Source organism: Plantactinospora sp. WMMB334, assembly GCF_049179095.1.
Taxonomy (GTDB): Bacteria; Actinomycetota; Actinomycetes; order Mycobacteriales; family Micromonosporaceae; genus Plantactinospora.
Window position 1 is genome coordinate 2,412,691 of sequence record NZ_JBMHME010000002.1, and the last position, 56,968, is coordinate 2,469,658.

At 71.2% G+C, this 56,968-nt stretch carries 48 protein-coding genes and 3 pseudogenes (2 of these 51 running past the window's edge); 28 read left to right on the forward strand and 23 right to left on the reverse strand.

The genetic code is table 11. The annotated features are described in order from the left end of the window. The 4 genes from ACN27G_RS10205 to ACN27G_RS10220 form a co-directional block, all read right to left on the reverse strand. Positions 1–1,230, reverse strand: partial view of a PQQ-dependent sugar dehydrogenase gene (locus ACN27G_RS10205; protein ID WP_421492544.1) — the start only. Its footprint begins 1,605 nt before the window's first position; 1,230 of the gene's 2,835 nt are visible here — the first part of the coding sequence; its start codon is at positions 1,228–1,230; its stop codon lies off the left edge, out of view. Between the two features lie 114 nt (positions 1,231–1,344). Then, positions 1,345–3,069 (reverse strand): ThuA domain-containing protein, encoded by a 1,725-nt coding sequence (locus ACN27G_RS10210; RefSeq protein WP_421492545.1) that lies wholly within the window; start codon positions 3,067–3,069, stop codon positions 1,345–1,347. Between the two features lie 162 nt (positions 3,070–3,231). Then, positions 3,232–6,105, reverse strand: coding sequence for a ricin-type beta-trefoil lectin domain protein (locus ACN27G_RS10215; RefSeq protein WP_421492546.1), 2,874 nt, complete (start codon positions 6,103–6,105; stop codon positions 3,232–3,234). Positions 6,106–6,273: 168 nt separating this feature from the next. Further along, entirely contained in the window at positions 6,274–9,429 is a 3,156-nt protein-coding gene (locus ACN27G_RS10220; RefSeq protein WP_421492547.1) for a glycosyl hydrolase family 95 catalytic domain-containing protein, read from the reverse strand. Between the two features lie 1,603 nt (positions 9,430–11,032). On the opposite strand from ACN27G_RS10220, the gene ACN27G_RS10225 reads away from it, so the two are divergent. Then, positions 11,033–11,515 carry an NUDIX domain-containing protein gene (locus ACN27G_RS10225; protein WP_421492548.1) on the forward strand — a complete coding sequence of 161 codons (483 nt, stop codon included), beginning with the start codon at positions 11,033–11,035 and terminating at the stop codon, positions 11,513–11,515. A gap of 52 nt (positions 11,516–11,567) precedes the next feature. On the opposite strand, the gene ACN27G_RS10230 is transcribed toward ACN27G_RS10225, so the two are convergent. Then, positions 11,568–12,155, reverse strand: coding sequence for a helix-turn-helix domain-containing protein (locus ACN27G_RS10230; RefSeq protein WP_421492549.1), 588 nt, complete (start codon positions 12,153–12,155; stop codon positions 11,568–11,570). A 110-nt stretch (positions 12,156–12,265) separates the two neighbouring features. Between ACN27G_RS10230 and ACN27G_RS10235 the strand changes: the two genes are divergently transcribed. The 4 genes from ACN27G_RS10235 to ACN27G_RS10250 all read left to right on the forward strand — a co-directional run bounded on the left by ACN27G_RS10235 (position 12,266) and on the right by ACN27G_RS10250 (position 16,117). Then, entirely contained in the window at positions 12,266–13,237 is a 972-nt protein-coding gene (locus tag ACN27G_RS10235) for an NAD(P)/FAD-dependent oxidoreductase (protein WP_421492550.1), read from the forward strand. Beyond that, a complete protein-coding gene (locus ACN27G_RS10240; protein WP_421492551.1) occupies positions 13,234–13,926 on the forward strand; it encodes a class I SAM-dependent methyltransferase in 693 nt (230 codons plus the stop codon). The genes ACN27G_RS10235 and ACN27G_RS10240 overlap by 4 nt, the downstream gene beginning before the upstream one ends. A gap of 84 nt (positions 13,927–14,010) precedes the next feature. Beyond that, positions 14,011–15,726 (forward strand): MFS transporter, encoded by a 1,716-nt coding sequence (locus ACN27G_RS10245; RefSeq protein ID WP_421492552.1) that lies wholly within the window; start codon positions 14,011–14,013, stop codon positions 15,724–15,726. Then, positions 15,656–16,117, forward strand: a complete 462-nt coding sequence (locus tag ACN27G_RS10250) for a hypothetical protein (RefSeq protein WP_421492553.1) — start codon at positions 15,656–15,658, stop codon at positions 16,115–16,117. The genes ACN27G_RS10245 and ACN27G_RS10250 overlap by 71 nt, the downstream gene beginning before the upstream one ends. A 120-nt stretch (positions 16,118–16,237) precedes the next feature. On the opposite strand, the pseudogene ACN27G_RS10255 reads toward ACN27G_RS10250, so the two are convergent. The 6 genes and pseudogenes from ACN27G_RS10255 to ACN27G_RS10280 all read right to left on the reverse strand — a co-directional run. Then, a pseudogene (locus ACN27G_RS10255) lies at positions 16,238–16,291 on the reverse strand (histidine kinase); the annotation flags it as partial. Positions 16,292–16,301: 10 nt separating this feature from the next. After that, entirely contained in the window at positions 16,302–16,694 is a 393-nt protein-coding gene (locus ACN27G_RS10260; protein WP_421492554.1) for a hypothetical protein, read from the reverse strand. 265 nt (positions 16,695–16,959) lie between these two features. After that, positions 16,960–17,700 (reverse strand): ABC transporter permease, encoded by a 741-nt coding sequence (locus ACN27G_RS10265; protein ID WP_421492555.1) that lies wholly within the window; start codon positions 17,698–17,700, stop codon positions 16,960–16,962. Positions 17,701–17,710: 10 nt separating this feature from the next. After that, a complete protein-coding gene (locus ACN27G_RS10270) occupies positions 17,711–18,619 on the reverse strand; it encodes an ABC transporter ATP-binding protein (protein ID WP_421492556.1) in 909 nt (302 codons plus the stop codon). Between the two features lie 150 nt (positions 18,620–18,769). Further along, complete coding sequence (locus ACN27G_RS10275) at positions 18,770–19,300, reverse strand: DinB family protein (RefSeq protein ID WP_421492557.1); 531 nt, start codon at positions 19,298–19,300, stop codon at positions 18,770–18,772. Between the two features lie 218 nt (positions 19,301–19,518). Further along, a pseudogene (locus tag ACN27G_RS10280) lies at positions 19,519–19,752 on the reverse strand (ABC transporter ATP-binding protein); the annotation flags it as partial. Between ACN27G_RS10280 and ACN27G_RS10285 the strand changes: the two are divergent. Together ACN27G_RS10285 and ACN27G_RS10290 are read left to right on the forward strand one after the other, a co-directional pair. Then, positions 19,697–20,032 (forward strand): alpha/beta hydrolase-fold protein, encoded by a 336-nt coding sequence (locus tag ACN27G_RS10285; RefSeq protein ID WP_421492558.1) that lies wholly within the window; start codon positions 19,697–19,699, stop codon positions 20,030–20,032. The pseudogene ACN27G_RS10280 and the gene ACN27G_RS10285 overlap by 56 nt on opposite strands. 120 nt (positions 20,033–20,152) lie before the next feature. Next, positions 20,153–20,353, forward strand: a complete 201-nt coding sequence (locus tag ACN27G_RS10290; RefSeq protein ID WP_421492559.1) for a hypothetical protein — start codon at positions 20,153–20,155, stop codon at positions 20,351–20,353. Positions 20,354–20,407: 54 nt separating this feature from the next. Here ACN27G_RS10290 and ACN27G_RS10295 read toward each other — a convergent pair whose 3' ends face one another. Further along, positions 20,408–21,772, reverse strand: coding sequence for a macro domain-containing protein (locus ACN27G_RS10295; protein WP_421492560.1), 1,365 nt, complete (start codon positions 21,770–21,772; stop codon positions 20,408–20,410). Here ACN27G_RS10295 and ACN27G_RS10300 point away from each other — a divergent pair, their 5' ends adjacent. From ACN27G_RS10300 to ACN27G_RS10310, 3 genes are read left to right on the forward strand one after another with little or no spacing between them, the layout of a single operon-like run. Further along, positions 21,773–22,135, forward strand: coding sequence for a hypothetical protein (locus tag ACN27G_RS10300; protein ID WP_421492561.1), 363 nt, complete (start codon positions 21,773–21,775; stop codon positions 22,133–22,135). Next, positions 22,135–23,889: a hypothetical protein gene (locus ACN27G_RS10305; RefSeq protein WP_421492562.1), complete on the forward strand. Its 1,755-nt coding sequence runs from the start codon at positions 22,135–22,137 to the stop codon at positions 23,887–23,889. The genes ACN27G_RS10300 and ACN27G_RS10305 overlap by 1 nt, the downstream gene beginning before the upstream one ends. A gap of 8 nt (positions 23,890–23,897) precedes the next feature. Then, positions 23,898–24,563: a TIR domain-containing protein gene (locus ACN27G_RS10310; RefSeq protein ID WP_421492563.1), complete on the forward strand. Its 666-nt coding sequence runs from the start codon at positions 23,898–23,900 to the stop codon at positions 24,561–24,563. 36 nt (positions 24,564–24,599) lie between these two features. On the opposite strand, the gene ACN27G_RS10315 is transcribed toward ACN27G_RS10310, so the two are convergent. Next, positions 24,600–24,710 carry an AraC family transcriptional regulator gene (locus tag ACN27G_RS10315; RefSeq protein ID WP_421497287.1) on the reverse strand — a complete coding sequence of 37 codons (111 nt, stop codon included), beginning with the start codon at positions 24,708–24,710 and terminating at the stop codon, positions 24,600–24,602. A 288-nt stretch (positions 24,711–24,998) separates the two neighbouring features. Between ACN27G_RS10315 and ACN27G_RS10320 the strand changes: the two genes are divergently transcribed. Continuing rightward, positions 24,999–25,949, forward strand: coding sequence for a trypsin-like serine peptidase (locus tag ACN27G_RS10320; RefSeq protein ID WP_421492564.1), 951 nt, complete (start codon positions 24,999–25,001; stop codon positions 25,947–25,949). Between the two features lie 111 nt (positions 25,950–26,060). On the opposite strand, the gene ACN27G_RS10325 is transcribed toward ACN27G_RS10320, so the two are convergent. After that, a complete protein-coding gene (locus ACN27G_RS10325) occupies positions 26,061–28,475 on the reverse strand; it encodes an ATP-binding protein (protein WP_421492565.1) in 2,415 nt (804 codons plus the stop codon). Positions 28,476–28,716: 241 nt separating this feature from the next. On the opposite strand from ACN27G_RS10325, the pseudogene ACN27G_RS10330 reads away from it, so the two are divergent. Both ACN27G_RS10330 and ACN27G_RS10335 read left to right on the forward strand, forming a co-directional pair. Further along, positions 28,717–28,963: pseudogene (locus tag ACN27G_RS10330) on the forward strand (alpha/beta hydrolase); the annotation flags it as partial. Between the two features lie 60 nt (positions 28,964–29,023). After that, positions 29,024–29,317, forward strand: a complete 294-nt coding sequence (locus ACN27G_RS10335; RefSeq protein WP_421497288.1) for an alpha/beta hydrolase — start codon at positions 29,024–29,026, stop codon at positions 29,315–29,317. A 14-nt stretch (positions 29,318–29,331) separates the two neighbouring features. Here ACN27G_RS10335 and ACN27G_RS10340 read toward each other — a convergent pair whose 3' ends face one another. Genes ACN27G_RS10340 through ACN27G_RS10360 form a run of 5 tightly spaced genes read right to left on the reverse strand, consistent with a single transcriptional unit; the run spans position 29,332 to position 35,124 of the window. Next, entirely contained in the window at positions 29,332–30,174 is an 843-nt protein-coding gene (locus tag ACN27G_RS10340) for a carbohydrate ABC transporter permease (protein ID WP_421492566.1), read from the reverse strand. Further along, positions 30,164–31,117 carry a carbohydrate ABC transporter permease gene (locus ACN27G_RS10345; protein ID WP_421492567.1) on the reverse strand — a complete coding sequence of 318 codons (954 nt, stop codon included), beginning with the start codon at positions 31,115–31,117 and terminating at the stop codon, positions 30,164–30,166. The genes ACN27G_RS10340 and ACN27G_RS10345 overlap by 11 nt, the downstream gene beginning before the upstream one ends. Further along, positions 31,118–32,395, reverse strand: coding sequence for an ABC transporter substrate-binding protein (locus tag ACN27G_RS10350; RefSeq protein ID WP_421492568.1), 1,278 nt, complete (start codon positions 32,393–32,395; stop codon positions 31,118–31,120). Between the two features lie 10 nt (positions 32,396–32,405). Then, complete coding sequence (locus tag ACN27G_RS10355; RefSeq protein ID WP_421492569.1) at positions 32,406–34,004, reverse strand: FAD-dependent oxidoreductase; 1,599 nt, start codon at positions 34,002–34,004, stop codon at positions 32,406–32,408. Positions 34,005–34,053: 49 nt separating this feature from the next. Next, positions 34,054–35,124, reverse strand: coding sequence for a LacI family DNA-binding transcriptional regulator (locus tag ACN27G_RS10360; RefSeq protein ID WP_421492570.1), 1,071 nt, complete (start codon positions 35,122–35,124; stop codon positions 34,054–34,056). 261 nt (positions 35,125–35,385) lie between these two features. Between ACN27G_RS10360 and ACN27G_RS10365 the strand changes: the two genes are divergently transcribed. After that, positions 35,386–36,378 carry a hypothetical protein gene (locus tag ACN27G_RS10365; protein ID WP_421492571.1) on the forward strand — a complete coding sequence of 331 codons (993 nt, stop codon included), beginning with the start codon at positions 35,386–35,388 and terminating at the stop codon, positions 36,376–36,378. 129 nt (positions 36,379–36,507) lie between these two features. On the opposite strand, the gene ACN27G_RS10370 is transcribed toward ACN27G_RS10365, so the two are convergent. Continuing rightward, the gene (locus ACN27G_RS10370; protein WP_421492572.1) at positions 36,508–37,350 is read right to left on the reverse strand and encodes an SDR family NAD(P)-dependent oxidoreductase; all 843 of its coding nucleotides are present in this window, start codon (positions 37,348–37,350) and stop codon (positions 36,508–36,510) included. A 151-nt stretch (positions 37,351–37,501) separates the two neighbouring features. Here ACN27G_RS10370 and ACN27G_RS10375 point away from each other — a divergent pair, with 151 nt between their 5' ends. Continuing rightward, positions 37,502–38,341 carry a MerR family transcriptional regulator gene (locus tag ACN27G_RS10375; RefSeq protein ID WP_421492573.1) on the forward strand — a complete coding sequence of 280 codons (840 nt, stop codon included), beginning with the start codon at positions 37,502–37,504 and terminating at the stop codon, positions 38,339–38,341. A gap of 82 nt (positions 38,342–38,423) precedes the next feature. On the opposite strand, the gene ACN27G_RS10380 is transcribed toward ACN27G_RS10375, so the two are convergent. Beyond that, positions 38,424–39,647, reverse strand: a complete 1,224-nt coding sequence (locus tag ACN27G_RS10380) for a mechanosensitive ion channel family protein (protein WP_421492574.1) — start codon at positions 39,645–39,647, stop codon at positions 38,424–38,426. Between the two features lie 181 nt (positions 39,648–39,828). Between ACN27G_RS10380 and ACN27G_RS10385 the strand changes: the two genes are divergently transcribed. Then, entirely contained in the window at positions 39,829–40,350 is a 522-nt protein-coding gene (locus ACN27G_RS10385) for a GNAT family N-acetyltransferase (RefSeq protein WP_421492575.1), read from the forward strand. A 97-nt stretch (positions 40,351–40,447) separates the two neighbouring features. On the opposite strand, the gene ACN27G_RS10390 is transcribed toward ACN27G_RS10385, so the two are convergent. After that, positions 40,448–43,858, reverse strand: a complete 3,411-nt coding sequence (locus tag ACN27G_RS10390; protein WP_421492576.1) for a glycosyl hydrolase family 95 catalytic domain-containing protein — start codon at positions 43,856–43,858, stop codon at positions 40,448–40,450. A gap of 287 nt (positions 43,859–44,145) precedes the next feature. Between ACN27G_RS10390 and ACN27G_RS10395 the strand changes: the two genes are divergently transcribed. The 12 genes from ACN27G_RS10395 to ACN27G_RS10450 all read left to right on the forward strand — a co-directional run bounded on the left by ACN27G_RS10395 (position 44,146) and on the right by ACN27G_RS10450 (position 56,112). Next, positions 44,146–44,991 carry a fumarylacetoacetate hydrolase family protein gene (locus ACN27G_RS10395; RefSeq protein ID WP_421492577.1) on the forward strand — a complete coding sequence of 282 codons (846 nt, stop codon included), beginning with the start codon at positions 44,146–44,148 and terminating at the stop codon, positions 44,989–44,991. Continuing rightward, positions 44,988–46,307 (forward strand): L-fuconate dehydratase, encoded by a 1,320-nt coding sequence (locus ACN27G_RS10400; protein ID WP_421492578.1) that lies wholly within the window; start codon positions 44,988–44,990, stop codon positions 46,305–46,307. The genes ACN27G_RS10395 and ACN27G_RS10400 overlap by 4 nt, the downstream gene beginning before the upstream one ends. Beyond that, the gene (locus ACN27G_RS10405) at positions 46,304–47,095 is read left to right on the forward strand and encodes an SDR family NAD(P)-dependent oxidoreductase (protein WP_421492579.1); all 792 of its coding nucleotides are present in this window, start codon (positions 46,304–46,306) and stop codon (positions 47,093–47,095) included. The genes ACN27G_RS10400 and ACN27G_RS10405 overlap by 4 nt, the downstream gene beginning before the upstream one ends. Positions 47,096–47,346: 251 nt before the next feature. After that, entirely contained in the window at positions 47,347–48,396 is a 1,050-nt protein-coding gene (locus ACN27G_RS10410) for a sugar ABC transporter substrate-binding protein (RefSeq protein ID WP_421492580.1), read from the forward strand. Further along, positions 48,396–49,967, forward strand: a complete 1,572-nt coding sequence (locus ACN27G_RS10415) for a sugar ABC transporter ATP-binding protein (protein WP_421492581.1) — start codon at positions 48,396–48,398, stop codon at positions 49,965–49,967. The genes ACN27G_RS10410 and ACN27G_RS10415 overlap by 1 nt, the downstream gene beginning before the upstream one ends. Beyond that, positions 49,964–50,995 (forward strand): ABC transporter permease, encoded by a 1,032-nt coding sequence (locus tag ACN27G_RS10420; RefSeq protein ID WP_421492582.1) that lies wholly within the window; start codon positions 49,964–49,966, stop codon positions 50,993–50,995. Before ACN27G_RS10415 ends, ACN27G_RS10420 begins: the two co-directional genes overlap by 4 nt. Positions 50,996–51,029: 34 nt before the next feature. Continuing rightward, positions 51,030–52,040: an aldo/keto reductase gene (locus ACN27G_RS10425; protein WP_421492583.1), complete on the forward strand. Its 1,011-nt coding sequence runs from the start codon at positions 51,030–51,032 to the stop codon at positions 52,038–52,040. After that, positions 52,037–52,888, forward strand: coding sequence for an amidohydrolase family protein (locus tag ACN27G_RS10430; RefSeq protein ID WP_421492584.1), 852 nt, complete (start codon positions 52,037–52,039; stop codon positions 52,886–52,888). The genes ACN27G_RS10425 and ACN27G_RS10430 overlap by 4 nt, the downstream gene beginning before the upstream one ends. Positions 52,889–52,933: 45 nt before the next feature. Further along, positions 52,934–53,605 (forward strand): FadR/GntR family transcriptional regulator, encoded by a 672-nt coding sequence (locus ACN27G_RS10435; RefSeq protein WP_421497289.1) that lies wholly within the window; start codon positions 52,934–52,936, stop codon positions 53,603–53,605. Further along, positions 53,584–53,775, forward strand: a complete 192-nt coding sequence (locus ACN27G_RS10440) for a hypothetical protein (RefSeq protein ID WP_421492585.1) — start codon at positions 53,584–53,586, stop codon at positions 53,773–53,775. Before ACN27G_RS10435 ends, ACN27G_RS10440 begins: the two co-directional genes overlap by 22 nt. A gap of 4 nt (positions 53,776–53,779) precedes the next feature. Beyond that, positions 53,780–54,577: a PHP-associated domain-containing protein gene (locus ACN27G_RS10445; RefSeq protein ID WP_421492586.1), complete on the forward strand. Its 798-nt coding sequence runs from the start codon at positions 53,780–53,782 to the stop codon at positions 54,575–54,577. Positions 54,578–54,786: 209 nt separating this feature from the next. Then, positions 54,787–56,112 carry a hypothetical protein gene (locus ACN27G_RS10450; RefSeq protein ID WP_421492587.1) on the forward strand — a complete coding sequence of 442 codons (1,326 nt, stop codon included), beginning with the start codon at positions 54,787–54,789 and terminating at the stop codon, positions 56,110–56,112. A gap of 135 nt (positions 56,113–56,247) precedes the next feature. On the opposite strand, the gene ACN27G_RS10455 is transcribed toward ACN27G_RS10450, so the two are convergent. After that, positions 56,248–56,968, reverse strand: the 3' portion of a protein-coding gene (locus tag ACN27G_RS10455) for a TetR/AcrR family transcriptional regulator (protein WP_421492588.1). 44 nt of this gene lie beyond the right edge of the window; 721 of the gene's 765 nt are visible here — the last part of the coding sequence; its start codon lies off the right edge, out of view; its stop codon occupies positions 56,248–56,250.

Genomic DNA, 56,968 nt, shown 5'->3' on the forward strand with positions numbered 1-56,968 from the left:
GCTGAGGCTCGCGTCGTAGCGGTAGACCGGGCCGCCCATCGGCGACTCCGACCCGCCGCCGAACTCCGGCGGCGAGCCGGCGTCGCCGTACCGGATCCAGCTCGGCCTGGCCGGCGGCAGCGTGCCCAGCCCGGTGTTCCGGAACGAGTTGTTGGTCGGCCCGCCCAGGCAGTTGTACTTTCCCTGCGACGGCCCGGACGGGAAGGTGTACTCGTTGTAGGTCTCCGCCGTGGTGTTGGTGCCGGTGCAGTACGGCCAGCCGTAGTTGCCGGGCGAGGTGATCCGGTTGAACTCCACCTGCCCGCCCGGCCCCCGGTCCGGGTCCCCGACCCCGGCGTCCGGCCCGTAGTCGCCGAGATAGACGATGCCGGTCGGCTTGTCGACGCTCATCCGGAACGGGTTCCGGAAGCCCATCGCGTAGATCTCCGGCCGGGTGTTCGCGGTGCCCGGCGGGAAGAGGTTGCCGGCCGGGATCGTGTAGGTCCCGTCCGGCTGCGGCCTGATCCGCAGCACCTTGCCGCGCAGGTCGTTGGTGTTGCCGGAGGAGCGCTGCGCGTCGAACTGCGGGTTCCGGGTGGTCCGCTCGTCGATCGGGGTGTAGGAGTTGGACTCGAACGGGTTGGTGTCGTCACCGGTCGACAGATAGAGGTTGCCGGCGGCGTCGAAGTCGATGTCGCCGCCGACGTGGCAGCACTGCCCCCGGTCGTTCGGCACCTGGAGCACCACCCGCTCGCTGCCCATGTTGAGCGTGTCGTCGGCGTTCATGGTGAACCGCGACAGCCGCAGGTGACCCTTCCAGCGGTCCCAGTCGGCGGCGGTCCCGGTGGTCGGGGCGTCCCCGCCGGGGGTGTTCAGCGGCGGCGAGTAGTAGAGGTAGATGTAGCGGTTGCTGGCGAAGTTGGGGTCGGCGGCGACGCCCTGCATCCCCTCCTCGTCGTGCGTGTAGACCGGGACGGTGCCGGCGACCCTGGTGTTGCCGGCGGCGTCGGTGACCCGGACCGTGCCGTCCCGGGCGGTGTGCACCACCGACCGGTTCGGCAGCACGGCCAGCGACATCGCCTCGCCGATCTCGGCCGAGCCGGTGGCGAGGGTGACCTGCTGGTAGTCGGCGGCGGGGATCGGATCGGCCTGGGCCGGCGTCGCGGGCAGCAGCGCCGCGACGATGGCGGCGGCGGTGGCGACCGTCGCAGTCGCGTACGACCACGGTCGTCGTCTGGGGTGCGGTGACACGGGGACCTTCCTTCGTGGCGGGGGGTGCGCCCTGGTGGCCGGGGTGCGTGGCCGCCGCCCCGGTCGCGGGGTGGCGGCGCACGCGGTGGTGGGGTGCGGAGAGCGCCGGCGGGGTCAGCCGCCGTAGACGTTGAGGTCCCAGAGGGAGTAGCCCCACTGGGTGCCGCGCTGCGTGCCGGTGACCCGCAGGTAGCGGCCGTTCGCCGAGATCGGCACGTCGTCGACACCACCGTCGCCGCTGCTGGTCGCGTAGACCTGGGTCCAGGTCGAGTTGTTCGGCGACACGTGGATCTGGTACGCCCGCCCGTACGCCGTCTCCCAGTTCAGCCGGACCCGGTCCAGCCGGTACGACGCGCCGAGGTCGACGGTGATCCACTGTGGATCGCTGTGGGCGCTGCCCCACCGGGTGCCCGAGTTGCCGTCGACCGCGTTGCCCGGCGCGTGCGGGCTGTTCGGCTCGACGCTGGAGGCGGTGACGGACCTGCCCCGGGCCAGGTCGGTCGCTGGCGGCTGGGACGGCCCGTCGGTCCTGATCCGCACGTTCCGGTAGCTGATGTCGAGCCCGGCGCCGTCGTTCTGCAACCCGAGGTAGCCGTCGGCGATGTTCCGGCCGCTCGTGTAGTCGTTGACCTTCACGCCGTTGAGCCAGACCTCGACCCGCTGCCCGTGCACGCCGATCTCGTAGCTGTTCCACGAACCGGGCGGGTTGAGTGCCGCGTCCCGGACGGCGGCGTCAGGCGCGGAGAAGCTGTAGACGCTGCCGGTGGTCCGGGACGGGTCGCCGTCGGTGGCGTCGATCTGGATCTCGTGGCCGGCGTCGACCGGCCGCCACGGGTCACCCTGCGGGTCGGGGAAGCCGACGAAGACGCCGCCGTTGTCGTCGCCCGGCATCATCCAGTCGACCTTGAGCGAGTAGTTGCCGAAGGTGCGGACCGGATACCAGAGCAGCCCCATCCCGCCGTACGAGCTGAGGGTGCCGTCGGCCAGGGTGAAGCCGCCCGGCCCGGCCTGCCGCCACTGCCCGAAGGTCGCCTGGGTGCCGTCGAAGAGCGCGGTGTAGCCGGTCTCCGGGCGGCAGTCGGCCGGGGCGGCACCGGCGGCGATCCGGATCCCGCCGAGCAGCATCCGGGTGAAGGTGGCGTCGGAGTACGTCTGCGGGGTGTGCCCGAGCCCGGTGTACCAGGAGCGCCCGCCGCCGTACTCCTGACACCAGGTGATCGGATGGTCCCCGCCCATCGAACCGCCGCTGTAGGACGACTCGTCCAGGCTGGCCAGCACCTTCACCCGGGACCGGGGGTTGGTCCGGTAGTTGTACCACTCGTCGGTGCGGCTCCACGTCGGCGACAGGTGCGAGGTGGAGGCGTTGCCCCGGTCCTCCACCCGGATCGTCGCCGGCTGGGTCGCCGGATGCGACGCGAAGTACGCCCCGACCAGCCCGCCGTACCATGGCCAGTCGTACTCGGTGTCGGCGGCGGCGTGCACCCCGACGTACCCGCCCCCGGCGGCGACGTACGACTCGAACGCGCTCTGCTGGCCGCCGTCGAGCACGTCCCCGGTGGTGTTGAGGAAGACCACCGCCTGGTACTGGCCGAGGTTGCCGGCGGTGAACGCGCCCGCGTCCTCGGTGGCGGCCACCGCGAACCCGTTCGCCGCGCCGAGCTGCCGGATCGCCGCGATCCCGGCCGGAATCGCGTCGTGCCGGAAGCCGGCCGTCTTGCTGAACACCAGCACCCGGCTCAACGGCGCGGCTGCCTCGGCAGCCTCCGGTGGCGCCACCGCCGCACCTCCGGCGGCCAACAGCATCCCGGCGGCCAGCGCCCCAATCAATCGTCTACACATCAGCTACTCCTCAGAAGTGGAAGGAAGGGCCCCCGCATATCGCTTTCTGTAGAAGAAGGGCCCCCTCCTAACGGGTCGGGCGGGTGCGCGCTCGGGTAGGGGGTGCTCGGGTAGGCGGGCGGGTGCTCGGGTAGGCGGGCGGGCGGAGCTGGGCCGGGGGCGTCAGGGCAGCGTCCAGTTCTGGGCGGCGGTGCCGTTGCAGTCGTAGATCTGCAACTGCCGGCCGTTGCTCGGGTCGGAGGCGGGGATGTCGAGGCAGCGGTTGGACTGCGGGTTGCGCAGGCTGCCGGCGGAGCCGGCGACCCACTGCTGCGCCCCGCTGCCGTTGCAGGTCCAGAGGTGGATCAGCGTGCCGTTGGTGGTGCCGCTGGCCTGCACGTCCAGGCACTTGCCGAGCGCCCGGACCGTGCCGTCGCCGGGCAGCGTCCACTGCTGGTTGGCCGAGCCGGCGATGCAGTCCCACATCTGGATCCGGGTGCCGTCGGCGGTGCCGCCCGCGTTGACGTCGACGCACCTGTTCATGCCCCGGATCGCCCCGGTACGCGGCCCGCCGCCCCCGCCCGGGGTGCTCACCCCGGCGCCGGTGAAGGTGTAGCTGTCCAGGTCGAGCAGGGCACCGCCGCTGCCGCCGGTGAAGACGACGTAGAGGTCGTGGGTGCCGTCGTCCGGCCTGGTCACCGGCGCGGTCACCTCGGTGTAGCTGTCCCAGTTGCCGGTGTTCGGCACGGTCACCCGGGCTACCTCCGGGCCGGTCGGCGAGTCGTACCGGAAGGAGACGACGTTGCCGGCCTTGTCCGACGAGACCCGGGCCCGGACCCCGGTGATCCCCTTCAGGCTCACCGCGTGGTGCCGGACGTACTCGCCGGTCTGGATGTCGCCGAGCCGCCGGCCGCCCTCGGCGCCGGAGGCGTTGATCACCTGCGGGCCGTGCAGCGAGACGTAGTGCTCGGCCTGCCACTGCTTCGGCCAGAGTGTGATCTCCTGCTCCCCGGTCAGCGGCACGGTGCCGGTGGCGCCCCGGTCGGTGTAGCTGGCCCGGAGCACGAAGAAGAGCACCGCGTCCGGGCCGGCGTGCACCGGGCCGGTGTTGACGGTGAAGCCGCAGCCGGTGCCCTGCCCCTCCTCGTGGGCGTGTTCCTGGTGGCCGAGCGCGGCCCGGATCACCACGCTGGCGCAGGGGATCGTGCCGTCCTGCGGGTCGGTGGCGGCGCCGGTGGAGGTGAGATTCTCGTCCCAGGAGAAGAGGCCGCCGTTCGGCAGGCCGCCGAGGGTGACGGTGGGTCGGTTGTTGCCGACGACGATCGCGATCTGGGTGGTGCCGGAGCGGCCGGTGCCGTCGTGAACGGTCAGCCGGGCCCGCTTGTCGCCGTTGCTGGTGTAGGTGTACGTCGGGTTCGCGGCGGTCGAGTCGACGGTGCCGTTGCTGTCGAAGTCCCAGGCATAGGTCAGCGGGTCGCCGTCCGGGTCGGAGCTGCCGGCGCTGGAGAAGCCGACCTGGAGCGGAGCGAGCCCGTTGTCCCGGTTGACGGTGGCGACCGCGGTCGGCGACCGGCCACCCGCGACGTAGTTGATTTTGTAGAGCCCGGCGGCGACGTCGCCGGAGAAGTAGCCGTTGCCGTACTCCAGCAGATAGAGGGAGCCGTCCGGGCCGAACTCCATGTCGATCGGGTGCACGAACTGCATGCCGGCCAGGACCGGCTCGATCACCGTCGGATTTCCGGTACGCGGATTGCCGTTGTCGAACTGCACCTCCTTGATCCAGTTGCGGCAGTACTCGGTGATGAGCAGCTTGTTGTCGTAGTACGCCGGCCACTTCACCTCGGAGGTGAGGTTCGGGTCGTAGTGGTAGACCTCGGCGTGGTTCGGCGAGCCGCAGCCGCCCGGGTTGTCCAGGGCCGGCCACTCCCTGCTGCCGCCGTGCTGCTCCCAGACCAGCGCGCCCCGGGTCGGCGGGAGCTGTTGCAGTCCGGTGTTGTGGGGGGAGTTGTTGACCGGGCCGGTGCCGCCGCCGCAGGGGAACCAGCCGCGCGGCGAGTCGCTGGCGAAGTCCCAGTCGTTGTAGGCGACGTTCGGCCCGCCGCAGTACGGCCAGCCGTGGTTGCCGGGCGCGGTGGCCCGGTTGTACTCGTCGTACGCCGCCGGCCCCCGGTTGGCGATCGTGGCCCCCGCGTCCGGCCCGACCTCGCCCCAGTAGAGGGTGTTCGAGTTCTTCCTGTCCACCCAGATCCGGTAGGGGTTGCGTACCCCCATGATGTAGACCTCGGGGCGGGTGCCGGCGGTGCCGGGCGTGAAGAGGTTGCCGGCCGGGATGGTGTAGCCGCCGTTCTCCTCCGGATGGATCCGGTTGATCTTGCCGCGCAGGTCGTTGGTGTTGCCCGAGGTGCGCTGGGCGTCATACTGCGGGTCGCGACCGGGGCGCTCGTCGATCGGCGCCATCCCGGCCGAGTCGCCGCCGGAGTTGGTGTTGTCGCCGACCGCGAAGTAGAGGTTCTCGTTGCTGTCCCAGGTCATCGAGCCGGCCGAGTGGCAGCAGAGCCGCCGCTCGGTCGGCCACTCGATCAGCTTCGTCTCGCCGCCGAGTTGCAGCGTGCCCGGGTTGAAGGTGAACCGCGAGATCCGGTTGACCAGCGGGGTGGCGACCGGCGAATAGAAGAGATACACCCAGCGGTTGCTGGCGAAGCGCGGGTGCAGGGTGATGCCGATCAGCCCGTCCTCGAACCGGGCGTCGAGCTGCAACGTCAGCGCGACGGTGGTCGAGCCGGTGGCCGGGTTGTAGAGCCGGACCTGCCCGCCGCCGGAGCTGGAGCCCCGGTTGATGTAGAGCACCTTGCCGTCCGGGAGCACCGACAGCTCGATCGGCTCGCCCATGGAGAGCCCGCCGTCGAGCCTGACCTTCTCGAACTGGCTCGTCGGCGGCGGTGCGGCGGCGGCCGGCGGTGCGGCGGCGGTGACCGCGACGAGCGGGGGCAGCAGCGCCGCGACCGTGACCAGCACGACGGCGGCGACGGCTCGGCATGGGGGTGTTCTTCGGTTCATCGTCGACTCCGGCGGATCGAGGGGGGTGGGCGGGCAGGCAGGACGGGGTGCAGCGGGCGGGCAGCTGACGGGGTCGCGGCACAGCGGTAGGAAGGAGCGGCAGCAGGGGATGGCGGAGCTGGCCGGGCCCGGCCGGCGGATCGTCGGCGGATCCGCCGGCCGGACGCGTCAGGCGGGTACCAGCTCGAACTTCTCCCAGGGGCCGATCGACTCCCGGTTGGCGATCAGCGCCGCCGCGCCGCCGTCCTCGGCGACCACGTACCGGTTGTTGACCGTCGCCCGCAGGCTGACCGTGCCGTCCGAGTTGCGGACCAGGGCGAAGGTCTCCCACGACCCGGCCGAGCCCCGGTTGGCGATCAGCGGGTCGGCCCCGGCGTTCTCCGCGCAGACGAACTGGTCGTTCACCCGGGCCCGCAGCGCGATGGCGCCGCCGCCGAGGTCCACCTGGTCGAACTGTTCCCAGGCGCCGACCGCGCTGGCGTTGGCGATCAGGTTGCCGGCGCCGGCATTGCTGGCGCTGACGAACTGGCCGTTGGCCTGGGCGCGCAGCGCGACCGCGCCGCCCGGTTGCGGATTGCTGCCGCCGGTGAGGATCCGCAGCGCGTCGATCATGCCGACCGAGGTCGCCTTGTTGACGATCCGGATCGTGTGCTGGCCGTTCGCCAGCCCGGTCCGCCGCCAGACCACCTGCTGCGCCTGCCGCGCCCCGGAGACGTGTAGGTTGACGTTGGCCTGGAGGACGTCGTCGAGATAGACGTCCACGTTGCCCATGTCGCCGTTGCGCTCCGAGAGGTATTCGACGCCGGTCCCGGTGAAGGTGTAGGAGGCGACCGCACCGACCGTGGTGCTGTGGTGGGTGTCGTCGTTGTAGTCGCCGTACCCGCGTGCCGTGGTGAGGTGCCAGTTGGCGTCGTAGCTCAGCAGGGTGTTGTTGACCATCCCGCCGCCGCCCGGGTTCCCGGGCCCGCCGCCGAGCCCGAGCGTGGAGGCGGTGCCGGAGAGCGTCTTCACGCCCTGGTTGGCGCCGCCGGTCAGCGTGGCGCCGGAATAGCTGGAGAGCGGCTTGCCGGTCCGCTCCACCACGTAGACCGTGTTCGCCGCCGTGGCAAAGCTGATCTCGCCGGCCGAGCTGGTCGTCAGGATGGCGTTGTCCGAGGTACGCCGGACGCGTACCTGCTGGCTGCCCCACGGGTTCACCACCCGGGCCTGCTTGCCGTGCAGGCTGCGCAGTCCGACGTACTTGATCTCGCCTGCCTCCCGTTCGGAGCTGACCAGGAAGCCGTCCTTGGCGAGCAGGGTGAACCTGCCGACGAAGCTGGAGTCGGTCGGCACCGCCGGGAAGACCCGGATCCTGTCGTTGTACGACTGCATCAGCGACTCGTTCATCGCCGCCAGGTGGATGCCGAGATACTCGAAGACCCCGTTGGTGTTGTTGGTCATCCCGTTCGGGTAGTTCTGGTATTTCTGGAGCATCGTCTTTATGCCCTGGAGCGCCTGGTTGCCGAGGCCGAGCCGGGCGGCGTGCACATGGTCGTTGGCCCAGACGTTGCCGTACGGGTGCGGCCGGACGTTCCAGGTGTTGACCGCGGTCTGGTGGTCGGGATAGCCGATCCCGGTCTGGTCGTAGGGCCAGACGAGCTCCAGTGCCACGTTCTCGCCGTTCCGGGTCGGCGAGGTGGGCGGGTCGTGTGGCAGGTACGCCCCGTTCGAGATCTGGTACGGCGCCAGGTTGTCGACGATGTTCTGCCAGCTGGCCCGCAGGCCGGAGTCCAGGCCGAGCTGCTGGCTGACCGCGATGGTCAGCGGGAAGAGCAGCCGGACGGCGGCCAGGTCGGTGATGGCGTTCCGGACGTCCCAGTAGGTCTCGTGGGCGTTCGAGTTGGCCATGTAGTAGCGCCCGGAGGAGTCCCGGCTCAGGATGTCCTCGTAGAACTTCACCGCCTCGCGCATGTACGGGTACGCGGTGTTCCGCAGGTAGTTCTCGTCGTTGGTGTACCGGTACTGCAGGTACATGTTGTAGGCGGCCTCGGTGCCGGTGGAGTAGAGGTCGTTGACGTAGTCGCTGTTGACGGTGCCCCGGGCGTTGCCGTCCCAGCCCATCGTCTCCGGCACCCAGAGCCCGTCACTGCCGTAGCGGGTCGGGGTGTAGGACTTCAGCGCGGCAAGGTTGCGGCTGTAGAGGCGGTTGAAGCCGGCCATCAGGTCGACGTGGTTGCCGGCCAGGAACGAGTTGTAGACGTCGCGCTGGTTCCAGTACCAGTAGCCGTTGCTCCACTTGGAGTTGTCCTGGGTCGCCCGGAACACCCCGTTGATGAAGTGCAGTGGATAGTTGCCGAAGCCGCCTGCCGCGATCATGTAGGTGGCGAGATAGTAGACGTTCTCCAGGTAGTCGGCGTCCCCGCCCGCGTTGGAATACTGCACGAACGACTTCGCCCAGAAGTTGTGCCACCAGTTGCGATAGTTGGTGAACGTGGTGCTGTAGCCGGTCGACTTCACCGCCGCGAGCTGGTTCTTGGCCTGCTGCACCGAGTTCTGGCCCGGTGAGTTGATCCGGGAGGCGGCGGTGAACCAGACGGTGTAGCTGCTGGTCGGGGTGATGTTCAACCGGACCCGGGTGCCGTTGACCACCTGGGAGGTGTAGCTCGCGCCCTCGACGGTGGCGGCCAGGGTGTAGCCGAAGCCGTTCGGGTCGGCCTGACCCCGGCTGATCCCGATGCCGGCGGAGTCGGCGAAGGTGCTCGCGGTGCGCCAGGTGTCGAGGTTGGGCACGTCGGCGATGTTCTGGACGCTGTTCAGGTCCCAGAGGCTCAGGTCGAGCCCGACACTTGTGACGCCGGGCCGGCTGTCCTGGACGTTGATCCCCATCACCTCGGAGTTGGGCGAGCCCATGATGGTGATGGTGCGGTTGTTGTCGTATCTCGTGGTCAGCGTGCCGTCGTAGAGCGACAGGCGCTGCTGGAACGTGGCGTATCCGGAGTCGAGTTGCGGGTTGGCGAAGAGGTGCACGTTCCCGGCCGCGTACGTCGACTGCGGCGCCAGGTCGACGTTGGAGACCTGCATCGACAGGCCGTTCTGGCTCCAGACCATCGCCCCGGTGCGCCCGTTGCCGACGGTCAGCCCGTGCAGCGGGTTGGTGTTGGGCCGGTTGTAGACGATGTCGTGCTTCGAGAGATAGTTGGCATAGTTGACGTTCAGCGTGCCGGTGCTCGAATTGAACGCGGCGTCGGTGGGCGCCGCCACGGCCGGGGCAGCGTGCCCGGTGGCGACGAGGCCGCCCGTGAGCAGGGCGGCGAGCGTGACGCGGATCGGCGTACTCACCTTCATCGACGATCCCCTTCAGATCGTGCGGTGGCTGGCGTCTCGCGCCCCGGGGATCCGGTGAAGCTCCCATCCGCCGAAAACGGAAGCGACGTCGAGACTGACGAGGCCGGTAGCCTGCCCGAAGGTGGCTTTTCCCCGGGTAACCATCGACCCATGTCTGTGACATGCAGTTAACATTGGATGTCTTGCATCCGTCAATCCCTTGCCGGGATCTTTTTGGCCCACCTGTCGTAGGTCGGGTGGCGATGATCGTTCAAATACATCGGATGTATTTCACCCGCCTCCCGCCTCCCGCCTCCCGCCTCCCGCCTCCCGCCCCCCGCCCTCCTCTCTCCTCCCTCCTCCCTCCTCCCTCCCTCCTCCCTCCCTCCCCGCCCTCGCTCCGCCCTCGCCCGCCTCGCCGCCCCCCTCCGCCTCAATGTGGAGAGACGCTCAAGATCGCGGATCTTGGAACCGGGTAGCCGCCATAGCGACCCTCCGCTTCCAAGATCTGCGATCTTGTACAACTCATTGGCGGAGAGGGGGTGGGGGAGGGGAGGGTGGGGTGTGGGTGGGGTGTGGGTGGGGTGTGGGTGGGGTGTGGGTGGGGTGGGGAGGGGTGGGGGGAGGTGTTGGCGGCGGTGGACGGCCCTGGACCGGGGAGTTGGTTCGGGGCGGGGTAGGGGGGTGAGCTGGGTCAGCGGCGGCGGGGGAGCCAGCCGTGGCGGCGGTTGCGGGCCCTGGTGCGAGCCGGCGGCGCGGGTACGCCTTGATGGCGGCATGTGATCGCCCCAACGTCCGGGTGCAAGTCGTGCCGTTCGACGCCGGCGCTTTACGTCGGCCTGGACGGCCCGCTGGTGCTTGCGGCCGTGGACAGCAGGTCGGTCGGCTTCCTGGAAGGGCACCTGAAGGGGCGCGTCATCGAGAGTCCAGACGCCACGACTGATCTTGAAGGCGTTTGGGAGGTTATCCGGGACTATGCTCCGCCGAGTAACCAGAGCCTGGAACCGGCCGGTCCTGACCTTCGGCCCCCAGCACTGGTGCGGCGTTGTTGCCCGAGCGAAGCGTCAGTGACGCCGTGACTCGCGACCCCGACTACTGTGGGCCTGGGGCAGGAGGGCCAGGCTTAATGGACGAGTTGGGACGTGACGAACGTCGAGTCATCGCAGCTGCGCTAGACGAGAGTGACCTCTGCTCGCTGGTCTACTGGTGGGAGCCCGATTGGAACGGCTCATCCGCCCCGAGAGCGCGTAACTCAATATCCAACGCCGTGTGGAAGGCCGTCCGGCTAGGGTTCGTCGATTTGTACCCAACCGTCGATCCGCCAGCGCTGCGCCCGTCGACGTCCGAAGAGGTGGAGAAGACTCTTCGGGGCTTCGTCGAATGGCCGGATCAAGAGGAGGATCGCGAGAATTCCTGGCTGGTCTTGACGGATCGCGGACAGGTGGTACTTGGATCACTATCCCGGGAAGAGTTGACAGGCAGCGGTCCGGCGGAATCTTCCTAGAGTCTTGCGACCGGCTTGTAGTAGGGCGTCGCGTTATAGTTGTCTGATCCTGATTACCTCGCATTGGTGAATCGGGCCGAGATCCGGCGTGGCGTGGAACTGCCTCGATAGCCTCCCCTCGTGACCTCACCGCCTGGCGATTACACCGCGACGTTGCCGCGCAAGCGGATGGGCTCTGCCGTGCTGCTCCGTGACGACCTCAGCCGGGTTCTGCTGGTCGAGCCGGTCTACAAGGGCTACTGGGAGCTGCCCGGTGGCGTGGTGGAGGAAAGCGAGTCGCCGTACCTCGCCGCCGTGCGCGAGACGAAGGAGGAACTCGGTCTGTCGATCGTGCCCGGCCGGCTGCTGGTCGTGGACTGGGTTCCGCCGTGCACCGGCCGTACGGAAGGGGTCATGTTCGTCTACGACGGCGGGGTCCTGGGCGTGACACGGACCGTCGAGATCCACCTGCCGGCCGACGAACTGCGTGGCTGGGCGTGGTCGACACCGGACGAGGCGCGGCAGCGGCTGTCCCCGCTGCTGGCTCGGCGGGCCGCGGCCGCGCTGAAGGCGGCGACCGGCGGCTTCACCCGCTATCTGGAGAACGGAAACCCCGTCGTCTGACCAAGGCGGCTGCCCCTCCTGACCAGCCGCTCGGGCGACGCCTCCAACCGGATCAATGCTGATCGACGGCTGTGCGGACGTGTGCGCGTTCACCCTGCTTGCCGACGAGGCTGAGGAACTCCACCGGTCCCGAGCTGGTCGCCCCGAACCAGTGCGGCGTACGGGTGTCGAACTCGGCGGCCTCACCGGGTTCGAGGATCAGGTCACGCTCGCCGAGGACGAGCCGGAGCCTGCCGCTGAGCACGAAGGCCCAGTCGTAGCCCTCGTGGGTGCGGAGGGCGGGTTCGGCGTCGTCGCGTCCGGCGGGGAGGATGAACTTGTAGGCCTGGATGCCCCCGGGTCGGCGGCTCAGCGGCACGATGACGGAGCCGTCGCGGCTGGGCAGCGGACGCATGTTGATGCGTGGGTCGCCGGTCGGCGGCGCGTCGACCAGTTCGTCCAGGGTGACGCCGTAGACGCGGGCCAGGGGTAGCAGCTGTTCGAGGGTGGGGCGCCGTAGGCCGGCCTCGAGCCGGGAGAGCGTGCTGATCGAGATGCCGGTCGCCTCGGCGAGGTCGTTCAGGGTGATGTCCCGGCGCTGTCGCAGTCGCTTGAGCCGGGGGCCCACGGCGTCGAGGGTGTGGTCCGTTGATTCGTTCATCCTGCCAGTTTGCCATTCGGCAAATAGTTTTGCGGTTTCGCCTGCCGCTGCCGACCATCGGAGAGCCCGGGTGCCGAAGCGGCATCCGCGAGGTAACCGAGAGGTCGGACATGACACAACATACGGGCACGATCCGGGACGTGGTGATCGTCGGGGGCGGCGCGGCCGGCCTCAGCGCCGCGTTGACGTCAGCTCGCGCCCGCCGCGCCGTCACCGTGGTGGACGCGGGTGAGCCGAGGAACGCCCCGGCGGGCGGGGTGCACGGGCTGCTGGCCCTGGACGGCGTGCGCCCCGCCGAGCTGCTGGCCCGGGGCCGGGACGAGGTCCTCGGGTACGGCGGCGAGATCCTCACGGGCGAGGTGGTCGACGTCTCGTGTGCGTCGTACGGATTCCTGGTCGTCCTCCGCGACGGCGCGGTCCTCCCGACGCGGCGTCTCCTGATCGCCACCGGCCTCGTCGACGAACTGCCCGACATCCCCGGGGTACGCGAGCAGTGGGGGCGCGACGTCCTGCACTGCCCCTACTGCCACGGGTGGGAGGTCCGGGATCGCCGGATCGGCGTCCTGGTCACGGAGCCGATGGCGGTACAGAAGGCGGTCCTGTTCCGGCAGTGGAGTTCCGACGTGGTGTTGTTCGCCGGTGGCCACCAGCTCGAGCCGGAGGTAAGCGCCCAGCTCGACGCGCTGGATGTACCGGTGATCACCGGCCGGATCTCGCGGCTGGAGATCGACGGCGGCCACACGCGCGGCGTACGGCTGGACGACGGCCGGGTCGTCGCTGTCGACGCGGTCGTCGTGGCCACCCGGATGGTCGCGCGCACGGCGCCCTTCGCCGGGATCGGCATCAAGCCGACGTCCCATCCGGCTGGGGCGTTCGTCGAGTCCGACGCCTTCGGGAAGACCTCGGTCCCCGGCGTCTGGGTGGCCGGCAACGCCTCCGACATCTCCGCCCAGGTGAGCGGGGCCGCTGCCGAGGGGGCCCGCGCGGCCCAGCACCTCAACGCCGACCTGGTGAGGGACGACCTTGACCGCGCGATGGCCGCGCGGGCCGACGCAGCAGCAACCGAGGGGGACCGGCGATGACGCACTCGTTCGACAGGGAGTACTGGGACCAGATCTGGCAGGGCGACCGCGCCGCGGCCATGGCCGCCGGCCGGCCCAATCCGCACCTGGTGCGCGAGGCCGGCGAGCTGGCGCCCGGCACGGCGCTCGACGCGGGGTGCGGTGCCGGGGCCGAGGCGATCTGGCTCGCCACCCGTGGCTGGCAGGTCACCGGCGTCGACATCGCCGGCACGGCGCTCGATCGCGCAGCGGAGCGCGCCGACGCCGCCGGGGTCGCCGGGCGGGTGCGGTGGGTCGAGGCGGATCTGTCCAGGTGGCAGCCGGACGACCGGTACGACCTGGTCACCACGCACTACGCGCACTCCGCCATGTCGCAGCTGGAGTTCTATGACCGTATCGCCTCCTGGGTCGCCCCCGCCGGCACCCTCTTCATCGTCGGTCACCTCCACCATCCCGAACAGCACCCCGATCAGCACCACGACCGGGCCCCTGCCGCCGGCCACGGCCACGGGCACGGGCACGGGCACGGGCACGGCGAGACGGGACCACCCGCCTCGGCCTCGGTGACGGCCGCCGACATCACCACGCGGCTCGATCCGACCGTGTGGGAGGTGGTCACCGCGCAGGAGTCGCACCGGGAACTGACCGGTCACGGCGGCCACGCGACATCGATCCACGACGTGGTCGTCAGAGCCGACCGACGTCGCTGACCCCGTCACCCGACCCTCCGCCTCCGTCTCCACCCGGCCGATCGGCTCGGCGGCCGCAACTCCCACCTCCCGCGAAGGAACCTCATGAACACGATCCCGCCCTCGGCCGTGGCCGGCCACGGTGACCCGGTCGTCATCGACGACCCCCACCGGCGCCGCGCGGTCCTGATCGCCGTCTGTGTCGCGCTGATGGCCGTCATCGCCTCGGTGACCGGCCTGAACGTCGCGCAGCCCGAACTCGCCGTCGAGTTCGACGCCTCGCAGAGCGAGGTGCTGTGGTTCATCAATCTCTACACGATGACTCTCGCCGCACTGCTCCTGCCGCTCGGGGCACTCGGCGACCGGTGGGGCCGCAAGCCGGTGCTGCTGGTCGGTCTGACCGTCTTCGGCCTCGCGAACGTGGCCGCCGGTCTGGCGACCTCCTCGGAGATGATGCTCGCCTCCCGGTTCCTCTCCGGCGTCGGGGCAGCGATGATCATGCCGGTCACGCTCGCCGTGATCACCTCGACCTTTCCCGAGGAGGAGCGTGCCAAGGGCATCGGGGTGTGGACGGCGGTGGCCGGGGGCGGCGGCATCCTCGGGATGTACCTCTCGGCGCTGCTGGTCGACGTCGCCACCTGGCGGTGGCTCTTCGTTCTGCCCGTCGCGCTCGTCCTGGCGTCGGTCGCGATGATCGTGCGGTCGGTCCCGAACTCGCGCGAGGACGCCGCGCACCGGTTCGACACCGTCGGCTCGGTGACCTCGGTCGTCGCGGTGCTCGCGCTGATCTTCGTGCTGCACGAGGGCCCGGTGTACGGCTGGACCGAGCCCTCGACGCTGCTCGGCCTCGTCGGCGGTCTGCTCGCCGCGATCGGCTTCATAACCTGGGAACTGCGCCAGCCGGCGCCGCTGCTCAACGTACGGCTGTTCCGCGAGCGCGGCCCGGCCAGCGGGTCGCTCGCACTGCTCGCCGTCTTCGGGGTGCAGGCGGGGATCTTCGTGGTGCTCTTCCCGTTCCTCCAGGTCGTGCTCGGCTGGTCCGCGCTGCGGGCGACCCTGGCGATGATGCCGACAGCCCTGCTGATGATGCTCGCCTCCGGCCTCGCCCCGCAGGTGGCCGCCCGGATCGGAAGCCGCGCCACCATGACGTCGGGCATCCTGCTCGGCGGCGTCGGGCTCGCCCTGATGGCGAGCCTCGTCTCCGTCGACGGCGGCTACCTCGCCGTGCTTCCCGGCATGCTCGCGATGGGACTCGGCATGGGCCTCTCCATGACGCCGTCGACCGAGGCGATCACCGGCTCGTTGCCGCGCGAGCACCAGGGGGTCGCCTCCGCGCTCAACGACGTCACCCGCGAGTTCGGCAGCGCCCTCGGCGTCGCCCTGCTCGGCGCCGTCCTCTCCGCCGGCTACCGGACCTCGATCGATCCCCGGCTCGGCGGCGTCCCGACCGAGGTGGCCGACCCCGCCCGCGAGGGTGTCGCGAACGCCGTCGCCGTCGCCGACGGTGCCGGCCCGCAGGCCGGAGCACTGGTACGGGCCGCCGAGGAGTCGTTCGTCGACGGCTGGCAGCACGCCATGTGGGTCGGAGCCGTGATCATGGCCATTCTCTTCGGCTACGTGCTCGCCCGTGGCCCCCGGCGCACCGCCGTTCCCGGCGACCGGGCCGAGGAGGCATCGGGCGTGCTACCGAGGGGTGAGAGCACGTACGATCCATGCCATCGTCGGGAGCTGAGCCAGGCGGGAGCAGCCGATGGTCACCGATGCAACGATGGTTCGCATTGGCCGAGGGGTGGAGTTGCATCACCACCGACGTCAGCGTGAGGCGGCTCGCGACCTGTTCGCGGAGATCTGGGCCGAGATCGGCGGCGAACGAGGCGATCCCCTGCACGTCTGCGTCCTCGCGCACTCGATGGCCGATGTGCAGGACGACGTCCACGAGGAACTGCTCTGGGACCAGCGGGCGTTGGCAGCGGCCGACCTGCTCACCGACGACCGGGTGGCGCAGGCCGGGGTGCCGCTGTCGGTGGCCGGTCTGTATCCGTCGCTGCACCTCAACCTGGCCGACTGCTACCGCAGGCTCGGCGATCTCTGCCGGGCCCGCGAGCACCTCCGGCATGCCCGTGCGGGGGTCGGCGCGCTCGGCGATGACGAGTACGGGCAGCTCATCAGGGGCGGCCTGGACCGACTGACCGACCAGTTGGCCGCCGAGTAACCAGCCGCTCGGCCGGCACATGTGGCCTGCCCCCGCGCGGCGGCCTCGACCGTTCGTCACGTGCCGGCGGGACGCCGGTGCCGGCGGGTCGTCAAGGGTCTGCTCGGCGGCCTGGAGCTGGGTGAGAATGCCGGCGAGCCCCTGGGCCAGGGTGTCGTGGATCTCCCGGGCCATCCGCTGCCGCTCATCGAGCACCCCGGCCCGCGCGCCCGCACCAGCAGTTGGGCGTGCAGGCCGCGGTCTCCTCCAGCGCCGCCTCCAGCTTGGTGTTGGCCTCGTGCAGCTCGGTGAGGGCCCGCCGCTGCTTCCGGTTGCGGTCGTCGGCCAGCTCGGCGACGTGGAAGAACACCCCGGCCAGCACGATGCAGATGACGGCGACGGAGATCCCTTCCCACCACGCCCCGGCGACGATGTCGGCGGCCCCGCCGAGATGTCCGATCGCCGAGACGACCGCCGTGACGGCGATGCCGGCATAGCGCCAGCGGCCCTTCAGGTAGAGGAACGCCTGTGGGTGGCCGACGAAGGCGAAGAGGGCGAAGAAGGGCGCGAGCGCCACCAGGCCGGCGGCCAGCGCCATCAGCCCCGGTGTAGTAGAGGCCCATCAGCGGGCCGTTCTGGTGCCACTCCGGATGCGGGGTGCGGAAATAGAGGATCCAGAGCGTGGCCGCGAGCGTCAGCCCGAGCACGGCCGGGACGCGCACCGGCGTGTCCCAGGTCGGTTGCAGCAGCGTGAGCAGGACGCTGGCCGCCAGGAGGAGGTAGGGGAGCACCTTGAAGAGTGCGATCTCCCGGCGCTCCCAGCGGTCGAACTCCGCTCGCAGCTCCGCCTCGATGCTCACGACCTACTCCCAGCGGAAGTACCGTGCCGCCAACCCGCCGGCCACGATCGTCCAGCCGAGCATGACCGCCAGGTGCAGCAGTTGCGGCCAGTGGCCGGCCGTGGCGTCCTGCAATGATTGCACGCCCGCGCCGAGCGGGGTGAGATCACTGATCGTCCGCAGCACGTCGCTCATGGCGCTGCGTGGAATCCAGAGGCCGGCGAAGAAGACGACCGGGAAGAAGAGGATGGACCCGATCGCGCCGGCACTCTTGCCGCTCGGCGCGAGCGCGGCGACGAGCAGGCCGATCGCGAACATCGCCAGCGCCGCCAGCAGGTAGCCGAGCAGGTAGGCCGGCACCTGCCGGGGCAGGGGCACGTCGTACGCCAGCCGGCCGATGGCCAGGACGAGCACCATCGTCGCCACGGAGAGGATCGTGGACATCAGCAACTGCGCACCGAGCATCATCTGCGGCTTCACCGGAGTGGTCCGCATGCGTCGCAGCACGCCCTTCTCCCGGTAGGTGGCGAGGAGCTGGGAGAGGCCGTTGAGGGCGAACATGGCCAGCGCCGTACCGACGATGATCGGCACGTAGATGTCGATCACCCGCAGGCCGCCGAGGGACGGGTCGGGTTCCTGGAACGGCGGGATCAGGCCGAAGATGACGAGCAGCATCGGGGGGAACGCGATCGCGAAGAACACGATGATCGGCTCGCGGAAGAACAGTTTGGTTTCGGTGGCGGTGAGCCGGGACAGGGCGGACACGGCGGTCTCCTCAGGCGTCGATGTGGCGGCCGGTGAGCGCGATGAAGGCGTCCTCCAGCGAGGTCTGCTCGACCCGCAGGTCGGCGACGACGACCTTGTCGCGGGCGAGCACGGTGGCTACGGCGAGCAGCAGGTTTCCGGTACCGGTCACCACGATCTGGCGGCCGGCCCGCTCGACCGACGTCACCTCGGGCAGCGCGGTCAGCACGGCGTCGTCCAGTGGTGTCGACGGGCGGAACCGGATCCGCTGCCGGTCGTCGACCTTCGCGACCAGCCCGGCCGGGGAGTCGAGCGCGACGAGCCGGCCCGAGTCGATCAGGGCGAGCCGGTCGCAGAGCCGTTCCGCCTCCTCCATGAAGTGCGTGACCAGCACGATCGTCACGCCCCGATTGCGTACGTCCTCGATCAGGTCCCAGGCGTCGCGGCGCGCCTGCGGGTCCAGGCCGGTGGTGAGCTCGTCGAGCACCGCCACCGTCGGGTTGCCGACCAGGGCGAGCGCGATGGACAGCCGCTGCTTCTGCCCGCCGGAGAGGCGCCGGAACTGCGTGCCGACCTTGTCGCCGAGGCCCAGGGTGTCGATCAGCTCCCGCCAGTCGGCCGGGTTCCGGTAGAAGGAGCTGTAGAGCTCCATCGCCTCGCCGACCCTGAGCTTGTCGGGCAGCTCGCTCTCCTGGAGCTGCGCGCCGAGCAGTTGCCGCAGCTCACCGGTGTCGCGCCGCGGGTCGATGCCGCAGACCCGGACGGTGCCGCCGTCCGGGGTCCGTAACCCCTCGACGCACTCGACGGTGGTGGTCTTGCCGGCACCGTTCGGGCCGAGGATGCCGAAGATCTCGCCCGGCTCGACGGCGAAGCTGACCCCGTCCACCACGGTGCGGTCACCGTAGCGCTTGACCAAACCGTCGACTTCGATGATTGCCATACCAGTAGCGTGCCATCCGCGATCCGGTGCCGAATCGACCACGCAGTCCGGCCGGCACCGGGCGCGACGGGTACGCCGATCAACCGATCGGTGGATGCCGGGTCAGCCCCGCCGCAACGCCGGACGCGGCGGGGCGCGGGTGCCGCCCGGTCAGCCCATCGACCTGGCCCCGTCGATGGACTCCCGGATGATGTCTGCGTGCCCGGCGTGCTGTGCCGTCTCGGCGATGATGTGCTGCAGCACCCGGCGCGCGCTCCACCGGGCGCCCGGCTCGAACCACGGGGCGGGCGGCAGTTCGTGACCGGCGTCGAGGTCGGGCAGGGTACGCACCAGGTCGTCCGTGTGCCGCGCGACGTTCTCGTACTCCTCCAGCAGCGCGGCCAGCGTCTCCCCGGGTTCCATCCGGAAACCGGCCGCGTGCGCCTCGTACGCTGCCGGATCGTCGCCGGCCGGCATCGACGCGGCTCCCTCGACGACGAACCGGGTCCACTGCCGCTCCACCGCCGTGACGTGCTTGATCAGCCCGCCCACACAGAGTGCGCTGACCGTGCTGCGGGTGGCGGCCTGCTCGTCGCTGAGCTCGCGCGCGGTGAACCGCAGGAAGTGCCGCGCGTGGCCCAGGGACTCCAGGAGGTCGGCCCGCTCGCCGGTCACGGTCTGCGCGGAGGTCGTCGTCGCCATGGTCGTCATCCTTCTTCTCGGAACTGCCTCGTCTCGCTCTCGACCTCGACGCTACGGACCATAGCGGTCACTTTCTGGCCGCTTGTCCCGGGCATCCGACCGGTTTCGGCATCGAATCACCGCAGCGTGTGGAGAGCGTCCTCGACGGTGGGGTCCAGGTGCGGGAGACAATCGAGGTTCATTGCGTCCGGCGCCATCTGGACAGGTGGTGGGACCTCGACCGATGTCACCTCGGGCAGCGCGGTCGGCACGGCGTCGTCCAGTGGTGTCGACGGGCGGAACCGGATCCGCTGCCGGTCGTCGACCTTCGCGACCAGCCCGGCCGGGGAGTCGAGCGCGACGAGCCGGCCCGAGTCGATCAGGGCGAGCCGGTCGCAGAGCCGTTCCGCCTCCTCCATGAAGTGCGTGACCAGCACGATCGTCACGCCCCGATTACGTACGTCCTCGATCAGTACAGCAATCTGGTGGAACGGTGGACGGTACGGGCCGCCGGCCTGGGGGACGTTCCATCTCGATGAGGTCCGCCCGATCCTGGAACGCGGCTACGGGGCCGGGCCTCGCCGGGCCGTGGCGGGAGCGTCGATGGGCGGCTACGGCGCGCTCGGGTACGCGACACCCCGTCCCGGGATCTTCCGGGCGGTGGCCAGCTACAGCGGTTCGGTCCACCTGCTGCACCCTGACTCGGTGACCGGGTGGAGAACGGCGTTCCAGATATCTCGACCTGTGGGGTGATCCGGCCGCCCAACGCATGGTCTGGGAACGGCACGACCCGCACCACCTGGCCGATTGGCTGCGGCGCACACCCGTCTTCCTGATCTGCGGCAATGGTAGGGACGGCCTGCGCTCGACGGTGTGGAGACCACTGCGGAGGACCGGCAGATCGAAGCATTCGACCGGGTTCTCAACGAGTCGCTCGCGGGCCGGTTGCGGCGAGCGGGTGCCCCGCTCGTCACCGACTTCTACCACGGCACCCACCAGCCGGCGTACTGGGAGCGGGAGCTGCACCGCTCACTGCCGATGCTGCTGGCTGCCCGGGGCAACGACCGTTGGTGACACGCCGCCTTGGCAGCAGCGTGCGGCCGGCAGGAGTTTCCGACCCGCCGGGCCTCAGCCTCCGGAGACGCCGAGCGTGTCCAGGTATCTGGCCACCTCTTCGAGGTCGACATGGGCCAAATCGGCCGGACGGAGGACGATGCGCAGCTCCCGGGCCACCGGCCGGTCGAGTGTGCAGGCGACGAAGGATTCCATGATCAGCGTGAGCAGGCGGGTCGGCGGAACTCCGTAGACGCGGGCGAGGGCCGAACCGATCACCGGCATCGCAAGCGGGCGAAGCTGTCCCTCCTGGTACACCGCGTGCCACAGCGCGTCGAGGCTCGTCCGAATGTCGTCCAGGCTGGACCGGGCGATCAGGTCGTTGCCCATCCTGCTGTACGCGAGGCCGAACACCTGTCGGTCCTGCTGGTGTAGCACGGCAACGGTGCCTATCGGGTACCGGATCAGGCGTCCTCTGGGTTTCGCGCTCCGTTTCTCGCGGCCGGCGGCCGGGACGCCGTGCAGGGCGGCACGCAGCCGGCGGTCGAGCAGGTCACGGTCGCCCTCGAAGAGCCGTCGCATCGCCTGTGCCTGGACCGAGCCGCTGCTGATGACGACGTTGCCGCGGGTGTTCGTGTCGAACGTGTCGGTGAAGCCGACAACCAGGTGGGCATCGTCGTGTGCGAAGAGGTCCCCGGAGATCACGCTGATGCTGACCGGCGGGCTGTCACCGATCGTCCGATGGACAAGTCCACGCCGTCGTGGTCGCAGTTGCTCCTCGAGTTCGGAGAGGATCGTACGCAGCACGGCGTCGTCCGGACGCTCCCGTAGGCAGGCCACGCCAACGGCGAGTGCGCTCTCCGGCCTGCCGATGTCCCGGTAGAGGGTGACGAGATCGTGTTCGGCCCTGCGACGGAGGTCCGCCAGCTGCTGGATCGGTTGCCGGGCGAAGGACAGCTCCGCGACCTCGGCCAGCGGGGGGCCGTGCCACAGACCCAACGCCGAGTCGATCAGGGTTGTCGCGGTGATCGCATCGGCGGATCGGGCCTGTTCCACCAGGTGTTCGAAGTGTAGGAAGTCGATCCGCTCGGGCGGCAACACGAGCCGGTAGCTGGCGGTGGGTACGGCGTTCTCCGTGCTGATGAACGATTCGCTGTGGCCACCCGCCGCCACGCGCAGCAGGTTGACGCACTTTTGCACCTGGTTACGCGCTACGCGATCGACCGGCGTGCCCGGCAGGTTCCAGACGTCGCGATAGATCTGCTCGACCGGGAGCGCCTTGCCGGCCGCGACGGCGAGCCGGAGCAGGATGCGTAGCACCCGTGGCGGGAGCACGACCTGTTCGCCCTTGACGAAGAGGCGGCCTGGGCCGAGAGCCGCGAGCCACGCCGACTCGTGGGAAGCGCTCGGGAAGCGCTCGAGATCTTTCGAGGGAAGCATATGCCGGCTTTCCTTGCCTCAGCTGTTCCGCTGCTGACAGAGTCCGACCCCGATGATGCACGCACCGTGCGCTGCCGCGTAACTCCCTTCGGCCATCTGGCGTTCGGCCGTCCGGCTTTCGGCCACCCGTCCCGACTGGAGGTTCTGTCGATGAATACCGCCCGCACCCAGGTCACCATCGAGTTTCACCCTGACGACGTCGGTTCCGTGACCGGTGTCGTTTTGACGATCTTTATCGACCGGACGATCTCTGTGGAGCAGACGATCTTAATCGAAGTGCAGTCGCGGGCCCACTATGTGGACGGAATGACGCCGGTGGATTCGGCGCCGGTCGCCGGATCGGCACCGGCCGGGAGGCCGTGATGGGACAGGACGACTGGTCGTCGGAGGATCCGGTCGGTGAGAGACCGAACTATCTCACTTCCCCCTCCGCGAACAACCGGCCCACCTGCCGACTCTGCGAGGCCGTGCACCTCAACGGCCCGCTGAGGCGCGACATTCTCGCCGCTTACCTCGGACGTGCCGTGAACGCCTGGCCGCCGAACTACGGGGTCGACATGATCGCGGTGCTCAGGCACGCCTGGTGGGCGCAGCGCTGGGAGCGCGGCCGGAATATGGCTCTCTGCGCGGTCGTCGCCGGGGTGGTCGCGGTGCTGGCGGTCGCGTGTTGCGCCCGGGGCGACGGTCCGGTGGCGGTCGCCGTGGTGCCGCTGCTCCTTCTGCTGGCGCTGCTACGTCGTCTGCTGCGGCGGCGCGGGGTCACCGCCCGCGCGGCCGTCAAGTGGTTCCGGAAGTGGCGCCAGCACCACCGGGTCGCGGCGCGGCGTGTCCTGACGGTGCTCCTGTTGGGCACGTTGCTGTTCGGCTGGCTGATGTCCCGGCTCGCGCACCGGGAGGATGCCCTGGTCGTGCTCGTCGGCGTGGTGACCGTCTGGGGCATCGGGATCGTGGATGCCTACCTGGTGGCGGGGCGGGCACGGCGGTGCCGGCTCGCCTACCGAACCCTCGACGCCCCGCACCTGCGTAGGGTCGCTCCGAAGATGCCGGACCGCCTGGAGCGGAGCTTCTACAGCCTCGGTGAGGGTCCCGATCCCGACCAGACTCGCGGCGGGGCCATCGCCCGGGTCGTCGTATACGACCTACCAAGACGGCGGCACGACAACGAGTTCATCGGGAGCGGTGAGTCGATCTGGGACGTCGAGTACCGCATCGACACCCGCCTCGGCCGGACCGGCAAGGACGGCAGACGCCGCCGTCCCAAGCCGGTCGACATGGTGACCCTGCATCGCAAGCTGGAGTTTTCGATGCGGGAAGCCGGGGTCCCCGGACTCTGGTGCGGTTACCGCATGTACGTCAACGGTGTGAATCTGCGCGCCGAGGACGTCCTACCCAAGCCGCACGAGGTCCCCGTCACCCACCAGCCGCAAGACCAGGTCCTCCGGTACCTGCGCGAGACGGTGACCACCAGACGCACCTATCTCTGCGTTCAGGTACCGGTCTCCGGCTGGGACAACGAGATTATCGTGACCCTGTTCGTACGAGGTCAGTTGATCGGCGAGCAGTTGATCCTGTACAGCAAGATTCTCATCCTACCTGCCATGATCTTCAATAAATTCGGACGCCCGAAGAGGAATCCGAACGACGGATGGACGCAACTCGTACACGCGATCCACTTCGGCTCCACCAGAATCTGGTTTACCGCGCTGCGGAGTCCGCGCCTGCTGGCCGAAGACGCCTTCGCGGCCGTACGCCGGCGGTGGGCGCGGTGGCGGGTCAGGAAGGCGGTGAAGCACAACCGGGAAATCCGCTACGGTGCGATCGACTCCATCCGGGAACAACTCGCCCTCGGTGGCGCCGTGGTTACCCCGAACGCCATGCAGGACATCCGGGGGACCGTCGCATTCCTCGACCAGACCCTCGCGAAAGCCGTCCGGACCTACCTGGTGAAGCGGCGGATCGACACCCTGAGCTTCGACGGATTCGTCCAGAACATCTTCAACCAGCACCAGAACACGATCGACCAGCTCAATGCCAAGAACGTCACGTTCGGCAACAAGTCGCGCGCCGGCGACAACCCCGAGACCGAAAAGTCAGAGCCGGCGCTACGAAGGGACTGAGGATCGTCATGGCCAAGCAGAGCAACCGGATCGGCAGGATGAACGCCGACGCGGTGACCTTCGGCGAGCGTAGCCCGATCCAGGCGAGCGGCAGCGCCCCGGCGCCGGCTCGACCGTGCCGGGCGGGGAAGGCGGGGAAGGGCGGACGGGTATTCGTCATCCACGGCCGTGACCTGGTGGCCCGCGACGCCCTTTTCGGCTATCTCCGGGCGCTCGGGCTCGAACCCCTGGAGTGGGAGCGACTCGTGCGGGACACCAGGTCCGCCACGCCGTCCCTCAAGGAGGTGGTCGACAGGGCAGCCCGGGACGCCTCCGCGGTGATCGCCCTGCTGACGCCGGACGACCTCGTCGAACTGCATCCGGCGCTGCGTCGGGCGACCGACAGCGCCGACGAACACGGCTCCTGCCAGGCCAGGCCCAACGTCTTCCTGGAACTCGGCATGGCCCTCGCGCTGCACCCGGACCGCACGATCATCCTGGAGGTCGGCAGGATGCGCCGACCCACCGACCTCGGCGGCCTCAACTACGTCCACATGGACGCCGCCGGCAACTGGCTCAACAAGGTCGCCAGCCGGCTGGAAGGCGCCGGCTGCCCCGTCGACCGGACCGGCGACGACTGGCGGTCCCTCAAGCGGTTCGACACGCTCGCGGCACATGAGCGGAAGCCGCACTGACGTCGGCCGGAACCGGACATCTGAGGTGGCCGGCGACTACGGGTCCCGGCTCGGCACCTCCGTCGAGATCCGCCGCCAGTCGCTGGGGGTGAGGCCGTAGGTGGCGCGGAAGCGGCGGGCGAAGTGGGTCGGGTCGGTGAAGCCCAGCGCCGGGCGACCGTCGCGATCGTCCGGCTACGGCTCTCCTGCCGCCGCAGCTCCTGTCGGGCGCCCCGCAACCGTTCGCCCACGATCCATTACTCGAGGCCGACGTCGGCCTGGGCGCAGACCCTGTAGAGGTGGCGGATCGAGACGTTGTGCGCGGCCGCGATGGTGGCCGGGCGCAGGTCGGGCTCGGCTTCCGGTGTCCGGGAACCGGCCGGACAGCGTGGTGGTTCCGCAGCCTGGTCCGTGCAGGCGTCAGCGCGGGGGATCCCGCCCGGCCGAAGGAGGACCATGCTGAGAAAGAGATGGGCGTTGACAGCCCTCGCCGCCGTGGCCGTCGGTGCCCTGGCACCTCCGGCGGGGCCGGCGGTTGCCGCGACGGGTCAGCACCGACCCGTCGGTGGTGACGCGTCGGCCTCCGGGCACCGGCCCACCGGCAGTGTGGTGTCGGCGGCCGGTGACGCCGCCGGCGCGACGACTCCCACCGCCGGCACCAGAGCGATCTTCGGCCCCGACACGCGGGTGCCGGTCAACCCGACCACGACGTTTCCGGCCAGCGCCACCGTCCTGCTGACGTTCACCGGAGGCCAGTGCACCGGTTTCATGATCAGTGAGCGTACGGTGGCGACCGCCGGCCACTGCGTACACACCGGGGGCTCGGGCGGGAGCTGGCGGCCCAACATCGTCGCGTACCCGGGGCACGATGGGACGGCGGCGCCGTTCGGCTCGTGCGGGGCGGCCCGGCTCTTCGCTCCCGCGGGCTGGACCGGCTCGGCCAACGCACCCGGCGGCGGCGACCCGGCCTACGACTACGGGGCGGTGCAGCTCAGCTGCGCGATCGGCACCAGGACCGGCTGGTTCGGCCTCGGCTATCCCACGCAGCGCGTGACCGGAGCCTGCACGACCACCCACGGATACCCGGCCGACCGGCCCGGACAGTGGACGAGCCGGGACGTCGTGCGGGCCGAGGACGCCAGCCTGCTCTACGTCCGGCATCCCTCCACCGGCGGGCAGGACGGCAGCCCCGTCTTCTACACACCCGACCCGGACGACCTGTGCCCGCTGCCGCCCCCGCTGGTGATCCCGTGCCCGTGCCCGCCACCACCGCCCTGCGTCTGTCCGATCCTGACGGTGCTGGGCATCCTTGCCGGTGGACCGTACGGCACCGGGCCCGGCGTCACCAACAACATCGCCACCCGGCTCACGGCGCCGGCCATCAACAACTTCACGCAGTGGCGTTGACCCCTGCACACGACCCGCTCCCGGGACGGCGGCCGGGCCGCCGTCCCGGGAGCGCGCTGCGGTGTCCCGGGCGCCGGAGGGCCGGGCGGCGCGGAGCCCAGCCTCTCCCGGTCAGGAGAGCGGCCGGGCCGGCGCGGAGCCCAGCCTCTCCCGGACCCGCTCGGCGTCCAGGTGGCCGAGTCGCTCCAGGATCTCCAGCGCGCCGCGCCAGGCACGGTCGGCGAGTTGCGGCGCACCGGCGGCCCGGTGGCTGTCTCCGAGATGGGTGAGCGTGGTCGCCTCGTAGTAGCGTTCCGCCGCCTCCCGCCACAGGGCGAGCGCGTTCTCGTAGCAGCGGATCGCCTCCGCCTGCTGCTCCAGCCGGAAGTGGACGTAACCGAGACTGTCCCAGGTGTGTGCCTGCCAGTACCGGTTGCCGACCTGCTGCTGCAGGACCAGGGCCTGCGTACAGTGGTCGAGCGCCTGCTGGTAGTTGCCGAGTTGGCTGTGGTACCAGCCGATGTTGTTGAGCGCGTTCGCCCTCCCGTTGGTGTTCCCGGCCGCCGTGAAGAGGTCGAGCGCCCGCCGTGCGTGGTGCAGCGCCTGCTCGTACCGGCCGGCCCGCTCGGCCAGGATGCCGAGGTTGAGGTGGGCCCGCGCGCTGCCGATCGCGTCGCCGAGCCCGGTGTAGAGCTCGAGTGAGCGGTGCAGGTGCGAGTGCGCCTGGTCGTAGTCCTCGAGCCGCAGGCAGGCCACGGCCCGGTTCCGGTGCGCACGGGCCTGGCCGTCCCGGTCGCCCGCCCGGACGGCGGCGACCAGCGCCCGCTCCTGGACAACGAGCTGCTCCTGCCAGGCGCCGAGCCGGTCGAGGTAGGTGTTGACGGTCCAGGCGAGCTGCCAGGCGTGCGTGTCGAACCCGGCGTCGGTGGCGAGGCCGACGACGGCCAGCAGCACCCGGTGCTCCCGGGCGAGCCAGCGCCACGCCTCCGCCCGGTCGGTGAGCGGGATGGTCGCGGTGCCCGTCCGGGCCGGGGCGGGGGTGATCGGGTCCCGCTGGTCGTAGAGGAGCAGATCCGCGGCGTACGCGGTGTGCAGGTAGTGGTCGAGGAGCCGGCCGAGCGCCTGCCGGCGTACCGTCTCGGGCTCGTGCGCGGCGACCAGCTCGGCGGCATAGGCGCGCAGCAGGTCGTGCAGGACGTACCGCTCGGGTAGCTGTTCGGAGACCAGGTTCGCGCGGACGAGCGCGGCCAGCGCCCGGCCGGCCGCCGCCACGGCCACGCCGATCAGGCTCGCCAGCGCCGGGACCGGGATGTCCGGCCCGGGATGCAGCCCGAGCAGCCGGAATGTCCGCGCCGAGGCGGCGTCGAGACTCCGGTACGACCACGAGAAGACCGTACGGAGGTCGGCGGCCGGATCGCCGTAGCTGAATCCGTCGAGGCTCACCGGCCCGGTCAGCTCGTCCGCGAGCCGGTCGAGGCTGAGACCCGGATGGGCGGCGGCCCGTCCCGCCACGATGGCCAGCGCGAGCGGCAGCCCGGCCGCCGCGCCGACGATCCGGTGCGTCGCCTCCGGCTCGTTCGCCACCCGGTCGGGGCCGAGCCGCCGGGACAGCAGGTCGTGCGCCTCCATCGCCGAGAGCGGGTCGAGCCCGAGCGGACGCGCCCCGTCGAGGGTGACCAGCCCGGGCAGGTGGCCACGGCTGGTGACCACCACCAGACATCCGGGCGAGCCGGGCAGCAGCGGACGGACCTGGTCGGCATCGCCGGCGTTGTCGAGCAGTACGAGCACCTGCCGCCCGGTCAGCAGGCTGCGGAAGAGTGCGGCGCGGGCGTCCGGGCCGGCCGGGATGCGCTGTGCCGGCAGCCCGAGCGCCTCGAGGAACTCGCGGAGGACCTCCGCCGGGTTCGCCGCCGAACCGGTCGCGTCGAAGCCACGGAGGTTGACGTAGAGCTGTCCGTCGGGGAAGTGGTCGACGACCTGGTGTGCCCAGCAGACCGCCAGGGTCGTCTTGCCAACGCCGGCCGCGCCGCTGATCAGGCAGACCGGCGTGGTGCCCGGCGCGGCGTGCCGGTGCGGCAGCAGGCCGGCGAGTCCGGCGATCGCGGCCCGCCGACCCACGAAGTGGGGTACGGCCGCCGGCAGTTGCCGGGGTATCACCTGGTCGGAGCGATCCGCCTGCGTGCCGAGCTGGGTGTGGGCGGCGGCGCGCAGCCGATCCTCCGTACGGGCGGCATCGGCGAGCCTGAGCAGTCGCCAGTGTGCCGCGTCCCAGTGACTCAGCTCCGTCAGCTCGGCCGGAAGTCGGATGCCGGCCCGCTCGGCGTGCGCCAGGCACGCGTTGACGAAGGAGACGACGAACGGCCACTCGGGCAGCGACCTGGCGTTGAGCTTGTCGCTCACCGTCGAGCGCGCCAGTGGCTGTCCCAGCGACGTCGAGACGGCGACCAGCGTGTTCAGCGAGGGGGCTCCGGAGAGTTGCCGGAGGCGCCTGAGCTCGTCGACGAACCAGGCCAACGCCTCCTGCGCCTCCCGGCCCGGTCCGCTCATCCGCCTGCACCCTTCCGCGCCCGACGAGCCTATCAATCCATCGACAGCGGAACATTTGTCCAAGACACCCGGTGGCCGGGGCGGAGATGCTGGCAGCCACACCCGCAGCTGCGGTGGTCGTCGAGCCGCCGGATGGATGGGGAGAACTGATGTCAGCGCACACGCCAGGGATCGTGCCGACATGAGAGACCGGGCTCCGCTGGGTACCCGGATCCTGAGGGACGCCCGCGACTGGGCGGCCATGACCGATGATCAGGTGATCGCCGCGCGCGAAAAGACCAACCGGGCGGGATCCTCCCGGGTCGCGCGGATCGTGATCGGCCTGCCGGACCGTCGTGCCCGCATCGGGGAGACCACGATCGACCTTCCCGGCCGCCGCCTGACGCTGCGGGTGCACCGCCCGAAGGACGCGGCGGCCGAGAAGCTTCCGTTGGTCGTGTCGTTCCACGGCGGAGGCTTCATCATGGGCACCGCCGCGCAGAACGACTGGCTCAACAGCCACCTCGCGGCCCGGTGTCCGGCGGTGGTCGTGTCGGTGGGGTCGCCGGCTGAGCGTGCCGCCGGCCCTCGACCCGCGCGGCGTGTCGCCGCTCAAGTTCGACGATGTCGGCGGTCTGCCGCCGGCGCTGGTCGTCACCGCTTCGCTGGACCCCGTTGCCGACCACGGACGCCGTTATGTCGAACGGCTGCACGAGGACGGCACGGAGGCCCGGCTGAGCTGCTATCCGAGGGCCACCCACAGCTTCCTCAGCACGCCGGGCCTGGTGCCGGCCGCCCGCCCCGCGCGCCGCGAGATCCTCGCCTTTCTGCGCGACCATCTGCGTCCGGCTCCGCGACGGTGACCGGCAACTCCGGGTCAGCCCTTCAGACCGGTGTGGGCCAGGCCCTCGATGAACTGGCGTTGGGCGATCACGAAGACGATCAGCACGGGGATCGCCGTCAGCGACGCCGCCGAGAGCTGCACGTTCCACATCGGACCCCCGTACGCGTCGACGAACTGGGTAAGTGCCTGCGGCAGGGTGAACTTCTCCGGCGTGGAGAGGAAGACGATCGGCTCCAGATAGAGGTTCCAGCTGTGCAGGAAGGTGAAGATGGAGACCGCGCCCAGGGCGGGCCGGGACAGCGGCAGTCCGATGCGCCAGAAGGTCGCGAAGCGGCCCAGCCCGTCCAGCCGGGCCGCCTCCTCCAACTCGCCCGGCAGCCCCAGGAAGAACTGCCGCATGATGAAGGTGGCCAGCACGCTCGGGGCGCCCAGGATCGGCACCAGGATCAGCGGCCAGTGGGTGTCGACCAGGCCCGCCGCGTGGAACATCCGGAAGAGCGGGACGATCGTCACCTCGCTCGGGATCAGCAGGCCGAGCAGCACCACCAGGAAGAGCGCGTTCTGCCCCCTGAACCGGATCCGGGCGAAGGCGTAGCCGGCCAGCGAGGAGACCGCGAGGGTGCCGAGGGTGACGACGAGGGCGATGTAGGCCGAGTTGAGGTACTGCCGGGCGAAGGGCTGCGTGGTGAACGCGTCGCGATAGCCGTCGAGGCTCACCGAACTCGGGACGAGGCTGGGCGGAAACGCGAAGATCTCCGAGACCGGCTTGACCGACGAGGTGACCATCCACCAGGTCGGAAAGACGAACGGGATGGCCAGCACGCAGAGCGTGCCGTAGAGGAGCACCTTCGTGCGCGGCGAGAGCCTACTGCTCATGGAAGACCCACCTCCTGCGCATCTGCCACTGCGCGACGGTCAGCGCCAGGACGATGAGGAACAGGAGCACGGAGACGGTGGCGCCGTATCCGAAGTGATGGAACTGGAACGCCTGCTGGTAGAGGTAGTAGACGAGTACCGTTGTCGACGAGCCCGGACCGCCCTGGGTGAGGACGGCGATCTGGGCGAAGACCTGGAGCGACCCGACCACCGTGATGATCGAGGTGAGCAGGATGGTCGGGCTGATCAGTGGCACCGTGATCCGGCGGAACTGGGTCCACCGGCCGGCGCCCTCGACCCGGGCCGCCTCGTAGAGCTCGCCCGGCACGCCCTGCAGCGCCGCCAGGAAGAGCACCATGTTGAGGCCGACGTTCTTGACCACCTGCACGACGATCACCGAGAGCATCGCGGTGAGGTCGCCGCGCAGCCAGTTCGGGCCGTCGACGCCGACCGTGTCCAGCAGGCCGTTGATGCCGCCGTTGTCCTGGAGCAGGAAGCCCCAGACGATGGTCCAGGCGACCAGTGACACGACGACCGGCGAGAAGAAGATGACCCGGAAGAAGGCGGTGCCGCGCAGCCGCTGGTTGAGCAGCACCGCGAGGAAGAGCGCCAGGCTCAGGTTGAGCGCGACGAGCCCGACCGAGAAGAGCGCGGTCGCCCGCAGCACGCCGGGCAGGTTGGGGTCGTCGCGCATGGCGCGGTAGTTCTCCGCGCCGACGAAGTCGAACGTGTCGGCGAGCACGTTCCACTCGTGCAGCGAATACCAGACCACCAGGCCGAGCGGGATCAGCACGAAGAGCACGCTGCCGGCGAGCTGCGGCGCGACGAAGAGGTAGCCGGCGAGGTGGTCGCGGCGGCGGGTCGTCCACCAGCCACGCCCAGCGCCCGGGGCGGGCCGGCGCGAGGTCCGGCCCGCCGTGCGGTCGTCGGTCAGCAGTGCCATCTACTTGGCCAGCAGCGGGTTGATCGCGGTGCAGACGCCGGCGAGCACGGCCGGCACGTCGGCGTCCGGCTTCCAGAGCGGGTCGAGCGCCGAGCGGACCGCCTGGGAGAGCTCCGCCTGCCCGGTGTGGCTGGGCTTGACGACGCCGGTGGAGATGCCGTCGATCACGACCGCCTCCAGTTGCTCCGGTTTGAGCAGCGGGTTGGTCCTGGCGAGCGTATCGGTGGTGAGCAGCGACGTGCGCGGCGGCGGGAAGAACTGCGCGAGCCTCGCCGAGTTGGCGGGGTTGGTGAAGAAGGCGAGGAAGTCGGCCGCCGCCTCGGCGTGCCGGCCCTTCTTGAGTACGCCCAGCCCGCCCTGGCCGATCACCGCGTAGTCGCCCTTCGGGCCGGCGGGCAGGGGGACCAGGTCCCAGCCGAACGCCGCGTCCTTCAGCAGCGAGGCGCGGGAGATCTGGGTGATCGTCATGCCCGCCTCGCCGGCGAAGAAGTCGGCGGTGGTCCCCGGGCCGGGGAACGCCCTGCCGGTGAAGGTCGCCTCGTGCAGGAACGTCATCGCCGCGACCATCTCCGGCTTGTCGAAGCCGCAGGTCCTCCCGTCGGCGCTCCACGCCTCGGCTCCCCAGCCCGTCCAGACCGTGGAGAGGTTGTCCCAGCCCTTGTAGTCGAAGTCGCGTACGACGAGGCCGGCCTTACCGGTCTTCGTGTTGACGGCCGAGCCCAGCTTCGTCGCGTTCTCCCAGGTCCACTGGTTGGCGGCGATCAGCTCGGCGGGAGTCCGCCCGCCGGCGGCCTTGACCAGGTCGGTGTTGACGAAGATGCCGAAGGGTGAGGTGGAGAAGGGGTAGCCGTAGAGCGTGCCGTCGGCCTGCCAGAGCTTCGTCGCGGCCGGGGCCAACTCGTCGAAGTGGTAGCCGTCGGTGCCCCTGAGCGTGTCGTCGAGCGGCAGCAGCGCACCCGAGGAGACGAAGTCGGGTGCCGCGTTCTCCAGCACCCAGGCCAGGTCGGGCGGGTTGCCGCCGGCGATCTGCGTGGTGAGGGTCGTCGTGTAGCTCTCGAACGGGATCGCGTCGAAGGTGATCGCGGTGACGTTCGGGTGGGTCTTCCGGTATTCGTCGGCGATCTCGTCGAAGAGCGCGACGTGTGCCTCGTTCGCCGACCAGGTGGTCATCCGCAGGGTGATCGGGCCGTCGTCGCCCGAGCCTCCGTTATCGGAGCCGCAGGCGGTGAGGGCGAGCAGCGCCGCCACCGCGAGCGCGGCCGTTGTCCGTGCTCTCATGGTGTTCCTCTCAGTAGCCCGAGACGTCGGGCCAGCGCAGCTCGACGCCCTCGGCGGTGAGACGGTTCTGGAAGTCGGCCAGCAGGCCGGGTGTGTCGCGAACGCCGGCCGGAGTGGTCCGGCGGGCCAGGCAGAAGTCGGCGAGCACGCCGGCGACCTCGCCGACGTTCCACTCGACGGGATGCAGTCGGTAGGAACCGTTGGTGATGTGGGTGGTGCCGATGTTCTTCCCGCCCGCGATCAGGTTGGTGACCCGCCGGGGGAGCAGCGCGCCCAACGGGATCTCGAACGGGCACGACGCGACGTCGATGTAGTTGTCGCCGCCGGTCGAGGGGTGCAGGTCGATGCGGTACATGCCGACGCCGACGCTGTCCGGGTAGGAGACTGCGCCCTTGTCGCCCCGGACGGCCAGCGACAGGTCCTGCTCGACGACGGTGTATCGGGCGCGGATCCGGCGGGACTCCCGGACGTAGGGCGCCTGGGCGAGACCGTCGGCGCCGCCGGTCACGTCGCCGCGTAGCCGTAGCCCGGGGAAGCCGGTGCCGCCGTCCGGGCGGGGCGCCTCGGTCTGCAGCCAGTAGAGCATCGAGCGGGACAGCTCGCGGGCCGCGGCGATCCCGGCCGCCGGGTCGGCGACGTCGATGACCGGCGCCTCCAGATAGTCGATCTGTGGCCAGTTGACCAGGCAGATGTCGCTGTCGTAGAAGCCGTTCCGGAAGTTGCGCCGCGCCGCGATCCGGCGGAACGTCCAGAGGTTGCCGTCACCCGGGTCGCGCCGCTGGTCGGCGACGACGAGGGCAGGGTCGTCGTCCGGGTTGGGGGTGAACGACCGCTCGGTGATCTCCAGCGTGCGCGGGTGCGGCGCCCGGAACGACAGCAGCCGGTCGCCCCAGAACGGCGGCTGGTACGCGCGCCAGAAGTCGTACCGGTCGGGCCTGTCGATCGTGTGGTCGCCGTCGACGTGGTCGACCGCGAAGCAGACCGAGACCGCCTGCATGTTGGCCGGCTGCGCCTCGTCGGGGGCGCTCGGCTCGCCGGTCTCGGCGCGCGACTCGAAGCCGGTGACGTACTCGGTGCCGGTGAGCGGGAGCAACTCGCCGGTCTCGGTGGCGTCCACGACGTACGGCGCGGTGATGGTCACCTCGCGGTCCTCGTGCGCGACGGTCACCGAGGTCACCCGGTCGCCGTCGACGTCGGCGGAGAGTGCCCGGGCCGGTTGCAGGACGACCAGGCGACCGCTTCCGCGGTACGGCGCGAGCATGCTCTCGAGCACCGCCACCGCGACCCGCGGCTCGTGGCAGAGCCGGCTCACGTGCCCGGCGCCCGGGTTGAGGTGGCGGTCGGCGCGGGCCCGGTCGGTCAGCGGGTAGTGGCGGCGGTAGTGCTCGCGGATGCCGTCCCGCAGGGCCCGGTAGGAGGCGGTCACGCCGAACTGCTCGACCCAGCTGTGCTCGTCCGGCGGCACCGCCTGGCTGGTGAGCTGGCCGCCGAGCCACTCGTACTCCTCGGTGAGCACGACCCGTCGGCCGGCGCGCAGCGTACCCAGCGCGGCGGCGACGCCGCCGAGTCCTCCGCCGACGACCAGCAGGTCACAGGTCAGATCTGACAACGGTTGCCCTTTCGTCCGAGCGTGGCTGAGCATCTGGGTGGCGGCCCAGTCATCGGGGTGGCGCCAGGGTCGTGCCCTCGACCTGCTCGCAGTCGAGGACGATCTGCGGCGGGCTCTGTGTGGCGGGCGTCCCCTCGATCAGCCCGGTGAGCACCTCCACCGCCTGCCAACCCATCTGGCGCCGGGGGATCCGGAACATCGTGAAGTCCACGTCGGAGGGGGCCGGCCGGGTCGGGTCGCCGAGGGCCGCGACCGACAGGTCGCCGGGGATCTCCAGGCCGCGCTCGCGGGCGGCGGCGACGAGGGCGGCGCCGTCGGCGTACTCCTCCATGAGTGCGACCGTCACGCCCCGGGCGAGCAGCGAGTCGAGCAGTTCGGCCGGGGAGCGGTCCTCGACGGGCTCGTGGACGCCGGTGACCCCGGCCGCGGCGACGGCGGCCCGGAAACCGCGCTCGCGGTCGGCGTGCGACTCGGGTGCGGCCGGCCGGTCCCGGCCGTCGAGCCCGGTCTGCGGCGCCGGGCCGGCCGGGTGGCCGGCCTGCCCCACGTAGGCGAGCGTGCGGTGCCCCAGCGCGGCGGCCCGCGCGACGATCGCCGCGGTCGCTGCCGGGTAGTCGGCGCCGACGTACGGCACCGGGCCGCCGGCGTCGTCGCGCCGGCCGACGGAGACGAAGGGCTGGCCCTCGGTGACCAGCCGGGTCAGTTCGTCGCGGTCGAGCGAGCGGCCGAGCAGCACGCAGCCGTCGGCCAGCCGCAGCCGGTTGTCCTCGTGGAAGATCCGACGCCGGCCGTCGACGACGGGCGCGCTGGTGAAGAGCAGGATGTCGCAACCGAGCGACTCGGCGCCCTGCTCGATGCCGACCAGGAACGGGTGGTAGAAGTCGCCGGTGCCGGCGGGGAACACCGGCTCGTAGGTGAAGACGCCGAGGATGCGGTTGCGCCGGGCGGCGAGGCGGCGGGCGATCGGGTCGGCGACGTAGCCGGTGCTGCGGATGGCGTCGAGCACCCGGGCCCGGGTCTCGGGAGCGATCCGGACGTCGCCGTCGGCGCGGCCGTTCAGGACCAGCGACACCGTCGCCTGGCTGACGCCGGTCATCCGCGCGATGTCCTGTTGGGTCACGCGCCTGCTGCTTCGTACTTCAGTCACTCTGGGTACGCATCCGTTTCTAGCTAATACGTATCAGGTTTCGTTGGCGTGAACTGTAGCCACTGCTACCGCTCGCTCGTCAAGACCCCAGGTCGAGGAAAATTCCGCCGAAGTGCCGCTGATAATTCGTATTAGCGTCTTGACGTGCCTCAGTCGGCGGGATTGACTTCTCGACCAACGAGCGGCGTCCAGCTCCGGACGCCGGATCACCGAGGGTTACTGGAGGACCGTCCCATGGCCCGTACCCCTGAAATCGGCCGCCGCGCGCTGCTGCGCGGTGCCGCCGCGATTGCCGGCGGCACCGTCGCCGGTCTGAGCGCCGCCACCCCCGCACTGGCCGGACCCGCCGGCTTCCCCAGCTACCGGTACGTGCGCGACGCGTTCGCCGGACCGTTGCGCTACGACCCGACCGGCGAGTTCATCTTTCCGTGCGTCCGGGGGGTCTACGACAAGATCGGCAACCGGCTCGGCCGCTACTACCTCTACTACAGCCCGCACGACGCGCCCGGCGGGATCTGCCTCGCCTACGCGGACCGCCTCGAGGGCCCCTACACCGAGTACGCCGGCAACCCGATCGTCGACCGCAACCTGCCCGGCGGCGTGACGGTCAGCCACGTCGCGTCGCCGCACGTGGTGTGGGACGCCCCGACCCGGCAGTTCTACCTCTATTTCCACGGCGAGAACAACACCACCCGGGTGGCCAGGTCGACCGACGGCGTCCACTTCGGCGACGAGACCCCGATCCTCTCCACCAACCTCGTGCCGAACACCACCGAGACCTCCTACGCACGGGTCTTCGAGCACCCGGTCGCGGGCAGGGGCAACCGCTACGTGATGGTCTTCATGGCCGTGCACACGGTCGGCCCGGGCACCCGCAAGATCTTCTGGGGCTGGTCGCCGGGCGGCTGGAGCGGCTGGCAGTTCTCACCCACCCCGCTGGTCTCGCCCACCCCCGACGGCTGCGTCGACATCTCCGGGGCCCACCTGCTCACCCGCAACGGCACCGCGTACCTGGCATATCACGGCAACACCGGCAACATGTACCTGACCGAGGTGGGCAACAACTTCGACCGCGAGGTGCACCTGGGCGTCTTCCACCGCCCGATCGCCTCCGACAACGGGCGGACCGCGTCACCCGCGTTCGGCACCGACGGCGGTGTGTCGTACATGCTCTACGAGGCCGGCCCCCGGCTGGGCGCCCGGATCTGCGTGGCCCGCGCCGTGTGACGCCCCGGCGCCCCGCATCCCGGCGACGTCCTGTTCGCCCCGACACCGTGCGGCCCGCCCGCGGCTCACCGGCGGGCTCGTGTACCGAGTACGCGAGCCCGCCGGTGGTCGGCCACGAAGGTGCGTACGTTACGGCGCGGCCGGGTGGTCGGCGCCTCGGGAGAGCGGCTCGGATGCCCGGATGTCGGCCAGGGTCTCCTCGAGCGTGCTGACGACGGCGTCGAACCCGTCGCTGCCGAGGACCAGGCGGTGTGGCGGCGACTCCTGCGCCATGGCGGCGATGACCGCGAGGACTCCCCGGCGCGGATCGCCGGGCTGGTTGCCGTCCTGGTCGATCATCGCGGCGCGGACCTCCGCCAGCATCGGCCGATACGCCGCGATGGTCTCGGTGACGGGCTCGTCGGCGAAGCCGGCGTAGGCCCGGGTGCGGAAGGCCCCGGGCTCGACCGCCATCACCCGGATGCCGAGGGACCGCACCTCGGCGCGGAGAACCTCGGTGACGGCCTCGATCGCGAATTTGGTGGCGCTGTAGTAGCCGAATCCGGTCACGCCACGCAGGCCGGCCACCGAGGACATGTTGACGATCCACCCGCTGCGCCTGGCGCGCATGCCGGGCAGCACGGCCCGGACCACCGAGAGCACGGCGAAGAAGTTCAATTCGAACATCTGGCGTACGTCCGGGTCGGCCATGCCCTCGATCGACCCGTACCAGCCACGGCCGGCGTTGTTGACCAGCACGTCGATGCCGCCGAAGTGCGCCTCGGCCTTGCCTACCGCCTGCCGCACCTGCTCCGGGTCGGTGACGTCCAGGGGCAGCACCAGCACCCGGTCGTCGTACGCCTGCGCCCAGTCCCGCAACTCGTCGGGGCGGCGGGCGGTCAGCACCACCCGGTCGCCGAGGTCGAGTGCGGCGTCGGCGTAGGCCATGCCGAACCCGCCCGGAGTGCCGCCGGTAATGAACCACGTCCTCATGGATGAATACCCCAGAATACTTTCTACGCTTGTAACAGGTGAAAGGGAATTATTTGGCGATAATCGGCCGGATGCCCGGCGCGTCGACGACGTCCACGACACCACCCTGGGACCTCCCGCAGGGAGAGAGTCCAGCAGGCAGACTGGGCGGATGCGCCAGGGCCTGACCATCGGCGAGTTCGCCACGCTCACCCAGCTGAGCGTGCGGACGCTCCGTCGCTATCACGAGTCCGGGCTGCTCGAACCGGCAGTGGTCGACCGGTTCACCGGCTACCGCTACTACTCCGCCGAGCAGATCCCGCCCGCGCAGGTCATCCACCGGCTCCGCCAGCTGGACGTCCCGCTGGCCGAGGTCAGGTCGATCCTCCGCGCCGATGATCCGCAGCGGCGCGCCGAGCTGATCGACGGCCACCTGCGCCGGCTCGAACAGGAGCTGGACCGCACCCGGTCCGCCGTCGTGTCACTGCGGCAGTTGCTGCATCCCGACCCGAACGATCTGCGGGTGGAACTACGTACCGTCGCCGCCCGGACGGTCGCCGCGATCAGCGACCACGTTGCGCTGGACGACGCGGTCGCCTGGTATGACACCGCGATGGCCGAACTGGACGCGGCGTTCCCACCGGCCGAGCGGACCGGCCCGCCCGGTGGTCGCTACGCCAACGAACTCTTCACCGACGGTGCCGGCGCCATGACCGTCTTCCGGGCCGTCCGTTGCCCCGCCGCGTCCGGGCGGATCCAGGTTGTCGAGCTCCCGGCGACCGACCTCGCCATCGCCGTCCACGCCGGCCCGCACGACGACATCGACGTCACCTACGGCCGCCTCGGCGCCTGGGTGGTCGCGCACGCCCTGGCCGTCGACGGACCGATCAACGAGACCTATCTCGCCGGCCCCCGGGACACCCCGATCCGCGACCGGTGGCGCACCGAGATCGGCTGGCCGGTCTTCCGCGTCACCCCACCGGGGAACCTGGCGCATCAACTCGCGGACTGAACCGCAACCCGGCGGTCGACCCGGGCGGGAGGCGGATGACGCGGCTGGTCATGGCTCCGGTCCACAGGTCGGACCGTCCGATTCAGTCGGTCCGCTGTGCCGGCGTCGCCGGTCGCGAACCGGCGCTCTCCGCGCCCTCCGACGCGTCGGCACTGTCGGCGCCCTCCACCCCGTCCTCCCATGCTGTACGTGCCGCGCGCTCCGCGCCGTCGGGGGAGGCCGAACCACCGTCGGGGGACGACACGCCGTCGATCGCCGGCAACTCCGCCGGTCCTCCGCCGGCCGGGTCGAGGTCCGCCCGCACCCGGGGTCGGGCGGACGGCTGCTGCCGCTGGACCCAGGCGACCAGCTTCTCCCGGACCAGACAGCGCAGATCCCACAGGGCCGAGCTGTTCGCGGCGCTGACCAGCGGCCGTACCCTGACCATACCGCCGGTCGCGTCGGTGACCTGGAGAACGCAGACCCGCCCGTCCCACAGGCCGTCCGACTCGGCCTCGACGATCCGGCGCATCTCGCGGCGCATCTCCTCGACCCGCAACGACCAGTCCACGTCGATCTCGACGGTGCCCAGCACCGAGGCGTCGGTGCGGGTCCAGTTCTGGAACGGTGTCGAGGTGAAGTACGACGAGGGGAGGATGAGCCGGCGCTCGTCCCAGATCTTGATGACCACGTAGCCGAGTGTCATCTCCTCGACCCGGCCCCACTCGCCCTCCACGACGACCACGTCGTCGATGCGCAGCGCGTTGCCGAAGGCGAGTTGCAGGCCGGCCAGCACGTTGCCGAGCATGCTCTGCGCGGCGAGCGCGGCGACGATGCCGGCCAGTCCGGCGGAGGCCAGAACGCTGGCTCCGACCGCCCGGGCCTGCGGAAAGGTCACCAGCATCGCCCCGATGGTGAGCACCGCGATGACGGCGACGGCGACCCGGCGGATGACGGTGATCTGGGTGTGCATCCGCCGCGCGGAGAGGTTGTCCCGCACGTCCATCCGGAACCGGCGCAGCGCGGTAGCTGCGGCGACGTCGGTCAGCGTGGCGATCAGCCAGCCGACGGCCGCGATCACGGCGAGCAGGACCCCCCGGAAGAACGGCTCGTGCCAGCCGTTGCTGGTGGCGGCCGGCACGGCCAGCCAGATCGCCACGAGGGCCGCGATCACCGATGCCGGCGGATAGGCCCGCCGGGACAGTTCGGCGAGGAGCATCGAGCGACGGCCGAGGTAGCGCAGTATCCGGTAGGCCACCGTCACCAGGACGACGGCGCCGGCCGCCGCACCGGCGATGACCCCGAGGCTGATCAGATTGTCACGCACACCAGGTTCCCTCCGTCGAACCAGACCGTCGTCGTTCCGCCGCCGTCGCCGTCGGGACCGCGGCCCCAAGGCTTTCCGGTAGATGTGCCGGCACGCCGGGCATTGTCCAGTCGGCCCCGAGGCTGCCGACCGGCAGACCTTACCCGCCGGCACCGGGTCCGCTGGCAGGCATCATGGTGGAATGCTGCCCTGGCTGCCCGAACCGCTCGACGCCGGCCGGGTGATTCTTCGTCGGCCGGCTCCCGAGGATCTGGCCGGACTGATCGGGCTCTACCTGGACGACGAGGTCCGTCGTCACCTCGGTGGGGCGCTGGACCGACCGACCGCGCGGGCAAGGGCCGGTCGGACTGTCTCCGAACCGGCCTGGGGAGGGTTCGTGATCGTCGACCGCGGCACACGTGAGCTGGTCGGCAGCGGCGACCTCAGCCGCAAGCGGGGTCCCTGGGAGCTCTCGTACCAGCTACGGCGCGCGTCCTGGGGTCAGGGGCTGGCATCGGAGATGATCAGCTCGCTGGTCGACTGGTTCTTCACGTGGATGGACGACGATGTCCTGATCGCCGTGACGCAGGACGCCAACGACCGCTCGACCAGGCTGCTGGAGCGCAACGGGGCGAGGCTGCGGCACCGGTTCGAGCAGTACGGAGCGCTCCAGCGGTGGTACGAGTTCCATCGGGACGGGCGGCACGTTCCGGGGGATCGGTGATCGTCGTGCACTCCCGCACGGTCGGCCGCACCGCCCGGCGGGCGACCGGGGAGGCCGGCCCGCCGAGCGACGAGGGGTGTGCGGAATCCCCGGCCGATCAGCCGAAGGCGCGGGTCTGCCAGGTGCCGACCTCGTCGGCCGGGAGCGCCTCCGGAAGGATCGCGATCCGGTCGACCTCGCCGGTCAGCCGCTGGCCGCCGTCCTGGTCGGCGCCGAACCGCAGCTCCCGGGTGGCGCAGCCGACGATGCCGCCGTCCGGCACCTGCGCCGTGCCGGCCCGCTGGCCGTCGAGGTAGACGGCGACGCCGCCGTCGTCGTCCATCGTGACCACCAGGTCGACCCAGCGGCCCACCGGCACCGTGGCGTCGCTTGTCACCCCGGTGCCGGAGCCGATGAACCGGAGCTGGTTGCCCGGCGTCAGGTCGATCAGGATGCCGTCGGTGCCGGGGTCGCCGCCGGGCTGGAAGTCGAAGAGCCGCCGGTAGCTGCCGCTGGTGGTCACCCTGACCTCGGCCGCGAAGGTCGCGGTCTCGAGGTAGCCGAGGCTGGTCGGGGCGGTACGCAGGAACCGGTTGCCGTCCAGCAGCAGCGCGCTGCCGGTCGGCCCCGCCTCGGCGTACGCCGCACCGGTCTGCACCGTCGCGTCGCGCCCGTTCGGGGACCGGTCGGCGACGGTCTCCCCGGCGGTCGGGTTCCAGGCGACCAGCGGGACGCCCGGGGTCGGCCGGGGACACGGCGGTGGCACCGGCAACTGGATCGAGGTCACCGCCGAGGCCCGCCAGTCGTCGTGCACGAGCCGCGCCTCGATCCGATTGCGGCCGGCCGCCGCCTCGACGCTCGGCGTGACGGTGAACCGGTAGACCTGCCAGTCACCGGGCCGCAACCGGGGCACCTGCACCCGACCCGGCCGGGCGCTCCAGCCCGCCGGCAGCACCAGCCTGAGCCGGGACGCCGGCACGGTGCGGTCGCCCGCGGCGCGGACCGTCACCGAGACCGTGCCGGACCGGCCGGCCTGCATCGTCTCCGGCGCCTCGATCTCGAAGCCGACCTGCGCGGTGGCGATGTACCGGTGACCCCTGCGGGCGGTGAAGGTGACCTTCTCGCCGTTACCGCGCTGCTGCACCCGCCTGCCGGTGGTCGTGTCGACCAGCCGGTACGGCCCGGCGAAGAGCGGGCTGCGCAGCGTGACCTCACCGTTGCGGCCGGCCGTGACCGCGATCTCGGTGGCGGCGCCGCCGGACCACGCGGCGTCGACGGTGAGGTCGCCCCGGGCCCGCAGCCCGGCCACCGACCCGGTCGGCCAGGCGGTGGGCAGGGCCGGCAGCACGTGTACGTCAGCGCCCTGGCTCTGCACCAGCATCTCGGCGACGCCGGCCGTGGCGCCGAAGTTGCCGTCGATCTGGAACGGCGGGTGGGTGTCCCAGAGGTTGGCCAGGGTGCTCTGCCGCAACTGCTCGGTGAGCATCCTGTGCGCGTGGTCGCCGTCGAGCAGCCTCGCCCAGAAGTTGATTTTCCATGCCTTGCTCCAGCCCGTGCCGCCGTCGCCGCGCGCGGTCAGCGACACCCGTGCGGCGGCGGTCAGCGCCGGGTCCCGCAGCGCGGTGATCTGGGCGCCCGGGTGCAGGGCGAAGAGGTGCGAGACGTGCCGGTGCTCGTTGTCCGGGTCGTCCAGGTCCGCCTTCCACTCCTGGAGCTGCCCCCAGGAGCCGACCCGCAGCCCCGGATCGAGCCGGGCCAGCGCGTCGCGCAGCTCCTGGCGGAACCGGCGGTCGCGGTCGCCGCCGAGGATCCCGGCCGCCTCGACGGTGTTGGTGAAGAGGTCCCAGACGATCTGCTGCGACATCGACGAGCCGGCGGTGAAGTCGCCCTGCTCCGGCGAGTAGCTCGGCGAGACCACGAGGGTGCCGTCGCGCGGGTCGACGACCAGCTCGTCGAGCCAGAAGAGCGCCAGCTCCTTCATCAGCGGGTACGCCCGCTCCCGCAGGAACGTCTCGTCCCGGGTGAACCGGTAGTGCTCGTAGTGGTGCTGGGCCAGCCAGGCGCCCGCCTCGGGGAACCAGAACGAGGTCGCCCAGTCGTGCAGGCCGGTGAAGCCGTACGGGTTGGTCTCGTTGTTCACCACCCAGCCCCGGTTGCCGTAGATCTGCTCGGCGGTGACCCGCCCCGGCGGCACCATCGCGTCCACGTAGTCGAAGAGCGGTGTGGTGGTCTCGGCGAGGTTCGTCGTCTCCGCCGGCCAGTAGTTCATCTGGAGGTTGATGTTGACGTGGTAGTCGGCGGACCAGGGCGGGTTGGTGGAGTTGTTCCAGACGCCCTGGAGGTTCGCCGGCAGCGAGCCGGCCCGGGAGGAGGCGATCAGCAGGTAGCGGCCGTAGGCGAAGAAGAGCGCCTCCAGGGCGCGGTCCGCCGCCGAGGCGCCGCCCCGGTAGGCGCGGAGCAGCTCGTCGGTGGGGAGCTGCGGCATCCGCTGGCCGATGTCGAGGCGTACCCGGTCGAAGAGCGCGCGGTGGTCGGCGACGTGCGCGGCGAGCAGGTCGGGGTACGGTTTGGTGGCCGCCGCGTCCACGGCGGCGGTCACCGCGGCGTGCGGATCGGCCCCCCGGTACGTCGGGTACGCGTCCGCGTAGTCGGTGCCGGCGCCGAGCACCACCGTGGCGGTGTCGGCACCGGCCACCGCGACCGTGCCGTCGGCGCCGTCGCTGACCGTGCCACCCTCGGCGGTGACCTGGATCTGCGACTCGTAGCGCAGCTTGTTGTCGGTGAGAGCGCCAGCGAAGGTGATCCGGCCGTTGCTGGCGGTGATGGTCTTCGACCGGTTGTCCGGGGCGGTCACCCCGGTGGTGAAGGCGATCCGGCCGGGCCGGTCGGCGCTGAGCCTGACCACCAGCACCCGGTCGGGGTGGCTGGCGAAGTACTCGCGGGTGTAGCGCACCCCGTCGGCGGTGTAGGAGACCGTGGCGACCGCCCGGCCGATGTCCAGGGTGCGGCGGTAGTCGCCGACCGTGCCGGGGTCCGCGGCGAGCCGCAGCGACAGGTCGCCGAAGGTGTTGTACGACCCGAAGCCGCTCTTGGGCTGCCCGAGCCGGCTCGCCACCTCCTCCGGGCTGAGCCGGCCCCGTTCGGCGATCAGCCGCTGCACCTCCGCGATGGCGCCGGGGCGGGGCGAGGTCCAGTTGCCGAAGTCGTAGCCGCCGGCCGAGCCGGGGCCGCCGGTCCAGAGTGTCTTCTCGTTGAACTGCACGGTCTCGGCGGCGACGCGTCCGAAGACCATGCCACCGAGGGCGCCGTTGCCGATCGGCAGTGCCTGGGTCTCCCAGTCGGTGGCGGGCTCGTCGTACCGGAGGGTGAGCGGGTCGCCGGTCTCGGCGGCGGTGGCGCTCGGGCCGGTGTCGGGTGCGGCGGAGGCGGGCGTGCCGGTGGACCAGGCGGGCAGGACCATGCTCATCGCCGCGACCAGCGTGGCGGCGGTGAGTCGGCGCGGCGCGGGCCGCCGGTTAGGGTCATCCATGAACCTCTCCGGTTCGTCAGAGGGGCCGGGGAAGAACTCGCTGACGGGTGAGCGGACGGTACGGGTAGCCCGATACGGACGGGCCGGTGGGCATCGCGGCGCCGATCCGCGCGGCCCGGCATGCATCCGATGTTTGGCGACGAGGTTACAAAGGACATCTCCGAGACACAACCCGGTCTCCCGGCAGACGGCACCACGATTTCCGATGTGCCCTTGTGTCCCGGCAAGGTCACCTGATAGACATCGGATGTATTGCGGGCTGGTTACGAGAGGTCTGGGGGCCACGGGTGAAGCTGTTGCGGGTGGGCGAACCGGGGCGGGAATCTCCGGCGCTGCTGGACGGTGCCGGTCGGTTGCGTGACCTCGGCGGGATCGTCGACGACATCGACCCGGCTTTTCTGGCCGGCGGCGGCATCGACCGGCTCTCCGGAGTCGACGTCGAGGCCCTGCCGGTGCTGCCCGGGACGACCCGGATCGGCCCGCCGCTGCGCCCAGGGAAGATCATCTGCATCGGCCTGAACTACCGCGACCACGCCGCCGAGACCGGCGCGCCGCTCCCGACCGAGCCGGTGGTCTTCATGAAGGCCGCCGACACCGTGGTCGGCCCCGACGACCAGGTGCTGATACCGCGCGGCAGCACCAGGACCGACTGGGAGGTGGAACTGGCCGTGGTGATCGGGCGGACGGCGCGTTACCTCGGCAGCCCGGAGGAGGCGCTCGGCTGCGTCGCCGGCTACGCGGTCTCGCACGACGTCTCCGAGCGCGAGTTCCAGCTCGAACGCGGCGGCCAGTGGGACAAGGGCAAGAACTGCGAGACCTTCAACCCGCTCGGCCCCTGGCTGGTCACCGCCGACGAGGTGCCGGACCCGCAGAACCTGGGCCTGCGGCTCCGGGTCAACGGGGCGGTCAGGCAGGACGGCACCACCAGGGACATGGTCTTCCCGGTGGCCGAGGTCGTGCACTACCTGAGCCAGTTCCTGGTGCTCTATCCGGGAGACGTCATCAACACCGGCACGCCGGCCGGGGTGGCGCTCGGCCAGCCCGACCCGAAGCCGTACCTGGTCGCCGGCGACGTCGTCGAGCTGGAGATCGACGGGCTGGGGCGGCAACGCCAGACGGTGGGGCAGGCATGATCTTCACCGGGCTGGAGATCTCCGACATCCGGTTCCCGACCTCGCGCGAGCTGGACGGCTCCGACGCGATGAACCCGGACCCCGACTACTCGGCGGCCTACGTGATCGTGCGCACCGACGTGGGCGACGGGCACGAGGGGCACGGCTTCGCCTTCACCATCGGACGGGGCAACGACGTACAGGCCGCGGCGATCGCCGCGCTGCGGCCGTACCTGATCGGCCGGCCGGTCGACGCGGTCCTGGCGTACCTCGGGGGCTTCTGGCGCGAGCTGGTGCACGACTCGCAGCTGCGCTGGCTCGGCCCGGAGAAGGGCGTCATGCACATGGCGACCGCCGCGCTGGTCAACGCGCTCTGGGACCTGCGGGCCAAGCGGGCCGGGCTGCCGCTGTGGCGGCTGCTGGCCGAGCTGAGCCCGGAGGAGCTTGTCGACCTGGTCGACTTCCGTTATCTCAGCGACGCGCTGACCCCGGACGAGGCGCTGGCGATCCTCCGCGCCGCCGAGCCCGGCCGGGCCGAGCGCGCCGCACGCCTGCTGGAGGACGGCTTTCCCGCCTACACCACCTCGCCCGGCTGGCTCGGCTACGACGACGACAAGCTGCGCCGGCTCTGCAAGGAGGCGCTGGCCGACGGCTTCACCCAGATCAAGCTGAAGGTCGGCGCGAGCCTGGCCGACGACGTACGGCGGATGGGGATCGCCCGGCAGATCTGCGGGCCGGAGGTGCGGATCGCGGTCGACGCCAACCAGCGCTGGGACGTGCCGGAGGCGATCCGCTGGATGCGCGAGCTGGCGCCCTTCGACCCGTACTGGGTCGAGGAGCCGACCAGCCCGGACGACGTCGTCGGGCACGCCACCATCGCCCGGGAACTGGCGCCGATGCGGATCGCCACCGGCGAACACGTCGCCAACCGGGTGGTCTTCAAGCAGCTGCTCCAGCTCGGCGCGATCTCCTACGCCCAGATCGACGCGAGCCGGGTGGCCGGGGTCAACGAGAACATCGCGATTCTGCTGCTGGCGGCGAAGTTCGGCGTGCCGGTCTGCCCGCACGCGGGCGGGGTCGGGCTCTGCGAGCTGGTCCAGCACCTCTCGATGTTCGACTACGTCGCCGTCGCCGGCTCCATGCGGGACCGGGTCATCGAGTACGTCGACCACCTGCACGAGCACTTCGTCGACCCGGTGGTGATCCGCCGGGGCCGGTACGCCGCACCGACCGCGCCCGGGTTCAGCGCCACCATGCGCCCGGAGACCCTGGCCGAGTACGCCTTCCCGGACGGCCCGCTCTGGTCGACGGCCCCGGTCGGGGTGGTGCGGCCGTGACGGGGGAGCGGCAGGGCGCCGCCCGGGGGGAGTTCACCGGGCTGGCGGCGGTGGTGACCGGCGGGGCCTCCGGGATCGGGCTGGCGACGGCCGGCCTGCTCGCCGCCCGGGGTGCCCGGGTCGCCTGCCTGGACCTGCACCCGGAGCAGGTCCCCGCGCCACTGCTCGGCCTCGCCGCCGACGTCACCGACGACGGCTCGGTACGGGCCGCGGTGGCCTCCGCCGCCGAGGCGCTCGGCGGGATCGACGTCCTCGTCAACAACGCCGGAATCGGCGCGCGCGGCACGGTTGAGAGCAACCCGGACGACGAGTGGCACCGGGTCTTCGACGTGAACGTGGTCGGCATCGCCCGGGTGACCCGGGCGGCGCTGCCGCACCTGCGGGCGTCGGCACACGCCGCGATCGTCAACACCTGCTCGATCGCGGCCTGGGCCGGGCTGCCCGACCGGGCGCTCTACAGCGCCACCAAGGGTGCGGTGCAGTCGCTGACCCTGGCGATGGCGGCCGACCACGTCCGGGAGGGGATCCGGGTCAACTGCGTCAACCCCGGCACCGTGGACACCCCCTGGGTACGCCGGCTGCTCGCCGCCGCCGAGGACCCGGAGGCGGAGCTCGCCGCTCTCCAGGCCCGGCAGCCGACCGGACGACTGGTCGGCGCGGAGGAGGTGGCGGCGGCGATCGCCTACCTCGCCGGCCCGCTGGCCGGGGCGACCACCGGCACCGTGCTCGGGGTCGACGGCGGCATGCACGGGCTGCGGCTCCGTCCGGGCCCACCGCCGCCGATCTGACGGCGCGCGGCCGTCCGATCCGGACGGTGCAGCCCCACACCGTGCCGGTGGTCCCGTGTTCCGTGCTGCCCACCTTCGCTCGATCATCGGATGTAACGATTCCCCGGCCCGGTAACACTGCGGCAGATATAGGGATCCGGGGCTTGCGGGGGCCGAGGTGGGCTGATAGACATCCGATGTATTACCCGCGTGTTTCCAACTGCCTCCAAAGAATCACCCCCACCGAATCCGCACCCGGATGGAGGACCACAGTGAGACATACCGCCAAGTCCCTGGCGGGGATCGCGATCGCGGCGACGCTCGCCCTCGGCACGGTCGCCTGCGGCGACTCGTCGTCGACCGGCACCGGCGGCGACGCCGGGGCGAGCCCGCAGATCGGCATCGACCTGCCCCGCGCCGACTCCGACTTCTGGAACTCGTACGCCAGGTACGTCCCGCGGTTCGCCGACGAGTACGACATCGACCTGATGTCGCCGACCAACTCGCAGAACGACGTGGCCAAGCTCGTCGCCAACGTGCAGGCGATGGTGAGTCAGGGTGCCAGGGCGATCGTGATGGCGCCGCAGGACACCGGCGCGATCGCCTCCACCCTGACCACCCTGGAGTCGAAGAAGATCCCGGTCGTCTCCGTCGACACCCGCCCCGACAAGGGCAGGGTCTTCATGGTCGTCCGGGCCGACAACCGGGCGTATGGCCAGAAGGCCTGCGCGTTCCTCGGCGAGAAGCTCGGCGGCCAGGGCAAGGTGATCGAGTTCCAGGGCTCGCTCTCCTCGATCAACGGCCGGGACCGCTCCGAGGCCTTCGCCGAGTGCATGAGGACGACGTTCCCCGGCATCACCATCTTCGAGGAGCCGACCGACTGGGAGGGGCCGAAGGCCGCCGCCGCGCTACAGACCCGGCTCGCCCAGCACCCCGACATCAGGGGCATCTACATGCAGGCCGGCGGCGTCTTCCTGGCGCCGACGCTGCAGGTGCTCAAGTCCAAGAACCTGCTGGTGCCGCCGACCGACCCGAAGCACATCTTCATCGTCTCCAACGACGGCATCCCGCAGGAGTTCGAGGCGATCCGCTCCGGCGAGATCGACGCCACCGTCTCGCAACCCGCCGACCTCTACGCCAAGTGGGCGCTCCACTACGCCAAGGCGGCGGCCGAGGGCAAGACCTTCCAGCCCGGCCCGACCGACCACGGCAGCACCATCATCGACGTCGGCAACGGCCTGGAGGACCAGCTTCCCGCACCGCTGGTCACGAAGGAGAACGTCGACGATCCGGCGCTCTGGGGAAACCAGATCGGCAAGTGATGACCGGTCAGACACAGGCCGCAGGCACCGTGGCCGGGGCCGCCGCCCCGGCCGCGGAGGCCCGCGACATCTCGAAACGGTACGGCGCCACGGTCGCCCTGCACGCCGCCGGCATCACCGTCACACCCGGCGAGACGCACGCCCTGGTCGGGCGCAACGGTGCCGGCAAGTCCACCCTGGTCTCCGTCCTCACCGGGCTGCACCGGCCGGACAGCGGTCAGGTCCGCTTCGACGGCACCCCGGCACCGGCACTCGCCGACCGGGACGCGTGGCGGCAGCGGGTCGCCTGCGTCTACCAGAAGTCGACGATCATCCCGACCCTCACCGTGGCGGAGAACCTCTTCCTCAACCGGCAGGCCGGGCGCGGGCCGATCGGCTGGCGCGGGCTGCGCCGCCGCGCCGCCGACCTGCTGGCGGGGTACGGCGTGGCGGTCGACCCGGCCGCGCTCGCCGGCACCCTCACCGTCGAGCAGCGCCAGCTCGTCGAGATCGCCCGCGCGCTCTCCTTCGGGGCCCGGTTCATCATCCTCGACGAGCCGACCGCGCAGCTCGACGGCGCCGCGATCGAGCGGCTCTTCACCCGGATGCGCGAGCTGCAGGCCGCCGGGGTCACCTTCCTGTTCATCTCGCACCACCTCCAGGAGGTGTACGAGGTCTGCCAGACCGTGACGGTGCTGCGCGACGCCCGGCACATCCTGACCCGGCCGGTCGCCACGCTGCCCCGGGAGGAACTGGTCGCCGCGATGACCGGCGACGCGGGCGCGGCCCTGGCCGCCGGGGTCGACCGGCCGGCCGTGCCGGCGGATGCGCCGGTCGTGCTCGACGTGCGCGGCCTCGGCCTCGCCGGCTACTACCAGGGAATCGACCTCCGGGTCCGGGCCGGCGAGCTCGTCGGGCTGATCGGCTCCGGCAGCAGCGGCAAGGTCGCGCTCGCCGAGACGATCGCCGGGCTGCGCCGGGCCGACACCGGCACCGTCACCCTGGCCGGGTCCGTCCCGAAGCCGGGCAGCGTCCCCGCCGCGCTCGCCGCCGGCCTCGGCTATCTGCCGCAGGACCGGCACCGGGAAGGGCTGGTGCCGCTGCTGTCGGTGGCGGAGAACGCCACCCTGCCGATCACCGACCGGCTCGGGCCGGTCGGGATCATCGCGCCGAGGCGCCAGCGGGCCGTGGCCGAGCGCATGATCTCCGCGTACGACATCAAGACCGACGGGCCGCACCAGCCGGTCAACGGGCTCTCCGGCGGCAACGCCCAGAAGGTGGTGCTGGCCCGCGCACTGGCGAACGACCCGAGGGCGCTGGTGATGGTGAGCCCCACCGCCGGGGTCGACGTCCGCTCCAAGGAGTCGCTGCTGCGGGCCGTCTCGCAGGCCGCGGCCGGCGGGACCGGGGTGCTGGTCGTCTCCGACGAGCTCGACGACCTGCGCTCCTGCGACCGGGTGCTGGTGATGTTCCACGGCCGGGTGGTCCGGGAGGTTCCCCGGGGCTGGGCGGACGCCGAGCTGGTGACCGCGGTGGAGGGCGTGGCAGGAGCAGGGAACGTAGCGGGAGCAGAGGAAGTGGGGGAGCCGTGACCGGCAGCCAGACCATCACCAAGCCGCCGGCACCGGCCGGAGGCCGGCCGCCCGGCCTCGCCGGCCGGGTGCCACTGGCCCGGCTCCGGGACCTCGCCCTGGTCCCCGCGATCCTGCTGCTCGTCGTCGTGGGCGCGGTGATCGACCCGGTCTTCCTCTCCGCCGCCAACATCACCAACGTGCTGCAACAGCAGACCGAGCTGGCCCTGCTGGTACTCGCCGAGGCGATCATCCTGATCGCCGGCAAGTTCGACCTCTCGCTGGAGTCGACGATCGGGCTCGCCCCGGCGTTGGCACTGGCCCTCGTCATCCCGGCCGCCAGCAACGGGCTCGGCACCGAGCTGCCCGCCGGGCTGGCCATCCCGCTCTGCCTGCTCGTCGGGGTGGTGATCGGCGCCTTCAACGGGCTGCTGATCCTGCGCTTCAAGCTCTCCGCCTTCATCGTCACGCTCGGCATGCTGATCGTGCTGCGCGGCCTGCAGATCGGGATAACCGGCGGGCAGAACCTCTTCGACATCCCGCCGTCGGTGCTCTATCTCGGCAACGCCGTCTGGCTGGGCGTGCCGGCGTCGATCTGGATCAGCGGCACGCTCTTCGTCGTCGGCATCGTGGTGCTCGGCTTCTTCCGGCACGGCCGGGCCGTCTACGCCGTCGGCGGCAACACCGACGCGGCCCGGGCGGCCGGGATCCGGACCGACCGGGTGGTCTGGATCATCCTGATGGTCGGCGGGCTGCTGGCGGCGCTCGCCGGGCTGCTGATGACCGGCCGGCTCGGCTCGGTCGCGGCGGCACAGGGCGACGGCATGATCTTCACCGTCTTCGCCGCCGCGGTGATCGGCGGAATCAGCCTGGACGGCGGCAAGGGGACGCTCTTCGGCGCGCTCTGCGGCGTCGTCGTCCTCGGCCTGATCAACAACATCCTGACCCTGGCCGGCGTCTCCGCACAGTGGATCCAGGCCATCTACGGCGCCATCATCCTGATCGCGCTGATCCTGGCCCGGCTCACCTCGGGCAAGGCGCAGGACTGACCGGACCGACCGGCATCGGAAGGAGCGATACGGCATGACCGGGAACAGGGTGGGGCACTCGAAGGTGGCGGTGAGCCCGCTGGGTCTCGGCTGCGCCCCGATCGGCAACCTCTACACCGCCGTCGGCGAGGCCGAGGCGCTGGCGACCGTGGCGGCGGCCTGGGAGTGCGGCATCCGCTACTTCGACACCGCCCCGCACTACGGCCTCGGCCTCTCCGAGCGGCGGCTCGGCGACGCGCTGCGTACGCTGCCGCGCGACGAGTACACCGTGAGCAGCAAGGTGGGGCGGCTGCTCGTACCGGACCGCTCCGGGGCGGGGCGCCGCGACGACGAGGGTTTCGACGTACCGGCCGACCACCGGCGGCTCTGGGACTTCAGCGCCGACGGCGTGCGGCGGTCGCTGGAGGCGAGCCTGGTCCGGCTCGGCCTGGACCGGATCGACCTGGTGCTGATCCACGACCCGGAGGACCACCAGGGGCAGGCGCTGGAGCAGGGCTATCCGGCCCTGCACGAGCTGCGGGCCCAGGGCGTCGTCGGTGCCATCGGGGTCGGCTCGAAGCAGTGGCAGGTGCTGCACCGCTTCGTCGCCGGGACCGACGTCGACGCGGTGATGGTGGCCGGCCGCTACACGCTGCTGGAGCAGCCGGCACTGGACAGCCTGCTGCCGGAGTGCGAGCGGCGTGGCGTCTCGGTGCTGGCCGCCGGGGTCTTCAACAGCGGGCTGCTCGCCGTCGAGCGGCCGCACGCCGGGCTGCCGTACGACTACGCCGACGCCCCGACCGAGATCCTGGAACGGGCCCGGGCGATCGCCACGCTCTGCGCCGACCACGGCACGACGCTGCCGGCGGCGGCGCTCGCCTTCGTCGCCGCGCACCCGGCGGTCGCCTCGGTGGTGGTCGGCGCGCACAACCCCGAGCAGGTGCGCCGCAACGCCGCGCTGCACGCGGCCGAGCCGCCACCGGACAGGTTCTGGTCGGAGCTGGTCACCGTGGGACTGCTCCGCCCGGACGCGCCGGTCCCCACCCCACCGGCCGGTACGCCGTGATCGTCGACGCGCACCACCACCTGTGGCGGATCGAGGACGGCTACCGGTGGCTGGACGCCCTCGAACTGGCCCCGATCCGCCGCTCGTTCCTCCCCGCCGACCTGGTCGCCGAGCTGACCCTGGCCGGGGTGGACCGGACGGTGCTGGTCGAGGGGGGCCGGTGCGACCCGGGCGAGGCGGAGATCCTGCTCGGCTACGCCCGGGACTGCCCGGCGATCGCCGGGGTGGTCGCCTGGGCCGACCCGGCCGATCCGGAGCTGGCCCGGAGCATCGCCGGCCACCGGGCGCTGCCCGGCGGGGAGCTGCTGGTCGGGATCCGGCCACAGCTCCAGGCCGAGACCGATCCCGACTACCTGGACCGGCCGGCGGTGCGGCGTGGGCTGCGTACCGTCGCGGAAGCCGGACTGGCCTTCGACGTGGTCTGCCGGGCGGACCAGCTGGCGGCGGTGGCCCGGGCCGCCCGGGAGGTGCCGGAGCTGCGCCTCGTCCTGGACCACCTGGGGAAGCCGGCGATCCGGGACGGCGCCGCCGGGCTGGCGGCCTGGGCCGGCCCGCTCGCGGAGCTGGCCGCCGCGCCGAACGCCACCGCGAAGCTCTCCGGCCTGGTGACCGAGGCGGACTGGCAACGCTGGCGCCCCGGCGACCTGCGGCCGTTCGTCGACGAGGCGGTGCGGCTCTTCGGTCCGGAGCGGCTGATGTTCGGCTCGGACTGGCCGGTCTGCCGGCTCGCCGCCGGATACGGCACGGTGCTGTCGGCGCTGAGCCAGGTGCTGCCGCCGCTGTCGACGGTGGAACGGGCGGCGGTCTTCGGCGAAACGGCGGTGCGGACCTACCGGCTCCGTCGCTAGCCGGCACCTAGTCTTCGCGGTATGGGTAGGAGGTTGGAGGAGCGCGTGGCCGTCACGGACGAGGCGATCGACAAGATCAAACAGATGATCGTCGCCGGTGAACTGCGCCCGGGAGACCGGCTGCCCCGGGAACCCGACCTGGCCGAACGACTCGGCCTCTCCCGCAACTCGCTGCGGGAGGCGGTCAAGGCGCTCTCGCTGATCCGGGTCCTCGACGTACGCCAGGGCGACGGCACCTACGTGACAAGCCTCGACCCGGCGCTGCTGCTGGACGCGTTGAGTTTCGTCGTCGACTTCCACCGCGACGACACCGTGCTGGAGTTTCTCGAGGTACGCCGGATCCTGGAGCCGGCCGCGACCGCGCTGGCGGCGCAGCGGGTCACCGGGGAACAGGTGGAGGCGCTGCGGTCGGTGCTGGACGGGCTCGGCGACGATCCGAGCATCGACGAGCTGGTCGCCAACGACCTCGAGTTCCACCGGCAGATCGCGGCGTGTGCCGGCAACAACGTGCTCACCTCGCTGCTGGACAGCCTCTCCGGGCCGACCACCCGGGCCCGGATCTGGCGAGGGCTGACCCAGGAGGGTGCGGTGAGCAAGACCCGCGAGCAGCACGCGGCGATCCTGGACGCGGTCGCCTCCGGGCAGCCGGAGCTGGCCCGGGCCTGGGCGACCGTGCACATCGCCGGGGTGGAGGAGTGGCTGCGCCGGGTGTTGTGAACGGCGCCGGGATGTGGGCGGCTCTCGACCACGCCAGGTCGCTGCTCCACCGGGAGCGTTGGGCGGCGGTCGACGCTGCCGCCGTGGTCGTAGCGGCGGCGGTCGCCTCCACCGCCGCGCTGGTCACCGGAGCAGGTCCTGCGGGCACCGCGGTGGCGCGCCTACGATGACGACGTGGACGACGAGACCGTTGGCCTGCCGGGAGACGGCGGCGCGTCGTCGGTCGCCGGTGTCGGCCGGGCCGACATCCATCTGCACACCAACCTGGGCGACGGGTGGATCAGCCCGGCCCGACTGGTCCAGACCGCGACCGACCGGCAGCTGGCGGTGATCGCGGTGACTGATCACGATCACGTCGAGGGTGCCCGGCGGGTCGAGGAACTCCTGGCCCGGCGGAACTCCCCGGTGCAAATGATCACCGGGGTCGAGGTCTCCACCCGGCAGGGCCACCTCCTCGGGCTCTTCGTCGAGAAGGCGCCCAGGCCGCTGCGGCCGGTCGAGGAGAGCATCGACGCCATCAAGGAACAGGGTGGGCTGGTGGTCGTGCCGCATCCCCTCGGCGCACTGGTGCCGAGCCTGAGCCGCCGGAAGATCGACGCACTCCTCACCGCCGGCTACGAGATCGACGGGATCGAGATCTACAACCCGAGCCCGGCCAACGCCTCCCGGCGCGACGCCGTGCGCGCGGCGAACGAGGAATGGGGCCTGGCCGAGATCGGCGCGAGCGACGCGCACTTCTGGCAGCATGTCGGTGCCGGCTACACCCGTTTCGCCGGGAGCACCCCCGACGATCTGCGCCGGGCCATCCTCGACCGCACCGGACGAGCCGGTGGGCAGGAGCAGCGGCCGGCGCGGCTCAATCCGGCCGCCTACGTGGCGCAGTGCGCCTGGAGCTGGTTCGTCGACCCCCCACGCCGGATGATCCGCCGGCGCCGCGCGTCCCGGAGCGAGCACCAGGTCCGGCGCGGCTGACTCCCCGCGGGACCACGGCGTCCCACAGGACCTCGGCCTCTCCGCGCTGATCGCCCCGGCTGTCCGGTCAGTCACGAGCGACCGACCGGCGGCACCGCAACGATGGCGGTCGTGACCTCGCGGGTGGACGCATCCAACTGCTGTCCAGTTGCCGTTCAGTCCGGACTGCAAGCGTGGCCGCACTGCTGCCACGCCGATGGAGGGGGAACATGACAGGAACAGGCAGAGCACCCGCCGAGCTGCCGATGCCGCTCGGCGGACCGGCGGTCACCCCGTCGCCGGCTTCGACCTCCGGGCTGACCACGCCCGCCCGTCCGGGGTACGGGATCCACGGGCGGGGACCGGTGGCTGCACGCCGCCGCAGGCGGCGGTGGACGGCCGGAGCGCTGGTCTCGGCGCTCGCGCTGGTCGGGGTACTGGGACCGGCGGTGCCGGCGCAGGCCGACGCGTCGAAGGAGCCCACGCCGAGCCTGCCCGGCCGGACCGCGGAGGCCGTACCGGGCGTGTCCGGGCTGACACCGGATGCCGGCCTGCGTTCCGTCGCTGGCCGCCGGGCGGCCTCGGTGCCGGCGGGCACCGGGATCACGTTGGGCAGGCCGAAGGCAGGCCCGGCGCCCCGGATGGTCGAGGATCTGGAGGACCCGGACAATCCGCCGACCTGCGTGCCGTACATCAGCGGTCAGGTAACCCGAAACGGCACCGCCCTGGCCCGGGTCGACTACCTGGCCGAGATCGTGTGCAACTTCTATCTCGCGGGTGCCGGCCAGGCGTACCTGATCGAGCGAACGGCCGGCGCCCGGTACAACGGTGCCGTCATCGCCGCGGCCGCCCCCTTCTCGTTCTCCTCGTACTACTACGGGTACAGCATCGGGGCGGTGCTCATCGACGGTCGCATCTACGACGGTGGTCGCCAGTTGGAGATCGGGTTCGACCTGGCGTTGCAGACCCTGGACGGAACACCCTGGGGCGGCTGCTTCGCGCTTCCCACCCCGCAGCGTTACCTGACCCCGTGTTACGGCCTGGGTACCTCGTACCTGTCCGTCTCGATCGGGTCGGGGGTGTTCGGCACCGGCCTGCCGGCGTACAACCCGGCGGCGGCGATCAGGGACATTCCCGCCATCGATCTGCTCACCTTCCACGTGGGCGGGCAGTCCGACCCGGCGTCGACAGCCCGGCAGAACATCGTGGACACCGCGGCCGGGCTGCCCGCCCAGACCAGCGACTTCGGTCACGTAGGCCGGACCAGCGTCAACCTCGACCTCGACATGTTGCGCGGCATCCTCAGCCTGCACCTGCAGAACGGCTTCAACTTCCGGGTGACCGCGATCGCCGGCAGCAGACACGGTGCGACGTCGCGGCACTATCTCGGGAAGGCGTTCGATGTCGACACCATCAACGGCGCCCGGGTGAACACGGGCAATCCGTTCAACCAGGCATTCAAGGACGCCTGCCGGGCGTACGGGGCGACCGAGGTGTTGGGGCCGGGGGACGACGCCGACCATGCCACGCACATCCACTGCGCGTGGCCGCGGTAGTGGCCCGGAACCGGACGGAGGCGGGTCGCCGCCCACAGGTGAGCGCCGCGACGGCGTATCCCTGAACGCGGCGACGGTGGTGCGAGCGCCCGGACCGGGCGCTCGCACCGAATGCTCGTGGCGGCGCGGGGGTGTCTAGTCGTACAGCGCCGACACCCACAGGTGGGTCAGGGTGTCGACCAGGACCGCCCGGTCGTCGAATGGCGGCACTCCGCAGGCGGCCAGGTAATACAGCCGCTCGCCGGTCCACGTCAGGGATGCGGCGAGCGCATGTGTGTCGACGCCGTCAAGTCGGGCTTCGACGGCGGGGTCGGCCTGCCGATCGCTCTCGATCCGGTCGATCGCGGCGTCGGTGAACGTCGTCATCTGCGCGAGCCACAACTCGCGCAGCTGCGGGTCGGACGCCCAACTCTCGACGATCGCGCGCAGTACGGCCGCATTGGACAGCCACAGGCCGGCCCCGGCGTCGATGCCCGCCCGCAGCGTCTCGCGTGGGTCGGCCGTCGCCTGCACCCACGGCCGGGCGGCCTCGTGACCGGCGCCGACCGCGCGACGCACCAGTTCGGCCAGCACCGCCTGCTTGCCCGCGAAGTAGAAGTAGAAGCTCGCCCGGGAGACCTTTGCGGTGGCGATGATCTCGGCGACGCTGAGCGTGTCGAAGGTGCGCTCCCGCAGCAGCCCGCGAAGCGCGTCGAGGATGCGTTCACGCAGGCCGGTGCCGCTCTGCTCAGGATCATCGCGTCGGGCCGTCACGCGCCAGAGCCTACCGCACATGCCGTCTGGACAGAAGCGCCAGACAGACTGTATGGTCACCGCATGACACGGATTGGCGTCCATCTCGTAGTCGAGTTGCGCG

Coding starts and splice junctions, on each gene's coding strand:
- ACN27G_RS10425 (WP_421492583.1), top strand. CDS start 51,030: ATGACCGGGAACAGGGTGGGGCACTCGAAGGTGGCGGTGAGCCCGCTG.
- ACN27G_RS10350 (WP_421492568.1), bottom strand. CDS start 32,395: ATGAGAGCACGGACAACGGCCGCGCTCGCGGTGGCGGCGCTGCTCGCC.
- ACN27G_RS10245 (WP_421492552.1), top strand. CDS start 14,011: ATGAACACGATCCCGCCCTCGGCCGTGGCCGGCCACGGTGACCCGGTC.
- ACN27G_RS10215 (WP_421492546.1), bottom strand. CDS start 6,105: ATGAACCGAAGAACACCCCCATGCCGAGCCGTCGCCGCCGTCGTGCTG.
- ACN27G_RS10250 (WP_421492553.1), top strand. CDS start 15,656: ATGGTCACCGATGCAACGATGGTTCGCATTGGCCGAGGGGTGGAGTTG.
- ACN27G_RS10365 (WP_421492571.1), top strand. CDS start 35,386: ATGGCCCGTACCCCTGAAATCGGCCGCCGCGCGCTGCTGCGCGGTGCC.
- ACN27G_RS10210 (WP_421492545.1), bottom strand. CDS start 3,069: ATGTGTAGACGATTGATTGGGGCGCTGGCCGCCGGGATGCTGTTGGCC.
- ACN27G_RS10385 (WP_421492575.1), top strand. CDS start 39,829: ATGCTGCCCTGGCTGCCCGAACCGCTCGACGCCGGCCGGGTGATTCTT.
- ACN27G_RS10305 (WP_421492562.1), top strand. CDS start 22,135: ATGGGACAGGACGACTGGTCGTCGGAGGATCCGGTCGGTGAGAGACCG.
- ACN27G_RS10450 (WP_421492587.1), top strand. CDS start 54,787: ATGACAGGAACAGGCAGAGCACCCGCCGAGCTGCCGATGCCGCTCGGC.
- ACN27G_RS10345 (WP_421492567.1), bottom strand. CDS start 31,117: ATGGCACTGCTGACCGACGACCGCACGGCGGGCCGGACCTCGCGCCGG.
- ACN27G_RS10415 (WP_421492581.1), top strand. CDS start 48,396: ATGACCGGTCAGACACAGGCCGCAGGCACCGTGGCCGGGGCCGCCGCC.
- ACN27G_RS10275 (WP_421492557.1), bottom strand. CDS start 19,300: ATGGCGACGACGACCTCCGCGCAGACCGTGACCGGCGAGCGGGCCGAC.
- ACN27G_RS10375 (WP_421492573.1), top strand. CDS start 37,502: ATGCGCCAGGGCCTGACCATCGGCGAGTTCGCCACGCTCACCCAGCTG.
- ACN27G_RS10320 (WP_421492564.1), top strand. CDS start 24,999: ATGCTGAGAAAGAGATGGGCGTTGACAGCCCTCGCCGCCGTGGCCGTC.
- ACN27G_RS10400 (WP_421492578.1), top strand. CDS start 44,988: ATGATCTTCACCGGGCTGGAGATCTCCGACATCCGGTTCCCGACCTCG.
- ACN27G_RS10285 (WP_421492558.1), top strand. CDS start 19,697: ATGAAGTGCGTGACCAGCACGATCGTCACGCCCCGATTACGTACGTCC.
- ACN27G_RS10390 (WP_421492576.1), bottom strand. CDS start 43,858: ATGGATGACCCTAACCGGCGGCCCGCGCCGCGCCGACTCACCGCCGCC.
- ACN27G_RS10370 (WP_421492572.1), bottom strand. CDS start 37,350: ATGAGGACGTGGTTCATTACCGGCGGCACTCCGGGCGGGTTCGGCATG.
- ACN27G_RS10220 (WP_421492547.1), bottom strand. CDS start 9,429: ATGAAGGTGAGTACGCCGATCCGCGTCACGCTCGCCGCCCTGCTCACG.
- ACN27G_RS10235 (WP_421492550.1), top strand. CDS start 12,266: ATGACACAACATACGGGCACGATCCGGGACGTGGTGATCGTCGGGGGC.
- ACN27G_RS10230 (WP_421492549.1), bottom strand. CDS start 12,155: ATGAACGAATCAACGGACCACACCCTCGACGCCGTGGGCCCCCGGCTC.
- ACN27G_RS10295 (WP_421492560.1), bottom strand. CDS start 21,772: ATGCTTCCCTCGAAAGATCTCGAGCGCTTCCCGAGCGCTTCCCACGAG.
- ACN27G_RS10300 (WP_421492561.1), top strand. CDS start 21,773: ATGCCGGCTTTCCTTGCCTCAGCTGTTCCGCTGCTGACAGAGTCCGAC.
- ACN27G_RS10340 (WP_421492566.1), bottom strand. CDS start 30,174: ATGAGCAGTAGGCTCTCGCCGCGCACGAAGGTGCTCCTCTACGGCACG.
- ACN27G_RS10270 (WP_421492556.1), bottom strand. CDS start 18,619: ATGGCAATCATCGAAGTCGACGGTTTGGTCAAGCGCTACGGTGACCGC.
- ACN27G_RS10260 (WP_421492554.1), bottom strand. CDS start 16,694: ATGGCGCTGGCCGCCGGCCTGGTGGCGCTCGCGCCCTTCTTCGCCCTC.
- ACN27G_RS10310 (WP_421492563.1), top strand. CDS start 23,898: ATGGCCAAGCAGAGCAACCGGATCGGCAGGATGAACGCCGACGCGGTG.
- ACN27G_RS10325 (WP_421492565.1), bottom strand. CDS start 28,475: ATGAGCGGACCGGGCCGGGAGGCGCAGGAGGCGTTGGCCTGGTTCGTC.
- ACN27G_RS10240 (WP_421492551.1), top strand. CDS start 13,234: ATGACGCACTCGTTCGACAGGGAGTACTGGGACCAGATCTGGCAGGGC.